Genomic DNA, 57,671 nt, shown 5'->3' with positions numbered 1-57,671 from the left:
ATTAACATTTAAGTGCGAATATTTTTTGATTTATTAAACCGCAGAGGGCGCAGAGAGCGCAGAGGAAAAGAGGAAGAGAGGAGAAAGCAGATCGCACTTTTCAGGAGCTGTCAATTAAATCAAATTTTTTCGGTAATATAGAATCAGATTATTTGCCAGCGATCAAACTCATGGAATACAAAAAACTAGGCGACAGCGACTTATCAGTATCTGCAATTTGTTTGGGTACGATGACTTACGGCCAGCAGAACACCGTGGCAGAAGCGACCCAACAGCTCGATTTTGCGATCGATAGAGGCATCAACTTTATCGATACGGCTGAAATGTATCCCGTCCCTGGAAAACCGGAAACTCAGGGAAAAACAGAGGAATATATCGGCGAGTGGTTGGCGAAACAGCAGCGGGATAAAGTCATTATAGCTACTAAAGTAGCGGGCAGAAGCACTCGCCGATTCAACTGGATTCGGGAAGGGAAAAATCAGATCGATCGCCCAAATGTCGAAAAAGCCCTGAATGACAGCCTGAAGCGCTTGCAAACCGACTACATCGACCTGTATCAGATCCACTGGCCCGATCGCTACGTGCCGCTATTTGGCGCGCCGGATTACGACATCGCCCAAGAACACGAAACTGTACCGATTTTGGAACAGTTAGAGGTATTTGCTGATTTGATTAAAGCTGGAAAAATCCGCTATTTGGGTTTGAGTAACGAGACGCCTTGGGGAGTTTGCGAGTTTTGTGAATTGGCGGAAAAACACGGGTTGCCGAAGGTTGTTTCGATTCAGAATGCTTTCAGTTTGACCAATCGGACATTTCACCTGAATTTAGCAGAAACTTGCCGTTTTAAGAATGTGGGATTGATGGCTTACAGTCCTTTGGGGTTTGGGCTGTTAACGGGTAAATACTTGAATGGAATTCCCGAAAATTCTAGGTTGGCTTTATTCGCGGGATTTGGTCAGCGTTACGATAAAACTAATCTGAATGATGCGGTGAAAGCCTATGTTGAGATTGCGGGGAAACATGGGATAAGTCCGGCGCAGATGGCTTTGGCGTATGTGCGATCGCGCTGGTTTGTCACGAGTACAATTATCGGTGCAACCAGTCTCGAACCCACATTCCGCACCCTCAACTGGCACACACGCAGTTGGGGTGCTCCGTCCGAGTCTCTCGTCCGAGATAATAATCAAAAATACCCGCGACCTGTTGGGTCACAATCGCATCGACCTGTTGGGGCAAGTTGAAAATTAACTGCTTTCGGGCAAATCCTAGATTCTCGATATCTAACAACACCTTCATCCGTCATAATTAACTATTAATCGACAGCAGATATTTCCAGCAGCCTGATAATTACACATCACTACTGAATCAAATATTTATGAAATTTCTGTCAGTTTTGCTCATCAAACAAACTGCTCGATCTCAGATTAATAAATAATAAGACTTACAGGAGAGCGGCAGCAAGTTCAATATAGCCATTCGCTCGGCTGTTAAATTAGAAATTTGTTGAATCCCTTGTAGGCTCACCAGATGAATTGATTGAAATATCTGGCAAATCCAACGGAGCGTCGGTCGATTAGTTTGTTTGCCCAACTGATTTTTCAATTGGGAATTAGTGCGTTGCAAACTGTGACGCAGTAACCTTTGACCTAAAGTATAGACTAACAAACACAAACCCATTACCAATGCCAAAGCTTCGATTCTTTCCGGCGACTTGAGAAATACACTGTCCGTAAAAAACAGCGGATCTTTCAAGAACCCAAACCCTCTTTCTGCTGACTGCTGTTCTTTGTATTTCACAATCATATCGTCAGGCTCTAATTGCTGAGTTTCCAGCACATTAGTGGCGAGAATAAACCTGCCACAGGCTTTGGTTTCTTTGGCGATCGCACCTGTATCTGGTTCCAGTTTTGCTTGAACTTTAAATCTCTGTTTCGAGCTGGATTTCTCGCGAGCATTTGGATCGTTAGTATTAGTCTTTACTGTAATTTCTTTGCTACTAACTTGGGTGATATTGTAAAATTTTAGTTGTTTGGATAAGCGATGAGCTGCGGCGGCAGCGTCGGCGGCACAAGCAAATTCAATTTTTGAGAGTTCTTGCAGTTTATTCTCAGCTTCAGCCTGGGCTTTTTTGAGTTTTTTTTCGAGTTTTTGTTCGGTCTGAATCGCGTCGCAAACTGCTCTCTACTACTAGCCATCTTTGTTCAATTCCACCATAATTACTTTTGTGTTCTGACCAGCTATCCACTCACAGAACTGGGGGTAAATTCTGCTTCATTTAACTGAGATACCAGTTGCTGCGCTTGCTTGATACTCAACGGTACGCGGGTTAACCATCTTAAATTGGTTAACATTTCTAAGTTAGGAGCTGAATATAATGCACTATCTGCAACCATTAAACTGTCAAGGTTTAACTGTTGTTTAAACTCCTGACAAATTGATGCGAATATGGCTCGATCTGATTCATTTCCCGAACCCACCCGTAAAAATAGCGGTACATCTCCATCGCTACTACAAATTAAATCTAAAATGAATTGTTTTAAGTCGGGTCTGCGATCGCGGGAGTAGCCGTAGGTAATCTTAATTGGCACGGCAGATGACACGGGTTTAGTTGACTCGCTATCTTCGCTATCTTCGCTATCTAGCGCCGTTTCTGGCTCGATAACAGATACAGATGGTAGCTCGGATTCGTATTTGCCATGCAGGTGAAAGGAAGTTGAATCTAAATGGGATGTCTCTGTATCGAGCTCAAATTTTTGAGCTGCTGAAGCGGCAATAGTTGTAAATATTTGGCTGCTGCCTGCTAAATATAGCTTGTCTAATACTCTACCTAAACGGTATTCATTCAGGTGTGATGCTTGAATACCTTCACCCATTAAATGTTCGAGCGCTTTGCCTTCAAAAAATTTAGGAAATAAGTATAATGGAGCGGAAACAAGCCCTAACCCATTGATAATCATTGCTTTGACTGCTAGACCTGGACTGACAATCTCACCCGGTTGTTCCCCTACTAACTCATTGATTTTTTGGACAATTTCTATTTCATCAACTAGACCTGCTATTAAACCAAGATGGTCGAGGTTAGAGACGGCGAGTTCAGTTGCTTGATGCACGGGTTTCATTCGATCGAGCGAATTGTTTGCTACTTGAGTTTAGACTATTTTTATCCTCCGCGTCGCACGGGGGATAATTGGTTTTTGTTGTTAATTTACACGCTCGTACATTTTCCAACTGAATCGATCGCTTGCTCGATCACCTGACACGGCAGGCGAGAGTATTTCTACTCATCTAGAGCCGACTGATCGACTCGGACGGGGCACCCCAACTGCGTGTGTGCCAGTTGAGGGTGCGGAATGTGGGCTCGAACAGTTGGAGGAAAATATCGGTAGTTTGGATGTGAAATTGGATCGGGATATCGTAGCGGAAATCGATGCGGTGCACGCTAAGTATCCTAATCCCACGCCTTAATCCTAATTAGTAGGTTGGGTTGAGGAAGCGAAACCCAACTTATCTCTTTTCTAAGATCGTGTCTATGGTTTATGGTTATCCTGTACATTATTCAATTTTGTCCTAATTAAATAGGAGTATTCGCCATGAATAGTAGTCAAAAATTTGATATTAGATTAACAGAGCGTTTCTTAGAAGACTGGGCAGATCCTCCCGAAGACCCATTAGGAGAGCTTTCTCATTTTGAAATGGGATGGCGATGTTTCTGTTTTGAATACAACCATAAAGTTTTCATAGAAATAGGTGATGCTCAAAAAGAGGTATTTTTAGATCCAGATATCTGTATGATGATTGACAATTACTTTCCCAAGGAAATTGCGAAGCTATCGCAAGGTAAACCAATAGAAATAGACTTTGGTGAGAGTTGGTTCACTATTATGTTGCTACCGATCGACAATAAGATTAACTGCACTTGGATTAAGTTTGGGACTTCGTGCTGGGAAAAGCAGTTTGAGTTCGATCGCACTCACGTATTAGATGTGCTGAGAGGTTTTCTTGAGGAAGTGATGCAGCTAGCTGTAGATAAGGGTTACATCACAGCCGAGGAGAAGGATGAGTTTATTAGTCCGGCTTTTTCTGGCAATACCGATGCTGTCGCGATCGCCCATCCGCTACCTGACGGGGTGACAAAGCGCCTGAAACCTTTATGAGTAAAGCGTTAAGGGTCCTGAACATCCAAAAAGATATCAGCGATTATGACTTGCTTTTTGACAATTATGATAGTAGCGATCGCCGCCGTTCCTTATTCTCCGTTATCTACCCCCGAAAAAGTCGTAATCACACGCACATATCTTTTTTGAGGCAGATCAACTCAAACCCTTGTCTAATATATCTTTCAACTTGCTTGTCACCCCGTCAGGTATTGTAAATCTCAATCCTATTTTAGCTTTTTAAATATTAATCATTTTAGCAAATTAGCTTTTTAAATATTAATCATTTTAGTAAACAAGTATTACTGTATTTTAGTAAACAAGTATTACTGTATTTTAGTAAACAAGTATTACTGTATTTTAGTAAACAAGTATTACTGTATTTTAGTAAACAAGTGTTACTGTATTTTAGTAAACAAGTGTTACTGTATTTTAGTAAACAAGTGTTACTGTATTTTAGCAAACAAGTGTTACTGTATTTTAGCAAACAAGTATTACTGTATTTTGGTAAACAAGTATTACTGTGTTTTAGTAAACAAGTATTACTGTGTTTTAGTGAACAAGTATTACTGTGTTTTAGTGAACAAGTATTACTTAGTAAACAAGTATCCTAGGCTGCTTGCAATAACCGACTACGATCCCGCGATGACACTCAGTTTCAATCCCTAATTTTTCCTGATTAAATATCAAAAAATGACTTGACAATTGACCGGAAAACCGTTAAAAATAAATAACGCCCCTACACCTGCAAGTGATAGGGACGCTCTGTTGTAATTCAGAATCTAGAAGCGACTGCACTGACCTGTATCAAGCCGCTCTAAAGATTCTTGTCGCAGACTTCTGCAATTGATCAGCGTAGATCTGCGTGCATCTGCGGTTCAAAGTAGTAAAAACGAAAAAGGCCGTCTGAACTCGTAATTCAGACAGAACCCTCGTTTTGGCTAGAAAACTCAAGGTGGTTTGAACTCTTAACTTCAGACCACCAACAGCACACCTAACCATAAAATATATGTCCCAACATTTTAGCGCAAAAGATGGACAATTTCCTAACCCTTTAGGCTGGCAAGTCCGTACCATGCTGATTGCTATAGCCCAACTGGTAGTCAAAGGCAGGGGCATAGTTAACCCGCCAGACTTTGGCCGCCTGAGTAATGACCAAATTTACGATTTCATAGCTAAGTTTGGACAAGCTCAATAGCTATGTAACCTTTCTGATGATTAGCGATCAGACAACAACTTATCCGATCGCGAATCAGCCCAAAGGTTAGGAATCTGGTAAAAAGTACGATCGCCCTTTCCATCCAAAAAATAGGACAATGGTAAAGGGCGATCGCACTTCACCTTAAAATCTTTCTCAACTAAACCCATGAGTACAATTCGCTTACAACTAGCCGAATACTTGAAATGTCGAGGTTTCACCCCCGAAAACTTAGTCGAAGCTGTGGGCGAAACACTCAATCCTGAAACCGTATACCAACTGATCGAAAAAGCCGAAAACCTCAGCCACCTAGACTTATCCGTCCTAGCCACAATTATAGATGGCTTGAGCAAACTCAATGGTTTTCCCGTTGGCATCGCAGAAGTGCTAATATTTTTTCCTGACATTTCCGAGGAAACATTGGCAAAATCGACTTGGCGTCAGCTTTACCTCGTCGATAATGAAATTCCCCCTTATGATTGGGGAGATGTAGACCCGATGAAACTTGGTCAACCCGTGCGCTATATACCGGGACTTGGAATAGTAATTCTGGACAATGAAAGTGCAACGACTAGCAAAGAAAATATCCAGCAATTTACTAGAATTACCTCCGATTCAGAATTCATGGCGGGAAAACCTTGCATTCGCAACTTACCCATAACTGTTGAGACTATCATCTCAATGATGGCGTCTCACTATTCGACAGCAGAAATACGCCAAACTTATCCAGAACTTGAAGAAGAAGACTTTAAAGAAGTTCTAGCCTATGCTGCGTGGCGGATTAAAGAAACAAACCTCCTTGACATTAGCAATAAAAAGATAGAGAAAATTTGTGAGTCAGCTACCTAATACGATCGCACTTTTTGCTGTTTTTCCTGCAAAAACTCCGCAAAATCGCAGACTTCAGCCACTAACTCGTCAGGTAAATTATTTAAAACCGACAGTAAATGCTCTCGAATCCCCATCATTTGGTCGGCAGATTTTACTAATTGCAACTGATGCGGATAAACTGTTTCAACACCAATGGTTTGCATAAATGCTCCAGGTTCATGCTGAGTTGCAGGCACAAAATCCCCGCCAACTTCTGCTTTCACCCATCCGCCAAATAATTCTACTAAATAAGCTTCACCATTCTTGAAAACCTCAACAATTGTCCCGGCTGTTTGTGGCGGTGCAATCTCGCCATCAGCCAGGGCGACTGCTTCGGTTAAAGTCACTGCATCCAATAACTGAAATTTGCTCATTGCTGTCTCCCAAAGCGTTGAGGAAATGCGGTAACAAATCTAGCAATATCTTCACCAAATAAAACAATCCAACCTGTACGGATTTGCCAAGATACTCCCGATCGCCCTGTAACTAAAATAATAGCTTGGTAGCGTTCTCCATAGTCATTCTGTCCGACTGGCTGTAACAATTCTAGCGAGATTTGGGCTATAATTGCGTCTCGAATCGCCTCCGGTGACTCAAACCCCATCACCTCCCGCCAGAATTTCTGCTTATCTCCGCCTACTCCTGCTTCCGCGGCACTGCTGAAGAGATATTGGGCCTTAGCAATGGGAAACTCTAAACGAGCGGGTGCATTCATAGCATTGAGGTTGAGAGTTGATACTGGAGACTAGCTTTAATATCCTCAGCTTCCAAATAAGGATAAGCTGCCAAAATTTCCTGTACACTCATCCCATTTGCTACTAAACTCACTACCAAAGAAACAGTGATTCGCATTCCTCGAATGCAAGCTCTTCCTCCCATAATTTTTGGATCGAAGGTAATGCGATCGAACATCATATCCTCCCACTCTTCCTTAATGTCCCAATAGCTTATCCCGCAAATGCTTGATCCGATCGCGCAATTTACCCGCCTCCTCAAACTCCAACTTCTTAGCCGCCGCCTTCATCTGCGCTTCCAACCGCCCGATTAACTGAGGAATCTCATCCAAAGATAAGTCGTTTACCTGTTCGTAAACCTCCTCCAACTGCTGAGAATTCAGCTTGCGCGACACATCCAAAAATGCCAAAATCGCATTACTCGATCGCTTTTTGGCGATCGGCTGTGGCGTAATCCCGTGCATCTTATTGTACGCTAGCTGAATCCCCCGGCGCCGATCCGTTTCGTCGATCGCCTTAACCATACTATCCGTCAAATTATCCGCGTACAAAATAGCCTGTCCCTGAACGTGCCGCGCCGCCCTTCCAATCGTTTGAATCAACGAACGTCCCGATCGCAAAAACCCCTCTTTATCCGCATCCAAAATTACCACCAGCGAAACTTCAGGCAAATCCAAACCTTCCCGCAGCAAGTTAACACCAATCAATACATCAAACTTACCATCCTGCAAATCTTGGATAATTTCGATGCGTTGAATCGACTGGATTTCCGAGTGCAAATACCGCACTCTAATTCCCCTTTCCTGCAAATATTCGGTTAAATCTTCCGCCATCCGCTTGGTTAAAGTCGTCACCAAAACTCGCTCGTCCCGACTTACTCTCTCCTTAATTTCCCCCAACAAATCATCAATTTGTCCTTCCGTCGGGCGCACGAAAATAGTCGGATCTATTACTCCGGTAGGGCGAATTACTTGCTCTGCAACTCTGCCTTCAGATATTTCCATTTCCCAATCCCCAGGCGTAGCCGAAACAAAGATGCACTGATTCTCTTTTGCCCAGAATTCCTCTGCTTTTAAAGGGCGGTTATCTGCCGCGCTGGGCAAGCGAAAACCGTGTTCTATCAATACTTTTTTGCGCGCTTGGTCGCCGTTGTACATCCCCCGAATTTGCGGCACTGTGACGTGAGATTCATCAATCACCAACATCCAATCTTTCGGGAAATAATCAATCAAACATTCTGGCGGTTCCCCCGCATTTCTCCCTGCTAAATGCCGCGAATAATTCTCGACTCCGTTGCAGTAACCTACCTCGCGCAGCATTTCTAAATCGTAGCGCGTGCGCTGTTCCAAACGCTGAGCTTCTAAGAGTTTACCCTGTTTTTCAAATTCTGCCAGTCGGTCTTCTAATTCGAGTTCTATCCCTTGACAAGCTGCCTCTAATTTATCTTCTGCCGTGACAAAGTGGCGCGCTGGATAGATATTTAAAGCCGTTGAACTTTGCAGGATTTTACCAGTTACCGGGTCAACGTAGCGAATGGCATCGATTTCGTCGCCGAAGAATTCAACGCGAATAATTCTATCTTCGTAAGCGGGGCCAATTTCCAAAACATCGCCTTTGACGCGAAATTTGCCTCTGCCTAAATCTATATCGTTGCGGCTGTATTGGACGTTGACTAAATCGCGCAAAACTTGCCGCTGGTTGACTTCCATTCCTACTTGCAAAGGAATAGCTGCTTTCAGGTATTCTGCGGGCATTCCCAAACCGTAGATGCAGCTAATTGAAGCAACTACAATTACGTCGCGGCGTTCAAAGAGCGATCGCGTGGCGGAGTGCCGCAACATATCGATCTCGTCATTAATTGCGGCTGTTTTCTCAATGAAAGTATCGGTGACGGCGATGTATGCTTCAGGTTGGTAGTAGTCGTAATAACTGACAAAGTATTCGACTGCATTGTTCGGGAAAAAATTTCGCAGTTCGTTGCACAGTTGAGCTGCCAGGGTTTTGTTGTGTGCTAGGACTAAGGTGGGTCTGCCGACTTTTTCAATCACCGAGGCAATGGAGAAGGTTTTGCCCGTACCTGTGGCACCGAGTAAGGTTTGAAATCGATCGCCCGCTTCGATGCCTTTGACAAGTTGCTCGATCGCTAGCGGTTGGTCGCCTGTGGGCTGGAAGGGCGCTTGCAATTGAAAAGATGCTGCCGCAGTTACCATAGGAAAATGTAGCTATTACCCATAAATCTTAACAAAAATGCAGAGATCGTGCAATTCGTTCAGAAAATAGTTAGACTTTGTAATATTATTTTAATCATCGGCCGAAATAGAAAGCAGAAAGCCAAGAAAAGCAGTTGTCCGAACCCAGCAATCAACAGCAATAAGCGAGGAAAAGAATTATGGATACGAGCAGTACAGGTACAGGCAAAGGCAAAGCGATCGCCCGCCGCGGCAAAGGCGGTTCCAAAAGCCAAGCGGCAGAACCCACGGATGCCAAAGCAACAGGAATTCAACTGTATCGGCCGCAACTCCTGCATGACAACCGCCCCGTCGGCCCAGACGATTTTACCATCAGCGAGACCGTCTCGATATCGGGGAACCGCCCGATCGGCGCCAGCACCCTGCACATCAGCGAAACCTACGGCATTGTAGCCAATCGCCCGGTCGAATCCAGCGACTTTGAAGTGGTTGCGACAATGGGCAACCGCCCGATCGGCTCCAGCGCCATGCAAGTCAGTGAAATGTTCAGTATGTCCGGTGCTCGCCCTATTGCCATCAGCACTCTGCACATTGATGAAGTTTACTCCACAATGGGAGGAAACCGCCCCATTGCCTCAAACGAAATTGACGATAGCTCAACATTAATGGGCTTCTTAGATTAATTAGTCATTGGTCATTAGTTATTAGTTTTTCGCTGTTAACTAATGACTAATTAAACTTTTTTAGACAAGTTCTTGACAAAGGCGATCGAGCAATTGAATCGTCTAAAATGATTTATTTAACTCTGCTAATTTTAACAATCTGCGTTGCTAATTGATGGTATGAACGACTCAATCTGCAAAAAATGAAACAAGCGCCTCAGAACATCTTCGGAATTTCCAAATTATATATTTTCCTACCGTGATTCAGCAACACCCTTGAAGTGATTTTCACCCATTAAATGAGAGGGAATATCAAACCGTGTCTATCTGGATTATTCGTCACGGTCAAAGTCAATCCAATGCAGGGTTGGCAACTATTGGACCGCATGAAAATGCCTTAAGTGAATTGGGCGATCGACAATCAAGATGTATTCCAACCGCCGTTAAACAAACTCCAGACTTGATTGTGACTTCACCTTATCTAAGAACACAACTCACTGCTCAACCATTGATTCAACAATTTCCACATACACCCGTTGAGGTTTGGCAAGTTCAGGAATTTACCTATCTAGACCTACAGTTCGACCAACCAACCACAACCCAGGCTCGCAAACCTTTGAGCAAAGCTTACTGGGACCGCTGCGACCCTGAATATGTCGATGGACCCAACGCCGAATCGTTGGTTCAACTGATGGAACGAGTCCGAACTACCCTCAACCAGTTACAACAACAATCGGGTTTTGTAGTTGTCTTTTCACATGGATTTTTTATCAAAGCAATGCTGTGGCAGATTTTGGCTAACCCAACGGTAATTGATGCCGTTGCGATGAATCGGCTTTTAGGATTTTCGCGAGGATTTCCAGTACCGAATGCGTCAATTTTGCAGGTGGAATTTGATTCAGATGGGATAGCTCATTGGAGTTCCTTCATCACCAATCATCTGCCACCGGAGCTAGAATCTGCAGCACCCGATGCAACTGCGGCCAGCGATGCAGGCGATCGACCCTCGTAACCTACCTTCACTAGAACAATGCCCCAACTAACGCCAGAGTGGCATTGCTGATTTATGGTATGAACTACTCAATCTGCACAAAATGAAACAAGCGCGTCAGAACATCTTCGGAATTTCCAACTTATCTATTTTCCTAGTGTGATTCAGCAACGCCTAACAATCCTTTCGCCATTGTTAAATACATCAACTGGGTCAGGAAAAGCACGAGCGAAAAAGCGCTGCAAATCTCTATTCCTCATGCGGTCACAGGTTAGCCAAAGAATTTGATTTCGCTGCCAAAGCGAACTACTCAAGCCACAAAATCTCACTTTTTAGTTACAACAAAAGTATCCGAGCCGTTGGCAGGAGTTCGATTAAATATTTTAATATTTTTGGTGATTGATAACAGTTATAGCAGAAGACCTTCCGCAGAAAACTCTCCCAGTAAGAATTTTAACAATCAATAACGTCCTCAGCGTCTTCGCGGTTGCTATAACTGTTATATCAATTCCAGTAGCATCGGAATAGTAAAATCCAGTCAACAGTCAACAATCACGGACCCTGCAACCGGAATAAATCTAATTCATCTGCGTTAATCTGTGTTTATCTGCCTGTATCTGCGGTAAAAAAAGAGAATGTATTAACCGCCCCGGAGAAAGGATTGACACTGATTCACGCAGAGGTCGAGAATAGAGATAGGAATAATTCCGATGCTAACAGATTCGATATTAATAGTTCACAACAGTTAATACCTCATCTTTCACATTTCAGAGTTCAATGGCTAATAACTGCTGATATAGTTTGCGGTTACATCGGTATTGTTTAAATGTCTAAACAGTCAGTTGTTCCGAAACCATAATTTTAGTCAACAGCCAACAGTTAACAGTCAACAATATCTTGCTCGTGCAACCAGAATAGATATGACTAATAACTACTTCCTCAGACTCTGATATTTACTCAATAAAGCAGCAAAGCGCTTGTAATCCACAGGCTTCCTCACATACTCCGCCGCTCCCAATTCCCAACCCTGATTTTGGTCGTCCAAAAAAGTTATCATAATCACTGGAATATCAACCAAATCTCGATCGGCTTTCAATGCCGACAGCACCGCCCAGCCGTCCATACTCGGCATCATCACGTCCAGAATAATCGCGTCGGGCAGCAACTCCTTAGCCAACAGAAGCCCCCCTTGACCGCTAGCCGACGATCGCACCCGAAATCCCTGTTTAGACAAGCAGCGGGTCATCAAATCCCGCGCGTCTGGATCGTCGTCAATCACCAGCACAGTAGCAGCATCGGGGAGATCCAGCGGTTGCGATCGCACTGCTTTTTGCTTCGCTTCAGCCGCCGCTGCACTCGTTTCTAACTCCTCGGAAGACTTCGGCTGCATTTCTGCGATTTCTCGATCGTCCTGGGCTTCTTTCGGGCTTGTAACCGCAATCGGCAACCGGATCGTAAAAGTAGAACCGCAATCAAATTCGCTCTCAACGGTAATGTCTCCGCCCATCATCTGGCAAAACTTCCGGCTAATTGTCAGCCCCAAACCGGTGCCGCCGTATTTGCGGGTAGTAGAATCGTCTGCTTGGGTAAAAGCTCCGAACAGCCTCGACACCTGATCCTCAGTCATGCCGATGCCGGTATCGGTTACTTGAAAAACGATCGAAGGCTGTTGACACCGAGAAGGATCTGCCGAGAGTTCTTCGGAATTGTCGATCGGCAAAACCTCCCCTTTTTCCTTCCAAACATTAATCGTAATTTTGCCTCGATCGGTAAACTTAGCAGCATTGCTCGCCAAATTTAACAGCGCTTGCCGCAGCTTCGACGAATCGGAGTAGATCGTGCCAATATTGCGATCGCAATTGACGATCAAAGTGTTGCCATTTTTCCCTAGCATGGGTTGAACAGTAGTGACAACCTGCTCGATCAAATCCCACACCTCAAAATTCTCCAAGAAAAGAGTCATCTTTCCTGCTTCAATTTTAGAAATATCCAAGATGTCACTAATAATGTAGAGCAACTGCTTGCCTGCGATATTAATGCTTGCCAAATCCATCACAAACTCTTCTTCGCCGAGTTCCAGAGCCTCTTCTTGCAGCAGCTCGCTGTAGCCGATAATCGCATTCAAAGGCGTCCGCAACTCGTGAGTCATATTTGCCAAAAAAGAGCTTTTCGCCCGGTTGGCAGCTTCGGCAGCATTCTTGGCGATTTCCAATTCGGCCGATCGTTCCTCTAGCTGCCGCTGTCGCACTTCCAAACCGTTGAGCAAACTGCTAATTTGCTGAGCCATTGTATTGAGAGTAGAAGATAGCACGCCGATCGCGTCATTAGAAACCACAGGCGATCGAGCCGTCAAATCACCGCTCGCCATCTGTTCGGCAGTTTCCCGCAGCCAGCCGAGATTCCGAATAATTGCCGACACCGACACAAAAGCCACTATCCCCGCGATCAAACTCAAACCCAAAGCCCCCATCAGCCAGTGCTGAGTGCGGCTCGCCACCAAGAGAGTTTGCTGCACCAGCACCGCCATAGCTGCCTCGGGAACCCCCGCCGCCGGATCGGAGGCAGCCTCTATTGTCAGCAAATAGTTCTTCATCTCCACAGAACCCATCCACCCGACTCCCACCGCCATCCAAGTTATCAGTACCAAGATGACAAACAGCCCGCTCAAAGACGCCCGAGTTCCCAGAGAAATCCCCCTCGTAGCAAGTGGCGCCGCCCAAGGATAGGCTTTGAGAAAAGGATCTGGTTGCACCGGTGCGCCGGAATTCCAAATCTCCTCAATTTGACCGTCCACCCTCACCTTGCCAATCCGCACTGTTTTCCAGATATGCTGCGTTTGGCCATCTATTTTTACCTTGCCCGAAGGCGCTGCAAACTCAATATTTTTAGCAGCCGCCCTGACTTTAACCGCATTTGTCGAACCAGCTTTTTCTACTGCTTGCTTCCACAGGTAAACGCCCAAATAAGCCGCTTCGATCGGGTCATCGGTGACTCGATTTTCCCCGTATCGGGCTTTATAAGCCTTGACAAATTTACGATTTTCCGGTGTATCAACCGTTTGAAAATAGTTCCATACCACCAAATGTCCAGCAATATTGGACGGCCCGATCGATCGCACTTCCTCTTCTGCTACGCTGACCGACATCACCGGCAAATCCTCGGGTTTCACGCCCGCTTCCCGCAACTTTTGGAAAAAAGCCACATTGCTGTCGCCGTTGAGAGTGTTGAGAATAGCATCTGGTTTCACTGCTAAGATATGTGCGATCGCCTCGCCCACTTCCCTCGATCCCAACGGCAGATACACTTCCCCCGCCAACTCTCCCCCCAGTGCCGCCAGTTGAGCTTTCACAATCCGATTTGCCGTGCGGGGAAAAATATAATCCGAGCCCAACAGGAAAATTTTCCGCTTTCCCTGTGCCAGCAAGTAATTCACCCCAGGCACAATCTGTTGGTTCGGGGCAGCACCAGTGTAGAAAATATTCGGACACTGTTCTAGCCCTTCATACTGCACCGGATAGAACAGCAACCCTTGGCCCTGCTCGAAAACCGGCAGTACAGCTTTGCGGCTCGCCGAAGTCCAACAGCCAAATACCACCGCCACCTGCGCTTCTAGGAGCAATTGCTTAGCTTTTTGAGCAAAAGTCTGCAAATCGCTGCCTCCATCTTCTATCACCGCTTCCAAGGGGCGTCCGAGCACCCCTCCCGCCGCATTAATTTCCTCAACAGCCAACAGCGTCGCATCTTTAACAGAAATTTCGCTGATGGACATCGTGCCCGTCAGCGAATGCAACACGCCTATTTCGATCGGCTCACGAGTCGGGCCGGCTGCTTCGAGGGGGTTACTGCTCCTTGCTCCCATAGGGTTTTAGATAATTTTTACTAATAACAGAAATTTTAGTTCGATCCTGCTGGAAGTTAGCCTTGACGCTAACTCTTGTTTAGCAGATTATTTAACCCGATCGCCACAAAACTTGGGAATTGGTGCATCCTGTTGATTTTAACGGTCAAACTTTCCCCATAGACTTAAGTCTGCACTAAACTGCCTCCCATTTCTCTCTTCATCTTTTACCGATGTCCAAAGGGGAGCATCTCATATTTGTAAAAACACTCCTTCTAGCTCCTTCCTTCTGACTCTTTCCTCGCAGCAAGAGGGCTTCGCAGCAAGAGAGCCTCAAAACTCCAATTTCTAGCTGGGCTGCTTTCATTGAGATGCTCCCTGTCCAAAGAGCCTCATACAAAAACATTTGACCCTTAATGCCATCCCGCGCGCTGCAGAACAATTCTCCCCCCTCCTCGCCTTTTCCCAACTCATTCACTGCCCGCGCCTTGCGACTCACCAAGCAATCTCACGCACTATTCCCCTTCCCCTATCTCCTTTCGGGCTAATGCAAGTTTTCGTAATTTATCTTAACTATAAAACTCCAAACTCTTCACCAGCCTCTATCTCCCTTCAGGTAGAGGGAAGTCTTCGTGATTTGCGTTATCATAAATATAAGGTTAACTTCTAAGTACCCTTGTTAAAAAAAATTTTTGCAAACAATTGAGGAAAAACTAATGAATAGTCAAGAAAACACGACCCATACTGGCAGCGAAAATCAAGTCACGCTACCCAAATCCAGGGAAATATTACTCGGCGAGGAAACAGAAAAAGCCCTCGGTCAGCAAAAAAAAGAAGATGCTCAAACTAGGCGCGCTGTCGAACAGTTGAAAGAAGAACTTCAGCACAAAATAGATGAAGAATGTCATCACAAGGTAGATTAAACCTAATAGGTTTTTTTTCGGGTGTGGGTCAGATGCGGTCTTGCCCACACTCGTCTTGGGAAGGCAGAAGCCAGAATTCAATTAAGAATTAAAATAAAAAAATAAAATCAAAAAAATTTATTAGGAAAAAAGCAGTCTTGGGTGTACGGCCGATCGTACACCATTTTTTTTAACATAAATACTGCATGGCAACCCCTATAAAAGGTAAAAAAAACAAAAATAAAGTAGGAAAGTTGCAGTTGGTTCAAGAGAGAAAATACCTGTTCCCTATTCCCTATTCCCTATTCCCTATTCCATTTGTTATTCATTGTTTCTTCCTAGAGGTAGAGTGCAACGCAGCTCCTAGTTACCTATGATGAGTTTAAGTAAAAAATGTCTGATTAGATACAGATAGGGAGAAACCCATGAGCACTAAAGATAGAGCAAAGGCAACTGGCAACAACATCGCAGGCGCTGCTCAAGAAGCCCTAGGCAATGTTACTGGCGATCCGAAGGATAAAGCAGAAGGCAAAGCCAAGCAGGCAAAAGCTGAAGCTGGTCACGCGATCGAAGATGTAAAAGATGAGATCAAAAAGAAACTAGACTAAGCCTAATACTAATTGAAAGGGTCGTCGAGCAATCTGACCCTTTCAATGATTCCAAATGTTTGAGGAACGGAGGAAAAAAGGTGAGTTTATTGCAGCAGAGTCGCAAAATAATTGCGGGCGTACTTTTGGTATTAATGCTGGCAGTTACTACTGCCTGCGCGCCCAGCGTTTCAGCTCAAAAACCGACTGATGTACCTGTAGCAATTGGTGGCGCTCAGGGTTATTACGCGCAGCTAGAACGCGGGAATACCGTCGCAGGTCAAGATTTTGGTAAATGGGTAACATTGACGGCTCAGGGGCTGGTTCAGGATGCTTACGTGCGCGACAATAACAAATTGGGAGTTGTAATTACCCCGCAAGTTCGCCCTACTGAAGTGAAAGATTTGGCGAAATCTTTAGCACAAGGTTTTCACCGCAATTTCCCGAATCAGGATGTAAGTGTTTTGGTTTACGCTCCTGACAAAAAACTGATCTTGACTGCTAAGTACGACCAGCAATCAAATCAGATTGACTACAAGTCTTGACCGGGTTAGCAAGCTTAAATGATAGCCGCGTGGCGGTTTAATATTCGGCAGTTTTTTGAAGGCGAAACCATCTCAATTTAAGACTGAAATGTTGTGTAGATTGGAAGAGAGTTACCATGAGTAGCAGCGATAGTTACAAGCGTCAAATCATGAGCGATTTGGCCCAGGGAAATCGAGAAATGATGCCGGAGACAACCGGTGAAGAGTACCAAAATTTTGACGACTTTGCTCAGAGAACTTCGCCCGATCAGCGCAAACAATTATTCGGGCGTTCTCTGAATCACGACTCCCTCCCGCCGGCGCAGTTGGAACCGGAATTGCAAAAGGCGATCGCCCAAATTAAGCCAAACGAACTCGACGACGTGGCGCGGGAATTCTTCAAGCATTTGGGCAAGAGAGGATTGAACGATCGCCAATTGGAAAAGCAGCTAGGACTTTCTACCCACCACGCCAGCCGCATGAATGCTGACGATGTTACCAAGTTGGCCTCGTTTACATATCACAATCACCCGGATATTTTCCGAGAAGTGCTGGCAGAACAGCCGAGTTTGATGAAGTTTTTGGGAAATCCAGTTGTTGCCGCTATTTTGGGAATAGTTGCTGCTAAATGGCTCAACAACCGCAAATAGTCTCGGATTCAAACAAGCTTCAAAGCTGATTGTACGTGCCGCAAATAAAAGGACGATCGCCCGGGCGATCGTCCTTTTATCTTTTACAGCATCTTCCAAGTTTATGAAGTACAGTAGCAGCAGCTTGTAAACCAGTTTTTGAAGTGCTTAGTATTAACCAAATAAGCGTGCAGTAGCAATTAAAATATCCACTATCTTAGTAGTGGTTGGCGAGAACAGACTTAAAAAAGCTTTCAGTTGTGACTACCATAATTCTATCGGATTAAAGTCCGGAGAATACGGTGATAAATTGAGGATAGTGGCGCCAGCAGATTCAATCAAGGGTTTAACCGCCGCCAGAAGAGTTGGCTGGAAGATTATCAATTAACCTCGACGGCACTATCCCCTAAATTTGGCACTAAAAAGTGTTCAATGAAAACGGAAAATGCCTTGCCATCCATAGACCCATCTATGGTCATTATTCCTACTACTTTTTTTAAACTTATTGCTCCGAAAACTGTGATTTTTGCACCCAGCTCAAATGGTTTTAAGTCGTAGACTATACCACCATATCCTGAGCGAGCGCGGGTTCGTGTCAACCCCAATAAAATGCCCATTTTATGCCAAAAAATGAGGTTTTCAGGGTCAACATTTTTCAATTTATCCCAATATTCACCCCTCAGAATTTGCACTCTTTCAGTAGCCCCCTGACTACTGCGTATAGTCTTTTTTTTTGCGTCAATTTTTGTTTTGTAGTTCACGGCACATCAGGCTGAGGCTGACAGCTTCGTTGTAGTTCCAACGCCAATATTCACTTGGGCTCTGACAACGATGCTCTCCGGATATTTTTCTACCATCTGGATCGCTTCAGTTGTGCGCTGCAAGTAACACACTTTTGGCGGTTCCACCCTGTTTTCTGGGTTGAACGTGACCAGTCGTTTGTTTTTGTTTTAAGATTTTTTGAACAAACCCTTTACTCACATCAAATCAGGCGGCTACTTTCCTAATTGATATATCACCTTGTTCCTAGATTTTAACTATTTTGTCACGCAATTCGATTGAATAAGGTTTCATTTTTTTCGCTTATGTACTAAAGACACTGTATCATATATACATGGAATCTGCTGTGTCTTTAGCTGGCACGCATTAGCTCTCAGGCGAGGAGGATTTACTCTAACCATTATATAATTACGTTGAAACTTGTGACGATCGCCCTTTATCCCCCTTATCATGCTTCAAATCCGCCGCCGTCCCCCCAGCACATCAGTCTCCGTCCTCTACCTCAGCTACCAAATCGCCGTACCCGACGCCGCACCCCAGCACATCCTCGAAGAAATTGTCTGGGAAAAAGAAGCTGAAGTAGCCCAAAAGCGCGATCGCACTCCCTTATCCGAACTTCAGAAAAAACTCCCCTTTGCACCGCCAACTCGCGACTTTCTTGCCGCCCTTAAAAACGGCAAAACCACACCCGCTATCATCGCCGAAGTTAAAAAAGCTTCCCCCAGCAAAGGCGTAATTCGCGAAGATTTCGACCCAGTGGCGATCGCCCTAGCTTACCAACAAAACGGCGCTAGCTGCATCTCCGTACTTACCGATGAAAAGTTCTTTCAAGGCAGTTTCGACAACCTCGCTAAAATCCGTGCCGCCGTCGATTTACCCTTACTTTGCAAAGAGTTTATAATCTATCCCTACCAAATTTATCTTGCCCGCATTCACGGCGCTGATGCTGTATTGTTAATCGCAGCTATTCTATCTGACAAAGACTTACAATACTTTGTAAAAATTGTCAAGGCTTTGGGGATGACAGCTTTAATCGAAGTTCACACTCTCGAAGAACTCGATCGAGTATTAACCCTAGAAGGCGTTAACCTGATCGGCATCAACAACCGCAACTTAGCAGACTTTTCCGTCAGTTTAGAAACCACCAGCCAACTATTAGCCTCCCGCCACACCGAAATCCAAGCGAAAGGCATCCTCACAGTCAGCGAGTCAGGAATCCACACTCCCGCCGACCTAGCTAAAGTTGCCAGCGCCGGAGCCCAGGCCGTCCTCATAGGCGAATCTCTGGTCAAGCAGCCCGATCCGGGTGCAGCTTTAGCCTCGCTTGCCGATCGCCCTCCCAGCCTGTGAAACGCGAGACTGCTTGACAAACCACCCTTAATTCTGATAAAAAATGATTAAGTAGGTAAATTAATGAGAATTTCTAGCCTGTATCGACTCAAGCGCTTGACTGTAAAAAAAATAGCACTCAAAGCTATATTGCAGAGAAATATTTTGCCAGAAAGCAATTAAATCTATTCTGTAAGCCTGTCGATCGCAAGATTTAGCGTGTCCAACGCACCCAGCCCCGAATATGCGATGATCGGCAAAGCAGGGGTTGCTGTACGGTTAGAAAACAAATAAAAAATCGGGCATCTAATGTTCACCTGTCAGGAACCTCAGCTATAAGGCATGAGGCTTGTAAGAGAAATCAAACAAGCCGTTCTGACCAGCCTAAGTCTTAACTGACTACGTTTTTTGAGTCACGATACCGGAGAATGCGAAGCTAGTTTTCCGCTCTATCGTTGAAAGTTAAACAGTTCTAAGGTCACTGGAACAGTGCTTTCAGCCTAAAAAGCTCTCAAAACATTGGCGAAGCTAACTTTACCCCGCAAGGGAGTTTTGGAGACAACCATATCTCCACGGAGGGGCAACTATACCCCTCCTTCCCGAAAGGGAATATACAGCCGTCCTATAAGGACGGGGTTTCTACTCATTTTTTAGATGGTACCCCATGCAATTGCAATGGGGTGTCGGTTCACTGAGGTATGTTAGCTTTCATGGAGCCAATCCCCCTTCCTTCGTACATTCATTATGAATTGCTACTTCAATTGTTAGAACGCAAAACGATGTTTGCTGTCAGTCCACAATCGCCGCAGCAGCAACAAGTGCACCAACTTATTATTACACTGCGTAAAGCCCTTGCCATTCAAAAGCAATTAGAACAAAGCTGCGAGCGATCGAACTTAGCGGTAGAACACCGCTGGTCTCTAAATGAAATTAACCACAAGGGAGTTAAAAGTTAAAAAACTTAGAGTAGCGACGTGAAGTATCGTATTTGATTTATTCTATATAACTCCCACAGAAAAAGTTAGGACAATATCATGGACAACAAATTAATGCTGATGATTCCCGGCCCGACGCCGGTGCCTGAAGCGGCATTGTTAGCGATGGCAAAACACCCGATGGGCCACCGCAGCAAGGAATTTGACGCGATTTTTGCAGAATGTACGGAAAACTTGAAATGGCTGCACCAAACAAAAAGTGACGTGCTGAGTTTAACGGTTTCCGGTACCGGCGCGATGGAAGCTGGGATAATTAATTTCTTGAGTGCGGGCGATCGAGTTTTAGTCGGATGCAACGGCAAATTTGGCGAACGCTGGGCTGAAGTCGCCGAAGCTTACGGTTTAAACGCCGAAATTATTAAAGCCGAGTGGGGCCAACCTTTAGACCCGGAAAACTTCCGCGAAAAACTCGAAGCAGATACAGAGAAGCAAATCAAAGCTGTCATCATCACCCACTCGGAAACCTCCACCGGCGTCCTCAACGACCTCGAAACCATCAACCGCCACGTTAAAGCCCACGGCGAAGCTTTAATTATGGTCGATGCTGTCACTAGCTTAGGCGCTGTCAATATTCCGATGGACGCTTGGGGCATCGATGTCATTGCTTCGGGTTCTCAGAAAGCTTACATGATTCCTCCAGGTTTGGGTTTTGTGGCCGTCAGTCCCAAAGCTTGGGAAGCCTACAAAACTGCTAAACTGCCCCGCTATTATTTGGATTTGGGCAAATATAGCAAAGACGCTGCCAAAAATACCACTCCTTTTACTCCTCCTGTCAATATGTTTTTTGCCCTGCAAGCATCGCTGCAGATGATGAAAACAGAAGGGTTGGAAAATGTTTTCGCGCGGCACAAACGGTTGATGACAACGACTCGCGCTGCTGTAAAAGCTTTAGGTTTGCCGTTGTTTGCCGCTGATGATGCCGCGAGTCCTGCGATTACTTCGGTGATGCCGCCAGCATCCGTAGATGCTCAAAAAGTGCGGACTTTGATGAGAAAGAGATTTGACATTGCTCTCGCCGACGGACAAGACCATTTGAAAGGTAAAATCTTCCGAATCGGTCATTTGGGCTTTGTGTGCGATCGCGATATTCTAGCAGCAATTTCCTCTTTAGAAGTCGTGTTGCGAGAATTGGGTCATGAAGGCTGCACTCCTGGTGCCGGCGTTGCCGCTGCTGCCAAATTCTTGGCTGAATCCTAATCCAAGTTATTAAAGGATTTTGGATTTTGGATTCTCTCTAAAATCTAAAATCCTTTTAATATGCTTCGGATAACCAATCAAAGATTTTATCCAACTGTTCGAGAGTGACTAAACCGTATTGCCACAGAACCATCGGCAAGGAATTCGGGTCTCGATCGCGCTGCCGCTGTTTGTTATCGCCGACACGTTCGGCGACAGCAATGGACGCGGGGGAAATTGCCAAATCTTCTTGTAAAAATCGAATTAATCGAGTGTATTTAGCGGGTGCCATGTTATTTAACCTCTAAGTATAGGACCCCATTTTCTGATGTGAACCTGATGTTTTTGATGAGTAATAAGCCAGTTTTAAATTTGTCTTGTTACCGTCGATAGCTTTTTAAAAGCTATTAGCGGTTGAACTGCCAAACGTAATGCTGAGTGCGACTGTAAAGTTAACCTTTCCCAAAAAGTGAAAGGTTTGGCAATTTGGCTGATGTCTGCCCGATCGACTGGTAATCGCGATCGAAATTAAACTGAATACCTCGGCATCTTTGCAGCGCGAATCAGAATTTATTCTGCTACCTAAAACTACTAAACCAAGTTCAGAGTTTAACTTCATCTGCCAAAATGCAGAATCCGCAAATCTACTTCGGGAAAATTAGTTAGATATTTCGATCAAACCCGAAACTGCTACCAGAAGTTAAGTTTGCCAATTACCGCCAATTAACTTGGCTCGTAGCATATTACTTTAGATAGATTTAGTAGATTTAGCTCGATCGCCAGAACTTCCAGAGAATTTCTTTTCGTGTTGCTACACCTTGAGGCTGAGTATCGTCTCTCAGGATTGGTAAGGAGTCGCTGACTCGTCTCATACCTGCGACCAACAATCTACAGCTTCCGGAAACAAGCTCAAGTCCTGACTGACTGAGATCGACATCGTAGCAAATCTTTCGGTGTTTGTACTGAATCTTACATTAATATTCTAATAGATTTTATCAATTTTTGTAAAGTTTCTAAATTTTATCGGGTATTCCGAAGGCAGGGGGCGGTTCGGCAACGGATTCCGTAACGGATGTAAGGGATGCGAAAAAGAAGGAAGAAGGAAACCGGGGGATTGTTTATTGATGGAGGTTTTCGTTAAAAAACTCGATTTCAATACGATCGCCCACTTTGACACCGAGTTCAGCAGCCCGCCCGCCCCGGAGTTCAATAACTCGATCGACAACAGTATCGGGCCCGTAGGTAGGACAAGGATCGGCAGTACAAGGAGGTGCAGAAACTTCGATCGCCTCAACCACCCCATCTCGCAGAAAAATCATATCCAGAGAAATCTGGCAATTTTTCATCCAAAAATTGACCCGCCGCGCCGGTTTAAACTCAAACAGCATTCCTCTGTCATCCGGCAAAGAAGTTCTGTACATTAAACCCATAGCCTGCTGTTCCACTGTTTTCGCCACTTCGAGTTCGATTGGGCGATCGGCTATCCGAGCTCTAGCAGAAACAGGCAGCAGTTGACCCGATGTTGTCGCCGTCGGAGACCGATCCGCCAAAATACCAGTAGCACCAGCATTCGCGATCGATAAAGTCGGCGAACATCCCAGCAAAAATATACTTACTCCAATACCGAGCAAATTAGTTAAATAACTCATAATGATTTTAGATTTTAGATTTTAGATTTTAGATTGGGAATTGGAAATTGTTGACTGGGTTGAGTGATGACTGCCTTGAGTGATGACAACTGTCAACTGTCAACAGTCAACTGACTTCTTCAAGCTTCCCGCATCACATAGCCCACACCGCGCACCGTCTGAATCAAGCGCTTTTCGCCCTCATCTTCAATCTTGAGCCGCAGATAGCGGATGTAAACCTCAATCACATTCGACTCGCCCAGAAAGTCGTAACCCCAAACATTTTCCAGAATTTGTTCCCGAGTCAAAACCTCGCGGGGATGTTCCATCAAATACTTTAGCAGCTCAAATTCCTTCATCGTCAGGTCGATCGCCCGTCCGTTGCGTAGGGCCCGCCTAGAGGCCAAATCCAAAACTAAATCGCCAAACCTCAATTGTTCGTTGCTGGTGTTATCCGGCTGCAAATACAAGCGCACCAACTGCAAAAACTCCTCACTGCGGTAAGGTTTGAGAAAATAATCATCCGCCCCAGCTTCCAGACAAGCTACACGATCGTCAACTGTATCGCGACCGACCAATAGCAGCACCGGCACCCGATTGCCAATACTTCGCAGGTAAGAACACAGTGACAGCCCCGACTCAGGGCCAAGTATGCGATCGATTACAATCAAAGCTGGCTGCAATTCACGGGCTAAATGTTGGCCGCTGGCGGTATTAGAAGCCACTACCGGTTCGTAGCCGGAGGATTTTAAGTCGAGACTCAAGTGTCCGGCGAGAACTTCGTCGGTTTCAACTAGCAAGACACAGGGATTGCGATCGATAGTAATTGCAGCCATTGAATTGACCGATGTAGATCATAACTGTTGTAGCACGTTTGAGGGTTGTTGGTTATTGGTTATTGGGTATTGGTTATTGGTTCGTTCCAATGCTTTTGGCGCCATACCGCATACCTCATACCTCATACCCAAGTAACAAATAACAAATAACAAATAACAAATTTTAATTATGACCATCATCGTATTCGGCAGTATCAACATCGACCTAGCAGCAAAAACTCCCCGGTTGCCGCAGCCAGGGGAAACTATCATCGGTAGCAATTTTTTCACAGCCGGCGGCGGCAAAGGAGCAAATCAAGCCGTCGCGGCCGCCCGTCTCGGCACTTCCACCCACATCATCGGTCGCGTCGGCAACGATAAATTTGCTGAAGAATTATTGACAAATTTACAATCTTATGGTGTCAATACAGACAATGTATTAATAGACCAAAACACTCATTCAGGAGTGGCAATTATCGCCGTAGACGAGACAGGCCAAAATAATATTATTGTGATTCCGGGCGCGAATAACAATGTCGGTGAAGCAGATATAGAACGTCTCAAAAAACTGTTAACAGCAGCTACATCTTTGCTGTTACAGTTAGAAATTCCCCTGGAAGTTGTCCAAAAAGCTGCGAAAGCTGCTCGTCAAGCGGGGGTGCGAGTTATTCTCGATCCAGCACCGGCTAGGGCAGATTTACCACTGGAACTTTATCCGCTAATTGACATTATCACGCCGAATGAAGTGGAAGCGGGTCAGTTAGTCGGTTTTCGGGTGAATGACACGGAAACAGCGATTTTAGCGGCCAAACAGTTGCAGGAGCGCGGGGTCAAGAATGTTATTGTCAAATTGGGCGATCGCGGCGCTGTTGCTGTTACTGCGGATGAAACCTTTTTTGTACCGGCTTTTGCTGTGGAGGCGATCGACACTGTGGCCGCTGGCGATGCTTTTAACGGCGGGTTGGCCTCCGCATTAGATGCCGGTCTGTCCTTGTCAGAGGCGGTGCGGTGGGGCGCAGCAGCGGGCGCTCTGTGCACGACTAAAGTGGGTGCTCAAGGTGCTATGTGCGATCGGGCAACTTTTGATAATTTTTTGCACAATAGAGTGATTGGATAAATCTTTGATAGAGCCGGTTAACCGCAGATTTCAAGCAGATAAACACAGATGCACGCAGATAATTTCAAGAGATGAAAGTGAACGGTCGTAATAGGTCTATTTTATGTAAAAAACAATCAAATTTTTGTGGGGTGGGCTTCTAGCCCGCCCCCACTGTGTAAGAATTTAAATCTGTAATAGCTTACCCTACTTTGGTCTCTGAATAATTGTTTCAACTACCCGCCGCTTGACTTTTGGATCGATACCGATCAGCCGCACGTATTCGCCGCCGTGTTCTGCCAAACAAGTTTCTAAAGATGAAACCACATCTTTTTCCTGTGCAGTTTGAATCGTCGCGCAACTTTGCCAAGAACCAGTCTTAAATCGGCGATTATCTGCATATTCTATGCCTATTTTGCAGCCTCTTGCTAACAACTGCTGCACTTGTTCCAATACCTCGGAACTCAGCCGCGCCGCATGACCGTTACCACCTTCAGAACTTGGCTCATCGTAAGCCTTATAATATTTGGATGACGGGTCGTTTAATTGACTTTGCGTTGGCACACCAGCAGGGGCATTGGGGGTTCCTTGAACGTTAAACAGGCGCGATTGGTTGTATTCATCTACTAAGCGCATTTCCTGAATCCGCTTTTGTTGACCCACCATCAAACTGCCCATTTCTAATAAATGAGCGAGGCTGAAATCCGGGTTTTTGAAATCTGGCGCTGCTTCCAAAGTGTTTACCAAACGTTTGGAAACTCGCTCGATTCCTACTTTGTGAATGAATTCGCGAACTTGTTCGTCGTAAATGCGCGATCGCAAAGCGCTAAAAAAGTCGATCGCCTGATCGGGAAAATGATCGACTAACCCCACAATCTCGGTTTTTGACAATTTGTCAGACTCAAAAATTCCCCCGACAATCCCAATTTTATCATCTCGGCTGGGTTCCCAATAAAACTTTTCCATCCGCCCGTCGCGAATTAGCGGCGCGTACAGCGTAGAAAAATCATTTCCGGTGACAATAATCGGCACTCGGTGCAGCGGCGTACTGTCATAACTTCCCGGTAACTGCACGTTAGTTGGATTGTCAGCAATATTCATCAGAGTCGCATTGACCATCTGAGTATTGACAGTATATTGAGTAGTAGTATCGAACCTGCCCGCACCGGCATCCAAATCGTTAATAAAGATGGCGCACATCTCGCCCCGCACGCGAATTTGTTCCGCTGCTTCCCGGTAGCGCAAGCGAATTAAACGCGCCGGATCTCCTGCATCCGGGCTTTCTAATTCCCCACCAGATATCATCACCGGTTCAAAGCCCATCCGCCGAAAAACCAGTTCGGTTTGAAAAGTTTTGCCTTCTCCTTTACGGCCGTGAATTCCCAAAATTAGGGGAACTCTTACCCCGGGCAAATTTAAAAAGTTTTTAGTGACGTGCACCGCAACTTTATCGAGAAAGTTAGGAGAAATGTAATAACTCATCAGTAGATTTGTGAGGGATTAATTGTTGTTACTGTTATGATTTTATGACAAAACTAACACCCTGCACCGCTAACCTGGATTTTTACCGTACAATCGAGGTCTGCATATTATGTGTTAAGGAGCGATTCGTGAGTCCAGAAACCTTACTAAAAGAACCAAGCGTGCAAGCCGAAGCCAGTCCCTTCAGTTCTGAAAGCTTCGACAGCTATGTAATGACGACTTACGGGCGTTTTGCGATCGCCCTAGAACGGGGCCTCGGCTGCCGCGTTTGGGATACCGAGGGCCGCGAATATCTCGATTTTGTGGCTGGTATTGCTACCTGCACTCTGGGACACGCCCACCCGGCAATGATTGCAGCGGTAACTCAGCAAATTCAAACCCTACACCACGTTTCTAATCTTTATTACATCCCCGTACAGGGCGAGCTGGCAAAGTGGCTTGTAGACCATTCTTGCGCGGACAGAGCCTTCTTTTGCAACTCCGGCGCGGAAGCTAATGAAGCGGCAATTAAACTCGCCCGCAAGTACGCCCACGAAAAATTAAATATCTCGAATCCGACAATCGTTACCGCTGTTGCGAGTTTCCACGGGCGGACTTTGGCGACAATTACGGCAACGGGACAGCCTAAATACCAGAAGGGTTTTAGTCCTTTGGTTCCCGGATTTCACTACGTGCCCTACAACGATATTAGTGCGATCGAAAGTGCGATCGAGCAACTCGACAAAGACGAACGCCAAGTAGCTGCAATTATGCTGGAAGCGCTGCAAGGCGAAGGCGGAGTTCGCCCCGGAGATATCGCCTACTTCCAGCGCATTCGGGAAATTTGCGACGAAAAAGGCATTTTGCTCATTCTCGACGAAGTGCAAGTCGGGATGGGACGCAGCGGCAAATACTGGGGCTACGAAAACCTCGGCATTGAACCGGATATCTTTACATCTGCCAAAGGATTGGGCGGCGGTATCCCGATCGGCGCTATGCTGTGCAAATCTTCCTGCGATGTATTTGAACCGGGAAGTCACGCCAGCACTTTCGGCGGCAATCCTTTTGCTTGCGCTGTAGCTTTGTGCGTGTGCCAAACTTTAGAACGGGAAAACCTTCTGGAAAACGTGCAGCAGCGCGGGGAACAGTTGAAAGCAGGGCTCAACAAGTTGGCGGCCGCATATCCGCATTTAATTGCTGAGGTGCGCGGCTGGGGTTTGATTGTCGGGATGGAATTGCAAGCCGATATCGAACTTACATCGGCGGATATCGTCAAATCTGCGATCGCCGCTGGAGTGTTGTTGGTTCCAGCAGGGCCGAAAGTGCTGAGGTTTGTCCCGCCGCTGATTGTCACTGCCGCTGAAGTCGATCGAGCTCTGCTGGCAGTGGAATCAGCCCTGCGCTCTCAAGCGGTACAGTAAAATCTACGAAGTTGCTTTTTATTAGCTGTAGCGCTGAAGTTCGCGCAATATCATAGATAACTCAATTACTCCAGGACACACTCTTCCTCAGAAACCCGGTTTCTGAGGAGATTTCTCGTTACTAAACCCAATAGTTTCCCAGAAACCGGGTTTCTTAGCGTAAGTCCGATCGGCGTAAAAGTAAACCCGCCCCGCTGCAAGTCTGTCAGGGCGGGTTTGTCAAATTTAGAACTGTCTGTGAAACCCGCCCCGCAAGACTGACGGCGCTTGGAACTGCGATTTTACTAAAGATCAACGCGCAAAATCATACTATTAGCGATCGTAGGTGCTAGTTTCGCTATGTGAGTGTCTGTTGCGACTTGTGAATCCTGGTTTAACTGTTTCGCGCCCTTCCCGCTAAACCGAGTAACGTTATAGTGGGAAGGGCAGGTGAGGACGATTGCATCCTCAAGTAATTTTGCGTATCGCTTTCAAGAGAGAAAAAATGTAATCCTCGTCACAAACAAAATTTTTTCGTAATGCTTTGTTCATCAACTGTATATTGTGAGAGAATAGAATAACCAAGGAGGTGATTTTGATTGCTACACCAGGCTATCCAAGTTCGTTTGTATTCTACCCAAAATCAACAAATAGAAGTAGCTTCAACTTTTTGGTGTGCGCGTTGGTGGTCTCATTACGGTCAAAATAAATCAATTGAAGTTTATAAAAAAACTGGTAAAGGACTTGGCTGCTTCGGGTGCAACACACTTTTACCTACTCTCAAAAAATCTGATGAAAGTGGATGGTCAGACGATATTTACAGCAAATTTTTGCAATTTACTACGATCGAGTTAACCACGGCATACAAATTTTTTTTTGAGGGATTTGCTGGCTTTTATAACTTGCGATTTCCAGATAAAAAACAGTCATTTCAGTATCCTCAAAACGTTAAAATTGTAGCGGGGACTAGGATTTCCCCGTATAGGGGAATCAATAAGCCCAAAATAAATAGACATAGATTAAGTGAGGATAAAATTAATAATTCAGTTATTAATAAAATAAATTATTCAGGGAAATATCGGGCATCTATACTGACTGAAATCAAAGCGGAGAACCAGACAACAAAAGAAGGTAGGATTGCGGGTAGTGATTTAGTATTGAAATACTTGGCTGTTATCCAAAATGATGAAAAAGTATCTAAATATGACTTGAATGCTAAGCATTTTGCCAAGCCTGAAAAGAAATTGAAGCGCCAGCAGCAACAGTTAACAGAACAGCAGAAAAAAAGTGATTCTGAATACAAATATAGAAAAGCTGCGGCCAAAGTATGCGATCGGTTTAGGAATTCCTGGCAAGATTTTCTACATAAACTTAGTTATAAGTTGGTCGGCGATCGCCTCGCGGTCATAGTAGAAAACTTTCAGTTATGGGGCATGATTCGCAATCCCAATTTTGCGAAAGCAATATTAGATGAGGTTTTGGGAAGTTTTACAAACTTTTTAGCCTACAAGTGGGAACGCAAAGGCGGGAACTTAGTCGAGATTGAGAGAGGGTATTTCAGTTCCAAACTCTGTTCTAATTGTTTCCATCAAATGACGGAGATGCCATTAAATAGGAGGGAAGGGACTTGTCCTCACTGTGCTACAGATCGAGATCGGGAGGGGAACGCAGCGATAAAGATGAAAGCAGAAGGTATCAAAATACTAAAGGCGGAAGGTTCAGCAGTTTTTGCTTTGGGAGGCGAGGTAAGACCAAAGCTAGGACGAAAGTCTCAGCTAAGGCACTCGCCTATGAGTACAGAAGCCCCTACTATATTCGGTACTACGATTTAGCGGTGGGTAGTTCACTTGGTTGCACGGAAGCAGCGCTCCTATGGTTAATAGTTTAGCGGAATGCACGATGGACGAACAGCGTCGCAAAACTGATGTTAATATGCTCCAAGCGCTGCTGGAAAATCCTGGGGACTCAGGAATAGATTTGATTTTGAGGACGAACCCAAAGTCGATCGACTTTCGGTTCGTGCAAACGCTTTATTTGGAAGAAGTGGCGCTGACGCGAGAAAGCTTGCTCAAAGCTGCAAAATTTTTCCAAAGGGCGATCGCACCCTTAGAATCTGCAAAGGGCAATTTAGAATTGCCCGCAACCGGGGCAGCATATCTGGCTTTTTTAGCAGAAGTATTGCAGGCAGTCGCGCGCGGCACTGATTCGCAGCACCTGTACTCGCTGCTGAGAAACAATTTAGACAAACTCGACCAGAATTTCGCACAACTGCTGCGCCACTGGGCAACTTTGGTGCTCCCTGCTGCCAAAGAATCGGAGACTAGGCGCATTGCAGCGTTAATCGGCAATCTGAGCAACAAAATTGGCCGGTTTCCCCTCGGCAGCAAGGCTCATAACTTGGAAATCGAAATTGCCGGTTACGAAACAGTTGCTAAGGTGTTTACCCGCAAAGATTTTCCCCAAGAATGGGCGGTGATGCAAAACAATCTGGGCAACGCTTACAGCGATCGTCCCAAAGGTGATAAGGCTCAAAATATCGAACAGGCGATCGCTTGCTTTGAAAATGCCCTACAAGTACGCACGCCCGAACAGTACCCGGAACAGTGGGCGACGCTGCAAAACAATCTGGGCAACGCTTACAGCGAGCGTCTCCGGGGAGATCCGGCAGACAATCTAGAACACGCGATCGCCTGCTTTGAAAACGCGCTGCGAGTTCGCACCCGCGAAACTTTCGGGGAAGAGTGGGCGAGCACTCAAAACAATCTCGGCCGTGCTTACAGCCGGCGGCTGCGGGGCAACCGATCCCAAAATCTGGAACTGGCAGTCGCTTGCTACCACAATGCTTTGCAAGTCTACAACCGCAAGGTGTTTCCCCGGCGTTGGGCTACAACTCAAAATAATTTGGCAAATGCTTACTGCGAGTTGCCGCAGGGCAACCGCGCTGAAAATCTCGAATACGCTGTTACGTGCTATCAGAGAGCTTTGCAGGTGCGGACTCGGGAAGCTTTTCCGCAGCAGTGGGCGACGACTCAAAGGAATTTGGGCCGGGTGTTTGTCGATCGCATCAAAGGCGATCCGGTGGAAAATTTGGAAATGGCGATCGTCTGCTATCAAAATGCTTTACAAGTCTACACCCGCATCAAATTTCCCGAAGCCTGGGCTTCCATCCAAACTTACCTCGGCAGGATCTACAGTCGGCGGGTGAGAGGGGAAAAAGCCGAAAATATGGAAATGGCGATCGCCTGCTATCAAAATGCTTTGCTCTTTTGCAACCGCCAAAAATCTCCCGAACGCTGGGCAATGCTGTGTGCCTACCTCGGCCGCGCTTTCTGCGAACACGTGAAAGGAGAAAAAAACCGCAATCTCAAAAGCGCGATCGCCTGCTATCAAAATGCGGGCGAAGTCTACACCAGGCAGGCCTATCCCAACCGCTGGGCAATGCTGCAAATTTATCTCGGCAGGGCTTATTCGCAACTGACGGAGGCGGAAAACTTGTCTCACGTGGAAAGCGCGATCGGCTGCTATCAAAACGCCACCCAAGTCTACACTCGCGAAACCTATCCCCACCGCTGGGCTGAAATTTTATTTTATTTGGGTCAAGCTTACCGAGTTCGAGGCGACTTGCTTCGCGCCTACGGGGTTTTTACTGCTGCTGTCGATACTGTGGAATTTTTGCGTTGCGAAGTTGGGGTTGATACAGTCGATTTTGGCGATCGGACGAATACCGCAAAAGTCAAATTAACCCGCACCTGGGCTGGACTCTATAAATGCCTGGTGCAAGTTTGCCTGGAACTCGGCGCCAGCCAACCTGAATATTACGCTAAGGCTCTGGAATACGCCGAACGCCACAAAAATCGGAATTTGGTAGAACTGCTGGTTAAATGCCACTTGACTCCGAAAGCCGAAGTTCCCGCAGCGGTGCGAAGCGAGTTGGAGTCCCTGCAACTGGAAATAGCGGGGGAACAGCGGCACCAAGAACAGGGAGAACCCGAGCCGAACACGACCTTGATTTCTGAGGGCGATAGTCAAGGTTTGAACAGCGGTTCTCTGGTGCCGAACTTGGACTTCATGCACTTAAATCAATTGTGGAAGCAGTTTGATAGGTTGATTGCGCGGGAGGTGCAGGCAAACGACCCTTTCTTCAGCCTAGCTCACAAAGTTGAACCGATCGCTTTCGAGCAAATTCGCCAATTGTTGCCTGATGACAATTGCGCTGCTGTGGTGTGGGCGAGTTTGGGGGAGTTGCTGGTTGCTTTTGTGGTGGTAAAGACTGCACAATATCCCGCCGTTCATTTGTGTTCGCCGGAAAATGCTTTGGCTGCCGAAAGTTGGGCCCAGGAGTACCTCACCGCTTATTCTGAACAAAAAGGTCGCTGGATCAATCATCTCCCGACTCGCCTCAAACGCTTGGCTGCGATGCTGGAAATCGATCGAGTGGTGGCGCTGATTCCCGATAATTGCGATCGGCTGATTTTTGTGCCGCACCGATTTTTGCACGCTTTGCCACTCCACGCTTTGCCTTTGGCGGGGAGAGACGGGTTTGAGGATGGCGGGGGAATTTTTAGATCTGGGTGGAGCGATCGCAGCGGTTTTGATTTGGAAACCTACAACCTTTCGGATTTTTCTCAAAGTTCGTCTTTTGGCGATGTTGCAGCGCCTGCTGCTTATTTGCTCGATCGATTTGCCGGAGGAATTCGCTATGCTCCTAGCTGTCAGCTATTGCTGTTGAGACAAAGTGCACGCGGAGCGGCTATTGGTCGGTACAGACCCGGTTTGCAGCAGCTTTTGGCAATTCCAACTTTCACCAGAGATGCGTTCTACAGCAACATTGAAATCGGCAATATTTCCCGGTATTTTGCCAGTACAGAAGTTGTGCGCCACAAGTCGGCAATTAAAGAGGCTTTTTCCCAAGAAATGTCTGCTAATCATGGGAATTTGCCCCAGCAAATAGGGCAGTTCCAGCAGCAAAAATGCGCTCACTTTGCTTGTTTGAGTTTGCTCAATTTGGCTTGGCCTCTGAAATCCGCCGTGTTTTTGAGGAATGATTCTCTGAGTTTGGAGGAAATTTTTAATCTGGATTTTAGACAATATTTTTTAGTTACTTTATCGGGTTGCGAAATTGCCGCTGGCGGAGTTAGCGGTGCTGGAGGAGATTTTGTGGGTTTGTCGGCGGGTTTGTTGTATGCTGGCACGTCTAGTGTGGTTAGCAGTCTTTGGAAGGTGAACGATGTTTCTACGCTGCTGCTGACGAGCAAGTTTTATGAAAATCTGGGACGGTTTTCTCGGTTGCAGGTGGGAGATGTGGCGATCGCGCTGGGGGACGCTCAAAGGTGGCTGCGGGATTTGACTGGCGAGGAATTGGAGGTGTTGCTGGCGGATTTTCAACCTCAAATTTCGCAAATGTTCGATCGGCTTTCTCAAAGTTCTCGCCTGATTGCGGAGGCTTCTTTGCAGCAAATCCGCAACCGCAAACCCTATCCTTTTGCCAATCCTTATTATTGGGCGGCTTTTACTGCGGCTGGGGTTTAGTTATTAGTTATTAGTCATTAGTCAGATCAAATCTGTTAGCATCGGAATTATTCCTATCTCTCTTCTCGACCTCTGCGTGAATGGGCGTCAATCCCTTATCATCTGCGGTTAATACATTCTCTTTTTGTAACCCACATTCCGCACCCTCAACTGGCACACACGCAGTTGGGGTGCTCCGTCCGAGTCTCTCGTCCGAGATAATAATCAAAAATACCCGCGACCTGTTGGGTCACAATCGCATCGACCTGTTGGGGCAAGTTGAAAATTAACTGCTTTCGGGCAAATCCTAGATTCTCGATATCTAACAACACCTTCATCCGTCATAATTAACTATTAATCGACAGCAGATATTTCCAGCAGCCTGATAATTACACATCACTACTGAATCAAATATTTATGAAATTTCTGTCAGTTTTGCTCATCAAACAAACTGCTCGATCTCAGATTAATAAATAATAAGACTTACAGGAGAGCGGCAGCAAGTTCAATATAGCCATTCGCTCGGCTGTTAAATTAGAAATTTGTTGAATCCCTTGTAGGCTCACCAGATGAATTGATTGAAATATCTGGCAAATCCAACGGAGCGTCGGTCGATTAGTTTGTTTGCCCAACTGATTTTTCAATTGGGAATTAGTGCGTTGCAAACTGTGACGCAGTAACCTTTGACCTAAAGTATAGACTAACAAACACAAACCCATTACCAATGCCAAAGCTTCGATTCTTTCCGGCGACTTGAGAAATACACTGTCCGTAAAAAACAGCGGATCTTTCAAGAACCCAAACCCTCTTTCTGCTGACTGCTGTCTTTGTATTTCACAATCATATCGTCAGGCTCTAATTGCTGAGTTTCCAGCACATTAGTGGCGAGAATAAACCTGCCACAGGCTTTGGTTTCTTTGGCGATCGCACCTGTATCTGGTTCCAGTTTTGCTTGAACTTTAAATCTCTGTTTCGAGCTGGATTTCTCGCGAGCATTTGGATCGTTAGTATTAGTCTTTACTGTAATTTCTTTGCTACTAACTTGGGTGATATTGTAAAATTTTAGTTGTTTGGATAAGCGATGAGCTGCGGCGGCAGCGTCGGCGGCACAAGCAAATTCAATTTTTGAGAGTTCTTGCAGTTTATTCTCAGCTTCAGCCTGGGCTTTTTTGAGTTTTTTTTCGAGTTTTTGTCGGTCTGAATCGCGTCGCAAACTGCTCTCTACTACTAGCCATCTTTGTTCAATTCCACCATAATTACTTTTGTGTTCTGACCAGCTATATCCACTCACAGAACTGGGGGTAAATTCTGCTTCATTTAACTGAGATACCAGTTGCTGCGCTTGCTTGATACTCAACGGTACGCGGGTTAACCATCTTAAATTGGTTAACATTTCTAAGTTAGGAGCTGAATATAATGCACTATCTGCAACCATTAAACTGTCAAGGTTTAACTGTTGTTTAAACTCCTGACAAATTGATGCGAATATGGCTCGATCTGATTCATTTCCCGAACCCACCCGTAAAAATAGCGGTACATCTCCATCGCTACTACAAATTAAATCTAAAATGAATTGTTTTAAGTCGGGTCTGCGATCGCGGGAGTAGCCGTAGGTAATCTTAATTGGCACGGCAGATGACACGGGTTTAGTTGACTCGCTATCTTCGCTATCTTCGCTATCTAGCGCCGTTTCTGGCTCGATAACAGATACAGATGGTAGCTCGGATTCGTATTTGCCATGCAGGTGAAAGGAAGTTGAATCTAAATGGGATGTCTCTGTATCGAGCTCAAATTTTTGAGCTGCTGAAGCGGCAATAGTTGTAAATATTTGGCTGCTGCCTGCTAAATATAGCTTGTCTAATACTCTACCTAAACGGTATTCATTCAGGTGTGATGCTTGAATACCTTCACCCATTAAATGTTCGAGCGCTTTGCCTTCAAAAAATTTAGGAAATAAGTATAATGGAGCGGAAACAAGCCCTAACCCATTGATAATCATTGCTTTGACTGCTAGACCTGGACTGACAATCTCACCCGGTTGTTCCCCTACTAACTCATTGATTTTTTGGACAATTTCTATTTCATCAACTAGACCTGCTATTAAACCAAGATGGTCGAGGTTAGAGACGGCGAGTTCAGTTGCTTGATGCACGGGTTTCATTCGATCGAGCGAATTGTTTGCTACTTGAGTTTAGACTATTTTTATCCTCCGCGTCGCACGGGGGATAATTGGTTTTTGTTGTTAATTTACACGCTCGTACATTTTCCAACTGAATCGATCGCTTGCTCGATCACCTGACACGGCAGGCGAGAGTATTTCTACTCATCTAGAGCCGACTGATCGACTCGGACGGGGCACCCCAACTGCGTGTGTGCCAGTTGAGGGTGCGGAATGTGGGTTGTAAGGATTCAGGTCTGAGATTGGGGAATTAAAGAAGGCATAAATAAGTCACAAGAATGGGCAGATATAGCATCACGGAAAAAAGCCATTGCGCTTTTACCTTGAAATCTACAAGTCTGAATCACAGATAACAAATCAGCAGCACAATTTTGACCAGTTCCTCACGGCTCTACTGGTCAACTATTTCCATTTTTAGTGCTAACAACTCTGATTTTTCGCTCATCTGACTACATTACCATATTTCTCGGCTCTTACTCTCACTATTTTTCACCTGAATCCTTACAAATCGCGATCGTTAAAATATCCGATAATTGATGTAGGCGAGTGCGTGGAACGCGCGGGTCTTTAATCCAATTCAAACAAGATTGGACAGGGTAAACGCATCTAGTTACCAGAGAATATTTGAAACCCCTAGTTCTCCTTAAAGTGGGGTTTAGATATGACAATATGCTCAATAAACATTGATTGATGAGAATGCGTTGGGCTGAATCTCATTAAATTCAAACGGTAGAGCAAGGCTTTCAGCCGCTGATTATTCTTCCCAAACTAGATGCGTTTACCCTGCAAGATTGGAGAAGCTGACTGAGGGCTGCGGCTTCCAGTAGTTTTGGGCGGACGGCATTAGGCGAACGACCAGGAGCCAATCCAGTTGACACGATGAAATGTTGGGATGAGAAGGACTGGTTTAAATATCGTCTAAAAGCATCGCCCTCATCACGAAATATTAACTAATTGTTATCTCCTCTGCCACGCACTAATCGTTGAAAGTGCCTGTATATATAGCTACTTTTTTAGATGCGCTTACCTGCAATTTTTTCTGACTAATGCGATGGAAGAGTGCTATATTACTATCAGAATTTTGCCTAAAATTTAGAGTGATTATAGTCACCCATACATACAGGAGGCATATGCAGCAAGAAATTGATCGATACGAAAAGCTATTTCAAGTTTTAGATCGAGCAGTCATACTCAGTAAACAACAGCAGGAAAATGTTCGTAAATTTTTCAAGTACCAGGAGTTCCCAAAAGACTATCAACTCCTGAAGGAAGGTGAAATATCAAACTATTTGTATTTTCTGGTTAAAGGGGTAGTTCGGCAATTTTACTGTGTTGAAGACAAGGAGATCACATCAAGGTTTTCATTTGAAGATGATTTTATTTACTCACCTCATAGCTTTATTTTGAGAAAACCAAGTAAAGAAAATATTAAATCAGTTTCAAATTGCCAGTTTTTTGTGACAACTTATGAGGGGTTGCAATATCTTTACGACAACGACCCTTCATGGAATAAGATTGGACGATTATTGATAGAACATTATTATATTGAGTTAGCAGAATGGGCTTTTCTAATGAAAACTCAAACCGCTTTTGAACGATATGAGGATCTCGTTCAGAGACACCCTGATATCCTCGATCGCGTCAAGCTAGGACATCTTGCCTCCTATTTGGGAATAACCCAAGAAACCCTCAGTCGCATCCGCGCCAGATATCGAAATCAGCAACGCCGCCGTCATCTAGCCCAGGAAATTTGATCTCGATCAAATTTGACCTATATCAAAAAAAGCCCCTGTTGCTTACCTGTGGAGTCACCGTAAGATGCAGTTATCGACAAAAAACAACGCACCGCGAGGTAACAATCATGGGATTCAAATATATCAACGAACTAGCAACTCCTGAAAATGTTGATAAACTGCTGTCTTTAGTTGACATGGTTGCTGGGGGGAAAGTTGACACGCAAAACATCTTCGATATTGAGGATGCTTTGACTGACAGTGAGCAAATGAAAAAATGTTTGCAGGTTGTCCGTCAAAATCCCGACTCAGCACAATTAGTTGATGAGCGTTATATGGGCCCAGAGTTTGATCTGGAAATCTTGCTGAAGCTGCCGGAAGGCTCATTGGGTTGGACTTATGCTCGGGTGCTCAGTGCCATGAACTACGATCCACGGTTCTATCGCCTCCGAAAAATTGAATCAGATGTCGATTACATTACCCATCGCGTTCGCAAAACTCACGATCTGCATCATATTTTGACGGGCTTTAGCTTTGATGACTACGGCGAACTGGGAGTGATTTCAGTGACGGTTGGGCAAATTAGCTATCCCGCATTCACGTTCATTGATTTGGTTGGTTCGTTGCTAGCGTTCATGGCTAATCAAGCACCCGAAGGCATCGATTCTCCTCTGAGATATAATTTTGACCTGGTTTCTCAAGGCATCCACATTGCACGGCAAGCGAAACCCTTGTTTCCGGTGAAGTTTGAAGAAGGACTGGAACGTCCTATAGACGAGTGGCGTGCCGAATTAAACATTGTGCCAGTGACCGAAGGACTCTGGAGTTGGTATAGCCGTCCTTATCTGCGGGATGCGATCGCCCTACCCTCACAGTGAACCGCCTACTGGTCAACTGTTGAGGACATCATCTTCCCTCGATCGGACTAGAGAAGGGCATCCAACAGGCTCAGATGCCCTTCAAGTTTGACGCAATTCTGATAAATCGATTGGAGACATAAATTGTATGATTGGCAATCAATTGGTACATGGCGCTGTGCTATCACCAGATGAACTGGAACACGCGATCGCAAGACTAAATAATTGGAAGATTGTAGACGGTAAACTCTACCGCCACTTTGAATTCACCTCATTTATCGCAGCATTTGGCTTTATGACTCGCGTTGCACTGATTGCAGAAACCCAAGGCCATCATCCAGAGTGGTTCAATGTTTATAACCAGGTTACAGTTCAACTGACAACCCACGATGCAGGTGGAATTACCATGAATGATGTTACTCTTGCCCAAAGCATTGATACGTTAGAGTTGTAAAGTCCTGCTTCAGGTAAGGACTTCATGGGTATCCGCCGAGATATGTGCAAAATGGGACACGTTGTAAAGTGTTGTAAACTCAATTGTCAAAACCCTTGATTTCCCTTCGTTTCAGCCTCGACCATTACTTGACTATTCAAATAAAAACATTCCCTAAAAGGGTCATTTTTGAGCAAGTATCAGGGACAAAAAGAGGTGAAAGCTTGGTTTTACCGTGCAAAAATTTGATTCGCCCTCGATCGTTTTGGGGCAAGGCGCGTAAATCAACAAGGGATTGTTTGCAATATTTATTTACAAGGTGTTTCTTTTTGCAGGTATTTCGGCGGTCACCCTCTTACGCTTCTGCTCTGGCGTGACATCCAGATAAAGCTACAACGTCCCCAGGTCGCTGTGACCTTTTTTGAATAGTCCTCAAAGGTATCCCTGCGCTGGACATCTGCGTGAGGGCAGTTCGCCTAAAACGAGTGGGTGCTGGCTCCCTAACAGAGATGTTTTTATAGCACCATTACCCGTGTTTAACTGATTCATCCCGCATTTATGCAACGCCCTAAATCTGATTGAAGGTGAATATGAAATTACTGACCCAAGCTAAATGTATTCATAAGCAGCGAAAAATCATAGCCAATCCTGATAGAAAGCTACTGGCAAAGTTGGGAGTAGTTCTGGGGGGAATGGTTTCTGCGATCGCATCTGCGATTCCTGCTTGTGGAGCCGAACGAATTTCGTTTTACTATGCACCGTTTGGGCAGTTCGATCTGCCTGTTAATTCATTAGAAACCTTTGCTAAGAAGGGAAAAATCGACAGTGATTTTGCCTATTATGCCAAATTTGCAAATTCAGAGGAATTAGCAAGTTTGCGAGATTTATTGCAACGGCGTTTTGATGTCACCCCAACTTTAGTCTCCCAGTTTACCTACTCTCCGGTAGGAGAAACGGTAATGAAGCGGTTGGGAAATGATTTTCAAACAGGTTCTCAACAAAATGGGTTTTATGCACTGCGATCGGCATTCATCTTGGCAGCAGCAGACCCCGATGGCTTAACGCTGGTGAATGTGTTGCGGAAATATCCCAGCCATACGATTTGGTTTAACTTGCCCCGTGTCCGTGGAATCGTTAGCAATCTGTCAGAAATTTTGAAACAGCGAGATTCCCTAATTGCCGCGATTCAGCAAGATGCGATCGCTGAGGCATCTCAGACACCCATTGATTTTTCCCAACGCTCTGATTTGCGAAAAGGTGGATCGTTTACCTGGCAAAAAGAAACGCTGAACCTAAACGATCGATCCCGGAATCGTCAACTGCTAGTGGATCTGTACCTACCTCAACCAAAAAACGGGGATGTTAATCCAACCCCGGTTCCAGTCATTGTGATTTCCCACGGCATGGCATCCGATCGCCAGAGCTTTGCTTATCTGGCAGAGCATCTTGCATCCTATGGATTTGCGGTTGCTGCCATCGAACACCCTGACACCAATGCGAAAAAGTATCAGGATTATTTTTCGGGATTAGCAAGTCCGCCCAGCGCAATGGCAGCAATCGATCGCCCGTTGGATGTGAAATTTTTATTGGATGAACTACAACGGCTTTCCCAATCAGACTCCAGGTTTCGAGGACGGTTGAATCTCGATCGAGTGGGCGCAATCGGTCAATCTCTTGGCGGATATACGGTACTGGCATTGGCGGGTGCTGCCATTAATTTTCAGCAACTACACAAGGATTGTAATCCAAATAACTCGCTGAACTTATCGCTGTTGATTCAGTGCAGAGTTGACGAGTTACCCCCCAAAGACTATTCCCTGAGAGACGATCGCATCAAAGCTGTGATTGCCATGAATCCCCTCGATAGTACCGTATTTGGGCAGTCGGGATTAGAGCAAATTAAAATCCCGGTGATGTTGGTTTCAGGAAGTGATGATATCTTTGCTCCGGCAGTCCCCGAACAAATTCGCCCCTTTAGCTGGCTAACGGCATCCGATAAATATTTGGTATTAATGGACAAAGCAACTCACTTTTCGCTGCTTAAAACGGATTCAGGACGCGGAGTGCTGCCCGTTCCACCAGAGTTTATTGGCCCCAATCCGGCGATCGCTCACTCTTATGCAAAAGTTCTGAGTGTTGCGTTCTTTGAAACCCACATTGCCAATCAACCAGATTACCGTTTTTACCTGAGTGCTTCTTACGCCAAGTCTATCAGTCAGTCCCCGATAAACCTTGAACTGGTGCGATCGTTTGCATCTACCAATGCCCTGTTAAACAAGAAATAGTGAACAAGGCAAAAGTAAAAAGTTCAAAGGCAAAAGAAAGAGAAACATGACTTACGCAACTGGCACAAAGGGCGGGGGAGGCTTCGCCCCGCCACACGGTACTTTAAATCAGACCAAACACATACAAACGTCTGGACGTTTTAATTGCTGAATCAGATAATTAGAAAGCAAGTTGTGCTTAATTCTATAAATAGTCTGACCTGTTTGAGTTCAAAACCTGAGTGCTGTTGTCACCCATGACTATTCTGATTGGTCAATGACTCCCCTGCCCGATCGTCCTGAATATTTACCTCTTTTCTTCACCGCAGATGAGGGCAGATCAACACAGATTAACCCAGATGAATTAGATCGAGTCCGGTTGCACCGTCTGCGGTTGACTGTTGACTGGATTTTACGCCTGACGGTGCTACCGGAATTAATATCATTAGTCATTAGTCATTTAAAAACCCGACACTAACAACTTATTTAAAGTTGTCAGTGTCGGGTAAAAATTCAACTAATTACAGCAAAAATTTAGGATTTTTTGCCTAAAATTTGTTCTTTCAACGCTTGAATTTCTTGAGCTAACTGTTGCCGGTTGGACGATCGCAGCAAATAGCGGTAGACAAACCACACGGTGTATCCGATACCAATTAGCTCGAATGTTGGTGCTAGCAGGGGGATGTCGTTGAGTTCGTCTATTACGCCCAAAAGCACTTTCAAAGAGATAATCGAGGCTAAAATTACACCGACAACAGTCAGGGGACTTTTGTACTGTTCGTAAAAGCTGCCGATGTAAGCGGGAAACTCGGACAAAATTGCGATAATTTGTTCTTTGATCTGCTGGGCCTGACTTGGCGGTTCGTCGGTAATTATGACTTTTGTGGTATCGCTGGAACTGTCTGCTTCATTTCCGGCAGGAATTTCGGTGATGATAACGGTTGTTTCTGGTTCGTTTGATGAAGTCATTTCTCCACTCGCAATAGTTTTTTGCTGGTTGGCTGCAGGTATTTCAACTGCTGCTGCGGCTGTTTCCACAGGCGATATTTCGACTGCTGAAACCTCGGTGCCGGCTGTTTCCACTGCCGAAATATCGACTGCTGAAACCTCGGTGTCTGCTGTTTCCACAGGCAATATTTCGACTGCTGAAACCTCCGTTCCGGGTATTTCGGTAGCCGATATTTCGACTGTTTCCACAGGCGATATTTCGACTGCTGTCACCTCGGCCGCTGCTGTTTCCACAGTCGGTGTTTCGACTGCTGGCTGTTCTGTAGCAGGAGTTTCGGCGACTGTTTCTGCGTTTGGTTGTTCTGGGGTTGGAGTTTCGGCCGCCACACCAACACCAGGCAAATTCAAGTTGCTAATGGCATCAAGCAAACGGGTTTTAGCCGTTCCTCGCTGGTGAAGGATTACCCAAGATTCTATCAGGTCGGGGCCGTGCATTGCACCTGTCAGAGCGGCTCTGAGCGATCGCATAATTAGCCCTTTGTTAAGATTTTTCTCTTTACTGAGCTTTTTAGTGATTTTCTGAGCTTCCGCTGATGTCAGGGATGAATGACTTTCCATCGCTTCTACAACTGCTTGTAAAGCCTGTGCAGCCCCTGTTTGCTGCAACTGTGCCAGTGCTTCTTCTTCGTATTCCACCGTGGTGGAGAAGAATAACTTGCACATATCCACAGCATCGGTTAAGCGAACCAGACTCGGGCCGATTAAAGCAGCTATTTGTTCGAGCCAGGGGCGGTCTGCCTCCAAGTCAAACTCGTAACCGCCTTTCTGCCACCAATAAGGTATCAGCAAATCTGTCAATTGCGGCACTGGCATTTTGTGCAGGTATTGACCGTTGAGCCAATTGAGTTTATCCCAATCAAATTTTGCACCGGCTTTGTTGACTCGATCGAATGTAAATACTGTCGCAGCTTCGGAGAGTGTAAATATTTCTTGCGTTGAGTCCGGGGGAGTCCAGCCCAGCAAAGTCATGTAATTGACCAAGGCTTCGGGGACGTAACCCATATCTTTGAAGTCAGAAATCGAGGTTACGCCGTCGCGTTTAGAAAGTTTTTGCCCTTGCGAGTTTAAAATCAGCGGCGTGTGAGCAAATTCTGGGATTGTCGCGCCCAAAGCTTCGTATAGCAATATTTGTTTCGGAGTATTGCCGATGTGATCTTCGCCGCGGATGACGTGGGTGATGCCCATGTCGATGTCATCGACAACTACTGCGAGGTTGTAGAGGGGTTGGCCGATGACGCCGCCGCTGGATGCACGGGCAATTACCATATCGCCGCCGAGGTCGCTACCTTTCCAGGTTACGGTGCCGCGTACCGTGTCGTTCCAAGCGATCGTGCGATCGTCCTCAATGATAAAGCGAATCACGGCTTGCCGCCCTTCGGCTTCAAAAGCTTCGCGCTGTTCGGGAGTCAGGTTGCGGTGGCGGTTATCGTAGCGGGGGGCCTGTTTGTTGGCTTTTTGTTCTTCCCGCATCTGGTCGAGTTCTTCCGACGTGGTGTAGCAGCGGTAGGCGAGTCCTTTGTCTAGGAGGGTTTGGACTGCTTGGCGGTATATTTCCAGACGCTGCGACTGAAAACTCGGGCCTTCGTCCCAGTTCATACCCAGCCAGGTGAGTCCTTCGAGGATGTTATCGGTGTATTCGCTTTTAGAACGTTCTACGTCTGTGTCTTCTACCCGCAGGATAAATTGGCCGCCTTGGTTGCGGGCAAACAGCCAGTTGAATACGGCGGTTCTGGCGGTACCGATGTGTAGGTTTCCGGTGGGACTGGGGGCTAGACGGACTCTGACATTCATGTAGATTTTTGCTTTTAGATTGGGGGCGATTTACGGGTTGGGGGAATAGCTGATGTTTGAGACTTCAAATTTTATTATATTTTATTGCCGACTTAATAGTTGTGCTTGGCAGGTGCTTTGCCTCGAATTGCTTGATAATAGACGATCGGGCGATCGGGCGAAAGTCTCCGGCAAGGCACGAGAAGGCATCTTGATGATATTAGCATTGCGCGCGGCCAAGACAGGATTCACCTTTGGGACTATTTTTCACAGCACAAATAACTGGTTTAGGAGTACCCAAGGCGCACCTGATAACTATTTATCCTTGTAAAATGTTTGTGTGCGATCGACGACCTTAAAATATATTTCCCTATGTCTGCTGCTAAAACTGAGTTTTCCGAATCTGTTGCGCCCTCACCCGAGTCTGTTGCGCCTGCTTGGCAGATTGAGTTGCTGTACGACGGTGAATGTCCTCTGTGCTTGCGGGAGGTTAATTTCTTAAAAAAACAGGACGCGGGGCGAGGTTTAGTGTCGTTTGTGGATATCGCGGATGATGGCTACAACCCGGAGGCCCACGGCGGAATCGACTACGAAACGGCGATGGGTCGGATTCACGCGATATTACCCGACGGTACGGCAATTAAAAATGTGGAGGTTTTTCGCCGCACCTACGAGATTTTAGGTATGGGATGGGTTTATGCTGTGACTGAGTTACCAGCGATCGGGGCGATCGCCAATTGGTTGTACGGAATTTGGGCAGACTGGCGGCTGAAGCTGACGGGAAGACCGGATTTAGCAACAATTATGAGCGATCGAACTGTGCGGATCGAGTGCGAAAGTCAAGACCGCTGCCAACCCAACTCGAAATGAGTAATATTTGGGAAATTTTCAGTAAGTTCGATCGGTCTATCAGAAGATATCAGCAGAAACAGACTGCAACTAAGATTCAAGATGGACTACTATTAAAGCTCAAAAAAAATTAAAGGTCAAAAAAAATGCAAGATGCAGGCTATACAGTCTTCATGGGTTTCGGTGGTCTCTGGATACTTATGGGAATTGCCGCTGTGATTTTCCTGTTCAAATCGGACGGTCAAAAACTTAGGTTTGGCAAATGGGGATTGCTAGTTGCTATTCCTATTCTCGTCCCCATCGTCCTGGTTTTGACATATCAGATCGCCCGACCCTTTATTTCTTCGCACCTTTGAGTGCTGCAGGGAGTCGGTCGTCCGTGGAAGAAAGGAATTAGTTAAATCAATTTTAGTATTATTGCTCGTTTTCGGGCGATCGCAACTGGTGCCTCACCCATACTCGCAAAGCCTCAATGATAGTCGTATCATCCTCCGTCTCGGCCATCTGCAAAAATTGATTGATTATTCCTGAAGAAACAATCGGAAAAGCGCCACTGTATTCACAGATCGCATATTCTCCGTTCTGAAGTTGAAAAAATTGTACAGTCTCTCCGACATATCTCCAAATTTCAGGAACTCCTAAGTTTTTGTAGATAGTAAAGCGATTAGTAGATGGACTGGTGAGATCGACTTCGATGATTAAATCAGGTGGCGGGTCGATTGACAAGTTAATTTTTCGGCCGCGAATGCGATCGACATTTTGGATATAAAAACAGGAATCCGGTTCTGCACCTTGTTTTAAATCTTCACGGTTTAGAGTCGTTGAACCAAATCCCTTGCGTTTCAATTTTAATTCGTCACTTAAAGTAGTCACAAACTGTTTCAACAAACAATTAACTGTTTCATGCAAATCTGATGGCATGATAATTTCTAATACTTCGTGACAATACGAAAAACGCGAGGATCTCTTGTCTCCCGCTTCTGCTAATAAAGTTTGGTAAGTCTGCCAACTGATATTAGATAATACCACCCGTTGTGTAGTTTTTTCTGGGGAGGGGTTAATGAGCGTAACAGTCATATTTCGCTCCTCCTTACTCAATTAATAAAATACCAAAAGCTTAAAATTTGTATTTTAAACTTTCTATTTACGAGAGAACGGGACAGACGGGGCTCGAACCCGCAACTTCCGCCGTGACAGGGCGGTGCTCTAACCAATTGAACTACTGTCCCTCGTTTTGCCGTTTTTTCAGGCACAATTTCTATTATGCCTATAACTTCACCTTTTGTCAAGAGGTTTTTTGAACTTTTATTTGGAAGCCCAAAATTTGAGTCTCTTGCAGGGGACTGAAGTTGTTGTCGCTCACCAAAATCAGACCTTTGCTAGCATCCGCCAGGTCGGGACCCAATGTCAACCCCTCAATGTTGTCTAGGGGGATTTTCAGGGTTTCCAAATCCAGCAGCAGGCGTTTTTGAGCGGGAGAAACCTCGCCCAGACGGCTTTTGAGGCTTTCGAGGGCATCAATACGATCGCCCTTGTCCAGAGAAATCTCAAAAATTCTGATAGTTGTGCCGGTTTCCAGGGAAAAACCGCGCTCTAAACTCAGCAAGCGGCGATCGTCGATCGCCAACAAATCCACTAAACCGTTGCTAGTTAATTTTCCCACAGGATTCGCACCAGCGGGTAGCGGTTCGGTGATGTAGAGAAACGATGCTTCAGGATTGCCGCTCACCGCATCGTAGCGCAAAATCCGGCACGGACTCCCGGTTTCCAGGGAAGCTGCGGCGCCATCTTGAACTATAGCGTTTTCGGTAGCGGTGAATAGATATTTGCGATCGGGCGTTAAAGTTAAACTTTCAAATGATAGATTGTTGCGGATGCCTTTAGTGCCTTTGTCATCCGGCAAAAATAGTTCTGGGATTGGCAGCGTTTTCAGGAGTTTACCATCGAGGGAGAACTCTTTGATAAAAGGATTTATTTGGCGATCGACATCTCCCTCTGAAGAAACAAACACGCTATTGCCCGTAAAAGCTATCCCTTCCGGATCTAAACTTAATTCAGGAAAACCTTTGCCGTTTTCATCTAATAAAGTAGTGACACCAGTAAAAGTAATTTTCTCTTTTTCCAGTTTACCAGATTGCAAGTTAATTTTTAGAGTATAGAAGCGCGCCGGAGCCTTGCTGCTGCGGTCATCAGAAATGGCATAATAAACTTGTTTTTCGGCATCATAAGTAATGCCCGAAAGTCCGCCAATTTCCGTCCCCTGAAACGGAGAACCTGTAGGAAATATTGCTCTGCCGATAAAATCAATTTTCGTAACAGCGAAAGATTGAGCTGATTGATTTACCCAAATAGCAAGACTTGCTGCCATCAAAAAACAGACAATAAATATAATTGCTTTTGCTAGCCTTCGCATTTTACCAATAAATACATTATTATCTACCTTCCTCTTCCCTTTCCTCCTTCGCGGCCTTTGCGCCTTCGCGGTTCGTTAAATCATAAATTCACTGTTTCTGACTTAACAAAAAATTGGTCAACCAATCTTTAACCACATAAGTAGCACGACAGTCGTCCTCATTGTAGCGGACGATCGCCTCCAAGAGCGATCGATCGCCGGTTTTGAGCCAATCCTCGTACCAGCAGACGCACTGAGCACCATTAGCCTTAGCATCTCGCCAGTCAAAACCCAGCCAGCGGGCAATTGGCTTGAGTGCGTAACTTTCCACCGGCATAATCGCTTTTTGCGTCACTTGTTTGTGAATATCTACAAACCGTTTCAGCACGGGTTTCCACAAATAAGCAGGAGTATTGTAAAGTTTAGCCAGTCGCTTAAAAGTCTTGACTTCGTAGTCGCAAAAGTGAAAAATCGGAGCAATGGGATAAGCCCACATTAATTCTAAAAACTGCTGCCAGATGACACCTTCCTCTGCTGCTGATTCTGCTAAAAAACCGTGAAAATTTTCCGTATTGTTGCATCGGTCAACAACTAAGACTCCGTGGAGGTAATCTAAGTTTAACTCGGGTTCCGCTTCAATGTCAAAGTAGAGTTCGATTGGGGCGATCGGCAAAAAGACTGATTGAGAATAGGGAATTGGTTTCTTGCGAAGAATTGGCGCAGGTATAGAAGATGTAGCAGGTTTATTTTCTGTAGTCTTTCCCTGAACAAGATTAACTGTTGCTAAACTCTTCTGGGGAACTTCTAGTATGGTTATAAATTCATTAACTTCTGCCTCTTCCCTTATTCCTTCTTTCCTCACACCTACATCTGTTAATTTTGTTAAATCCCGTACAGTGTTAGCTGCCGAACTGCTATCCGTTAAATCCCGTACATTGCTCGTTGCCGAACTTCCTTCTTCCCGCAACAGCGGTTGATTTAGCAAGTGCGATTTAGCTTGCTGCACCACATCAAAAGCAACTCGATCCGGAAATTCGGGATACTCTGAAAGCAGTTCGGAACTAGCATTAGCGAGAGCTTCTACATCAGTAATTTCGAGACTTTTTAGTCTAGCATAGCGGCTGGCAGTAACTCCCGGCAATAACGAAAGATGTTTAATAGATTCGGCTTCGGCGTGACAGATAGTATACCAACCGCAAAGATTGCACTTTTGCCGGGAAATGAACACCTCTGGTTTATCCCGATGTTCTATCATCTGAATGCAATCATCTAAAATCTCGAACATCTGAGGATTTCGCTGGCCGAGATTCACCGAGCACAGCCCTTTTTTTCGCAGCATCAGCCACGCAGTATCGGGCATTGTTTCCTGTACGGAAGCTAAAACTTGGGCGTGAAAAGCTGCGATAATTTGATACTCTAGTTTTGGTCGCTTGCTAAGCCAAATATCCGCAGTAGTATAACTCCAATTGCCAAATTTTGATTGTCCCGGCTGTTTGATTAATAAATGGGGGCGGCTAATCAGGGTAATGTTTGAAGAGGGAAGATTGGAGGATGAAAAATCAACGGGAGTTTCGGGGATTTCGCCAAATTCTGGGAAATATTGACTGTCAATTCCTACCAGAGAAGTTGTGGCGGCGTTGGTTTTGCCGAATTCGCTCCGGATCAGAACTCCTCGGTAAATGCGATCGACCCCTTGCTGCATTAAACTCAATGTAGCGGCCGCGCCAGCTTCCCAATCCCCTCTAGGATAATATGGTTGTTGGTAAGTCTCGTGTTCCAAAGCTTGCTGCTGGTATGTCGCGCTGTCGCGCATCAGTTTCAGCAAAAAGTCGCTGGGGGGATCTAGTTGTTTCCAGTCTCCGCAGGTGTCTAAAAATGCTCGGAGATGGCATCGCTGATAGGAAAGTAGCAGTTTGTCAGTTATTAACATTTAGTATTCGCAAGGCATAGAGTATCAGGCAAAAGGTATAAAATTCACAGCATTAGTTATTCAATATTAACGCTATCAATAATTCCCCAAAAAAAATGACAAAGGACAATCACCGGCAACAATTCCCAGCTTTGGCCAATAAAGCTTATTTTAACTACGGCGGACAAGGGCCGCTGCCTGAGCCTGCTTTAGACGCGATTTATCAGGCTTACAAACGGGTGCAGCTTGGGGGGCCGTTTTCGGGGGAGGTGGGGGCTTGGGTGGTTCAGGAGGCGATGCTGACGCGACGTGCGATCGCATCTGAGTTGACGGTACCTCCTGAAACCATCGCCCTAACTGAAGATGTCACCGTCGGCTGCAATATTGCGCTGTGGGGCATTGACTGGAAAGCAGGCGACCATTTGCTGCTTTCTGACTGCGAACACCACGGCATTGTAGCTAGTGTAATGGAACTTCAGCGCCGTTTCAACATTGAGGTTTCGATTTGTCCGTTGGCGGCAACTTTGAATGAGGGCGATCCGGTGGCGGTGATTGCTGATAGTTTGCGGCCAAATACTCGCTTGTTGGTTATCAGTCACATTTTGTGGAATACTGGCCAAGTTTTGCCTCTGGCTGAGATTGTGAAAGTGTGTCATGAACCCCCCCTAACCCCCCCTTGCCAAGGGGGGGGACAAGAGGAGTTTTCCCTGATTAAAGGGGGGGGACAAGAAGAATTGCCTGCAAAGAATCACAAAGTTAGGGTATTAGTTGATGCGGCTCAATCTGTGGGGGTTTTGCCTTTAAATTTGATTGAATCGGGGGTTGACTTTTATGCTTTTACGGGTCATAAATGGTGGTGCGGCCCGGAAGGTTTGGGGGGGCTTTATGTGAGTGCTGAAGCTTTGGCAGATTTGCATCCGGTGTTTATCGGTTGGCGGGGAATTGTGACGGATGCTAATGCTAAAGTCCTTGGCTGGAAGCCTGGATCGCAGCGCTATGAAATTGCGACTTCGGCTTATCCTTTGTATGGGGGTTTGCGGAGCGCGATCGCCCTGCAGCACGAATGGGGTACGATCGAGGAAAGGTATGCAGAAATTTGCCGTTTAAGTAAGTATCTCTGGGAGCGTTTGTCGGTACTTCCCGATGTGGAATGTTTGCGGAAATCTGCGCCGGAAGCGGGTTTAGTTTCGTTTCGATTAACTAATGGGATGCCGCACAACAAGCTTGTCAATTTGTTGGAGAAACAGGGAATTATGGTAAGGACTATTCTTAATCCTGACTGTGTGCGGGCTTGTGTTCACTATTTTACAACTGAGGCGGAGATTGATAAGTTGGTTGGGGCGATCGCCATAGCGAAGTTTTCATTTGAGTAAAACTTTAGCATCGGCAGTTATTCATTTTCAGCAAGCCACAGCTCGATTTCTTCTCGGTTTTGTTCGTAATAGTTCGCAACCGCTTGCAAATCTTGAAGGGTGAGTCCTGGATAATTATAGAGAAGTTCGGCTTCAGTTGCGCCCTGTTGTTGGTAGGCTATAATCGTCCAGACGGGAATGCGGGTATCGCGAATTCGCGCTGCACCGCCACAAATTCCTGGAGTTTTGTGAATGGGATGTTGAAGGGTTTGGACGAATTGCAGCGTTTGTGCTAGCAAGTCATCCGGCAGTGTTTCAATGGTTTGGAGAAGTTGTTCTTTGATGGTCATAATCGATATCCAGATGCAATAGCGATTTACAAATTGGCAGCTTCGATAATTCGCTCAGCAGCAATAGAGGCATCTATTTCCTGAGAGTGGGCTGCATAAAAAGCGAAAACATCGTTCACTTGAGCTTCACTTAAATCATACTCAGTGGCAATTTGGTTTGGCGAAAAACCCCATTTATGGGCTGCAATGACTACTGTTTGCACGCGCAAGCGAGTGCCGCGCAAAACGGGTACGAGTTCGCCGCTAGCGCCGCGCACATAGGTAATTTCAGGAAAAGCGCGATCGTCTGATTTCCGCAGCCCCGTGAACTCCATGCTTTTAGAATAACAACGGCTCTATTTTAGCTTGCACCTCTTCAATTACATCTTGAGATACCGACTCAACCAATCGAATACCGCGAGCTTTCCAGTCTAAACACTTAATTTGATCTGCAAGAATTACGCCCTGAACTGTTAATCCAGTGGGTAGGATAACTTCAAAAGGATACCCTTTTTGTTGTTTTGTAATCGGCATAAATAGAGCTAAGGAGCTTTTCTCGTTGTAGGAGCGAGGCGACAGCACAAAAGCAGGTCTAAGTCCTTTTTGCTCGTGTCCCTTAGTTGGGTCAAAGTCTAAATAAACGATATCGCCTCGACTCGGAATGTAGGGATTTGATTGTGTCACCAAACTTCGTTCCCCACAGCAACTCCAGTATCAATCTCAGTATGAAGATTCTCTGGCGTCATTGCTTCGATCAGCTCCTCAAGCGAATACCGCCGACGAACGATAGGCTCGATTGTCAGCTTGCCATCTATCAAGATAAGCTTCACTTCGGAACCCTCAACCAAGTTAATCTTTTTAGCTAAATTCTGTGGAATCCGAATAGCAAGACTGTTTCCCCATTTTGCGATCGTCCCAACCATAGCCTGAACCTCTAGTTAGTGATATCACTCTGAGGAATTTACTCTTTCTCAGAGAATGTATATACAGAGTATATACAGTGTAGCGACTGAGCGGATGTTTGACAAGCACAGAAAATTTGATAAAAAAGCCGTAGCTTGCGGGGCGGGACGCCATCGCCCTTTCCCTAAAAACACCAAAGGACGATCGACTTTTGACCTCAATTAATCTGAACTGACGCACTCAATTAGTATAGCCGGGGCGGGTTTATCTAGATTGTTTGTGAGGCTCAAATATTATCTGTAAAACCCGCCCCTACAGGGCATCGTAGGGGCGGGTTTTACCAGCCATCTATGTTGGAAACCAACAATATAATAAACCCGCCCCCACCCAACGACTCAATTAGTGACTGTGCCCGTGCCCCCCGTGAGAATGCCCGTGCCCTTCGTGAGAATGCCCGTGCCCGCCATGAGAATGACCGTGCCCGTGAGAATGACCGTGCCCGCCATGAGAATGCCCGTGTTCCCCGTGAGAATGACCGTGTTCCCCGTGAGAATGGCTGTGCTCGCGGTGCGCGGAAGCCAAACTCGGATTAACAGCAACCGCAGTCTCACTCAACAACGCTTCAATCTGCGGATTTGCCCACTCGGCCGCCATTTTCAGAAACTCTGGATGGTCGTTAACGCAAGGCAATTTGCGGTAAGTAACTCCTTTACGCTGTTTCTGCAAAGACTCAATCACGTGGTCAACATCTAACAATGTTTCGTGATTTTCTGTCGCAAATCCGATCGGCATAAAGACGATCGCAGTTGCACCCAAATCGATCAAATTCTTCGCAGCCAACGTCGCATCCGGCTGCGTCCATTCAATCAGCGGCGTGTCGTGATTCAGCCAACCCACCGAAATCAAAGGATAGCGATACATCAAACGTTCCCGCACGCGATCGTACAAAGCTTGACTTTCCACAATCCCCGAAGTAAAGCCCTTCGCTTTGTGCGGACAACCGTGATTCATCAGCACAATTCCAATCTGAGAAGGCAAATGCGCTACAGCTAAATCGTTCTTAATTTCCTCTTCCACCAAATCCGCCATTAGCTGGATGTAAGCAGGTTCATCGTAAAAAGAAGGAATGTAGCGCTGTCCTTTTACCCAATGTTCCTTACCATCAAAGGTTTGTGCTAAAGCCTTATTCACCTGTTCGACTGCAATGCCGCTGGTGAAAACAGAATCAACTACCAGCAAGGGATAAATCAGAATTTTGTCAAATCCTTCTGCTTTAATTTGCGGAATTACTTGTTCCGGCAAAAACGGCGCGCAAAAGTTAAAAGCTTTGAACACTTTTACTTTATCGCCCCATTTCTCCTGTAAATTCTTTTCAATCCCGGCGCGCTGCTGTTCAAAAATTGCATTGTGCGGCGAAACGAATTGACCGTGTTGGTGACTCCACTCGTGCAAGTCAAAGATTGCTAAAATCTTCGCCAGCGGCGGATAAATCCAAAGCGGTACTGGCGCAAACTTTGCCGTAAGCAAGTTTAAAGCTTGTTCGTTGTAGTTGGCAAAATCGTCGTAGCTTTCAACTTCGCCGTAACCCATCAGCAATACAGCAACCCGATCGTTACTTGCGGGTGCCGCAGATGTTTTGAAATCGATTTTTTCTGGAGAAGCAACCACTTTGTATTCCTCAATTTTATTTATTCTAAGAGATCCAGACAGGATGAAGGGTGAAAGGGAGATTTTTCATTGTTTGCGATCGCACGACTGACGTGCGCGGGGCTGATTCCCGGTTTGTGCGCCCATACTTCCCGGTCAAACCTCTTATTTATCCTAGAAACCGGATTGATGAGCATCAGTCCTAAGTGGGTTTTTTGACCAAGAATTTCTTGATGGTACCCGCCACGCGATCGATCCGTGGAATCAATCCCAAATCGAAAATCCTCAAGAAAGAGCATTTATCCGTGGGGTCAATCTAAAATCTAAAATCTCAAATCTAAAATCGATTGACCCTGACCGGAAATTCGTCGGGCAGCTAAGCTGGCAGGTCTCTAATTTTCACAGTCCTGTTTCTTTAAGCTTTTGTGGGGTCGGCTTCGACGCCGCCAGAAAAGTTAAATCTAAATACAGAACTGCTTAAAACTAGAATCAGGCTTTGCTAAGCTTGACAGGGAATGGGGCCGGGGGGGATAAGTTTTATGTTTTCTTAAGACTCCCTCACCTTGCCTCAGATTAATAGGGTTTGGAGCGTTCCCAGCTTTTAACTTGGGGGGATACTCTTCAAACTTCACTCTATTATAAGTTTAACACCCTATCCCCAGGGGTAGTATATGATATAGTAGGCATATGATAAAGTTATGTTGCGAACTATATTAACTTTCTTGACGAACTATGAGACTGGTAATATGCCCCGGAGTCCACGAACCAAAGCTAACCGACTGTTTCCTGGCGGGACTTTCGGCGGTTTGGGGACTGGCAGCCGATCGCCCAAACCAGCAAATAGTCGATCGTGTCAAGATTTTTCCCGCTCATAAATATCCGCCTTTTTCAGCTCTTGACATCTGGCATTTTTTGTGCAGCGAAGAGTTGGCAGGAGAAAGTCTAGTATTTGTCAGCTTTTCGGCAGGAGTAGCCGGGGCGATCGGGGCGGCTTGGATGTGGCAGCAACTCGGCGGCAAAGTCGGGGCATTTTTTGCCTTAGACGGTTGGGGAGTACCCCTGGGAGGCAATTTTCCCATCCACCGCATCAGCCACGATCGCTTTACGCACTGGAGTTCGGCAATTCTCGGTGGCGGTGGAGAAAGCTTTTATGCAGATCCCGCGATCGAACATTTGGATTTGTGGCGAGATCCCCAAACGGCAAAAGGCTGGCACGTCAGCCAAACCGTAGCCGGGGTTGAGACTGTCGCACCCGCAACTGCAGCAAAATTTTTAGTCCACCTATTGAAACAATACGGAGTCCAATCAGTTGTTTAATCTAAATTTAGTATCCTCAGCGATCGCACCTATTGCCACCATCGCCCGCCTCGACAATCCTGTCACTTCAGGCACAACAAACAGCATCAAACAGTGGTTGATATTTAGCGCCTCAGCATTTTTAGTCTCTATTCCAGTCTTCGTGCAAGCACCGTTAGTGCGTTTATATCCAACCATCAGTTTGCTGTCAACTATCCCCTGGTTTGTTCTGAGTTTAATTCTAATTTTCCGCCCCAAAACCCAACTTTGGGGAGATTTATTATTAGGATTTGCCGGATGCTGGCTGGCAGGTTCTATCTATTGGGGCTGGTTTAGATGGGAACCTATTTTACATCTACCTATAGAAGCAATTGGCTTGCCTTTTGCTATTTGGTGCTTGGGCAAATCTTGGGGAAAAGTTGGCAGCTATTTTTATTTAGGTTCTCTATTGGGTACTGCTATTACCGATTTATATTTTTATTTAACAGGGTTGATGCCCTACTGGCGGCAAGTTATGCACGCGGAACCGGAATTAGCTATGCCGATTTTTCAAAGTGCGATCGGTCAAATCGAAACTCCTTGGGGCATAGGTTGCGCTCTAGTTTTAATCGCTGTGTTGCTAACAGTCGGTTTGCTGAGTTTGCGCGATCGAGAACTGCACTGGCGCGCTTTCAGCGGCGCGGTGTTAAGCACGCTTTTGGTAGATGGTTTATTTTGGCTGGCTGCTTCTGCGGCTTAAGATTTATGATTGGTTCCTATGTTGGTAATTTTTGACCGCAGATGCGGGCGGATTGGCGCAGATTAACGCAGATTTTTTGGATGGATGTAGTCTTGAGATTCCCGACTTTTTTAAGAAGTCGGGAATTTGGGTATTTAGTGAACAATTATGAGTTAAAATCTAAAATCTAAAATCTAAGAATCCCAAATCAATATCATGTCTTTCATTTCTATTCGCGGTGTAGAACATTATTACGAGTGGATAACGGCAGATAACAGCGCTGGGCACAGCGGGAAACCAGTGATGGTATTCCTGCACGGCTGGGCGGGCTCGGCGCGCTACTGGGAAAGCACGGCACGGGCTATTGCTGATGATTTTGATTGTTTGCTTTACGATATGAGAGGTTTTGGTCGATCGCCTTTGCCAAAAGAGCCTCCTGAGTCCAGCTACGAACTCGAAACCTACGCCCGCGACTTAGCTGAATTATTAGAATCTCTGAATTTAAGCCGCGTCTTTCTCAATGCTCACTCCACAGGTGCCTCAATTGCTACTTTATTTCTCAACCTTTACCCCGAAAAAGTAGAAAAAGCAATTCTCACTTGCAGCGGGATTTTTGAATACGATGAAAAAGCCTTTACAACTTTTCACAAATTCGGCGGCTATGTGGTAAAATTTAGACCTTCTTGGCTGGCATCCATCCCGTTTGCCGATCGGCTGTTTATGGCCCGATTTTTGCGCCGTTCCCTGCCCAGAGAGGTCAGTCTGGGGTTTCTCAAGGATTTTTTAATGGCAGACGAGCAAGCAGCTATAGGTACAATGGTGACGGCAGTCAGCAAAAGAGCAGCCGAGGAAATGCCCCAAGAATTTGCGCGGCTGAGTGTTCCCACACTGCTGGTGGCCGGAGAATTTGACCAAATTATCCCCGCCATCATGGGAGAGCAAGCGGCCTCCCTGAGCAAAAAAGTAGAATTTGTTATAATTCCCAATACGGCTCACTTTCCGATGCTGGAGGATGCAGCAACATACTTGCAGCGAATTCGAGAATTTTTGCCAGCAGCGGCTTAGCTGAGTTATTGTTCATCTAATGTACGATCGGAGAAGCAAGCTTTGAGAACGGCTTTGGCTCCGATCTTAATTTTTAATTCCTAATTTCTTAAAGCGAAAGGTGGTACAATGAACGACCTCGACCAATACTATAAAGTGCTGGGACTGTTGCCGGGAGCTTCCAGAGAAGAAATTACCCAAGCCTACAAGGATTTAGCGTTCATTTGGCACCCCGATCGCATCCCCAAAGACAATCCCAGACTACTACAGAAAGCTGAAGAAAAGATTAAGGAAATTAATCAAGCTCGCGAACAATTGCGATCGATTCAACCAAGAGGTCAGAATCAGAACGTTCAGCACAAACATACTCAGCACAAACACACCCAGCACCAAAACACCCAGCAACAAAACGCTCAGTACAGAAACACCCAGCAACAAAACACCCAGTACAGAAATACCCAGCAACAAAACACCCAGTACAGAAATACCCAGCAACAAAACACCCAGCAACAAAACACCCAGTACAGAAATACCCAGCAACAAAATACCCAGCAACAAAACGCTCAGTACAGAAACACTCAGCAACAAAATACCCAGCAACAAAATAGCCAGCAACAAAATAGCCAGCAACCCCATACTCAGTACAGAAACACCCAGCAACCCCATACCCAGCAACCCCATACTCAGCAACCCCATACTCAGTACCAAAACACTCAGTACCAAAACACTCAGCAACCCTATACTCAGTACCAAAACAATCAGTACAGAAATAGTCAGTATCCAAACACCCAGCACCAAAACAGCCAGCCACCACCGGCCAACCCAAAAGAACCCCGCTACTCTTCTGAACCCTCTTCAGGAAAATATGCTGGAAATTATGCGGGAAACTATGGGGGAAACCCTGCCGGGCCCTATTCAGACGCATCCCGCTACCAATCGCAGCCACCGCCATCTCAGTCTTACCGCCAAGCTGGGCCGCAAGCTCCCGATTTGAGCGGTTCCAACTTCAAAGGAGCTTCCTTAAAAGAAAAGGATTTTTCAGGAAGAAACTTGAGCAATGCAAACCTGAGTGAAGCCGATTTAAGCGATGCTTTTCTACACAACGTCAATCTCACAGGCGCGAATTTGTACCAAGCAAACTTGTTCAGGGCTAATTTGTTAGGAGCTTGTTTGATCAATGCCAACTTGAGAGAAAGTAACTTAATCGGAGCCGATTTGAGCGGTGCTGACTTGAGCGGTGCTGACTTAACAGGAGCGAAAATTGGTTACGGCGATCGAGTTATGGTCAAACTTACCCGGACTACATTAACAGGTACAATCTTACCCGACGGTACTGTTCATAGCTAAATTATTTAGTTTTTAGTCAGTGGTTGTAGACGCGGGTTTTACCCGCAATATTTGCTGCAATTCCAAATACAAAAAAATCCGCCCTTTGCGAATTAGGGATAAAAACTTATATTCTGTCCGCTAGAACAACCGCCATAAAATTGGTTCGTAGTGAGGCGGTTCGTCGTCATAATTT

Annotated in this window: 51 protein-coding genes, 1 tRNA gene and 3 pseudogenes; 30 read left to right on the top strand and 25 right to left on the bottom strand. The window is 45.7% G+C overall.

Annotation, left to right across the window (positions count from 1 at the left end; translation table 11 throughout):
* The first annotated feature begins 170 nt into the window (after positions 1-170).
* The gene (locus OSC7112_RS30595) at positions 171-1,241 is read left to right on the top strand and encodes an aldo/keto reductase (RefSeq protein WP_015179550.1); all 1,071 of its coding nucleotides are present in this window, start codon (positions 171-173) and stop codon (positions 1,239-1,241) included.
* A gap of 178 nt (positions 1,242-1,419) precedes the next feature.
* Here OSC7112_RS30595 and OSC7112_RS36485 read toward each other — a convergent pair.
* A pseudogene (locus OSC7112_RS36485) lies at positions 1,420-3,110 on the bottom strand (IS1634 family transposase).
* A 220-nt stretch (positions 3,111-3,330) separates the two neighbouring features.
* On the opposite strand from OSC7112_RS36485, the gene OSC7112_RS41995 reads away from it, so the two are divergent.
* The 3 genes from OSC7112_RS41995 (at position 3,331) to OSC7112_RS30575 (ending at position 5,352) form a co-directional block, all read left to right on the top strand.
* Entirely contained in the window at positions 3,331-3,465 is a 135-nt protein-coding gene (locus OSC7112_RS41995; RefSeq protein ID WP_263053566.1) for a hypothetical protein, read from the top strand.
* A 125-nt stretch (positions 3,466-3,590) separates the two neighbouring features.
* The gene (locus OSC7112_RS30580) at positions 3,591-4,154 is read left to right on the top strand and encodes a hypothetical protein (protein WP_015179549.1); all 564 of its coding nucleotides are present in this window, start codon (positions 3,591-3,593) and stop codon (positions 4,152-4,154) included.
* A gap of 1,009 nt (positions 4,155-5,163) precedes the next feature.
* Positions 5,164-5,352, top strand: a complete 189-nt coding sequence (locus tag OSC7112_RS30575) for a hypothetical protein (RefSeq protein WP_015179547.1) — start codon at positions 5,164-5,166, stop codon at positions 5,350-5,352.
* A 20-nt stretch (positions 5,353-5,372) separates the two neighbouring features.
* Here the strand turns inward: OSC7112_RS30575 and OSC7112_RS40375 are convergent, their stop codons facing one another.
* The gene (locus OSC7112_RS40375; RefSeq protein WP_190274298.1) at positions 5,373-5,522 is read right to left on the bottom strand and encodes a hypothetical protein; all 150 of its coding nucleotides are present in this window, start codon (positions 5,520-5,522) and stop codon (positions 5,373-5,375) included.
* Between OSC7112_RS40375 and OSC7112_RS41380 the strand changes: the two genes are divergently transcribed.
* Complete coding sequence (locus tag OSC7112_RS41380; protein WP_015179546.1) at positions 5,521-6,201, top strand: DUF433 domain-containing protein; 681 nt, start codon at positions 5,521-5,523, stop codon at positions 6,199-6,201. The two genes, OSC7112_RS40375 and OSC7112_RS41380, sit on opposite strands and share 2 nt — an antisense overlap.
* Here the strand turns inward: OSC7112_RS41380 and OSC7112_RS30560 are convergent.
* The 4 genes from OSC7112_RS30560 to uvrB are packed head-to-tail and all read right to left on the bottom strand — an operon-like array spanning position 6,198 to position 9,166.
* A complete protein-coding gene (locus OSC7112_RS30560; protein ID WP_015179545.1) occupies positions 6,198-6,596 on the bottom strand; it encodes a DUF2281 domain-containing protein in 399 nt (132 codons plus the stop codon). The genes OSC7112_RS41380 and OSC7112_RS30560 overlap by 4 nt on opposite strands.
* Entirely contained in the window at positions 6,593-6,937 is a 345-nt protein-coding gene (locus OSC7112_RS30555; protein ID WP_015179544.1) for a DUF6883 domain-containing protein, read from the bottom strand. Before OSC7112_RS30555 ends, OSC7112_RS30560 begins: the two co-directional genes overlap by 4 nt.
* Positions 6,934-7,137, bottom strand: a complete 204-nt coding sequence (locus OSC7112_RS30550; RefSeq protein ID WP_223300721.1) for a DUF433 domain-containing protein — start codon at positions 7,135-7,137, stop codon at positions 6,934-6,936. Before OSC7112_RS30550 ends, OSC7112_RS30555 begins: the two co-directional genes overlap by 4 nt.
* Before the next feature lie 16 nt (positions 7,138-7,153).
* Positions 7,154-9,166, bottom strand: coding sequence for an excinuclease ABC subunit UvrB (gene uvrB, locus OSC7112_RS30545; RefSeq protein WP_015179542.1), 2,013 nt, complete (start codon positions 9,164-9,166; stop codon positions 7,154-7,156).
* A 179-nt stretch (positions 9,167-9,345) separates the two neighbouring features.
* Here uvrB and OSC7112_RS30540 point away from each other — a divergent pair, with 179 nt between their 5' ends.
* Positions 9,346-9,828, top strand: coding sequence for a hypothetical protein (locus OSC7112_RS30540; RefSeq protein ID WP_015179541.1), 483 nt, complete (start codon positions 9,346-9,348; stop codon positions 9,826-9,828).
* Between the two features lie 298 nt (positions 9,829-10,126).
* Positions 10,127-10,819, top strand: a complete 693-nt coding sequence (locus OSC7112_RS30535) for a histidine phosphatase family protein (protein ID WP_015179540.1) — start codon at positions 10,127-10,129, stop codon at positions 10,817-10,819.
* A 910-nt stretch (positions 10,820-11,729) separates the two neighbouring features.
* On the opposite strand, the gene urtA is transcribed toward OSC7112_RS30535, so the two are convergent.
* A complete protein-coding gene (gene urtA / locus OSC7112_RS30530; RefSeq protein ID WP_015179539.1) occupies positions 11,730-14,657 on the bottom strand; it encodes an urea ABC transporter substrate-binding protein in 2,928 nt (975 codons plus the stop codon).
* Between the two features lie 695 nt (positions 14,658-15,352).
* Between urtA and OSC7112_RS30520 the strand changes: the two genes are divergently transcribed.
* The 4 genes from OSC7112_RS30520 (at position 15,353) to OSC7112_RS30505 (ending at position 17,299) form a co-directional block, all read left to right on the top strand.
* Positions 15,353-15,559 carry a hypothetical protein gene (locus OSC7112_RS30520; protein ID WP_015179538.1) on the top strand — a complete coding sequence of 69 codons (207 nt, stop codon included), beginning with the start codon at positions 15,353-15,355 and terminating at the stop codon, positions 15,557-15,559.
* A gap of 404 nt (positions 15,560-15,963) precedes the next feature.
* Positions 15,964-16,146 carry a CsbD family protein gene (locus OSC7112_RS30515; RefSeq protein ID WP_015179537.1) on the top strand — a complete coding sequence of 61 codons (183 nt, stop codon included), beginning with the start codon at positions 15,964-15,966 and terminating at the stop codon, positions 16,144-16,146.
* A gap of 80 nt (positions 16,147-16,226) precedes the next feature.
* Complete coding sequence (locus OSC7112_RS30510; protein ID WP_015179536.1) at positions 16,227-16,670, top strand: hypothetical protein; 444 nt, start codon at positions 16,227-16,229, stop codon at positions 16,668-16,670.
* 116 nt (positions 16,671-16,786) lie between these two features.
* The gene (locus tag OSC7112_RS30505) at positions 16,787-17,299 is read left to right on the top strand and encodes a hypothetical protein (RefSeq protein ID WP_015179535.1); all 513 of its coding nucleotides are present in this window, start codon (positions 16,787-16,789) and stop codon (positions 17,297-17,299) included.
* 359 nt (positions 17,300-17,658) lie between these two features.
* On the opposite strand, the gene OSC7112_RS38805 is transcribed toward OSC7112_RS30505, so the two are convergent.
* The gene (locus OSC7112_RS38805) at positions 17,659-18,039 is read right to left on the bottom strand and encodes a hypothetical protein (RefSeq protein ID WP_150111635.1); all 381 of its coding nucleotides are present in this window, start codon (positions 18,037-18,039) and stop codon (positions 17,659-17,661) included.
* Positions 18,040-18,508: 469 nt separating this feature from the next.
* On the opposite strand from OSC7112_RS38805, the gene trpC reads away from it, so the two are divergent.
* The 3 genes from trpC (at position 18,509) to OSC7112_RS30485 (ending at position 21,579) form a co-directional block, all read left to right on the top strand.
* Positions 18,509-19,408 carry an indole-3-glycerol phosphate synthase TrpC gene (gene trpC, locus OSC7112_RS30495; RefSeq protein WP_015179534.1) on the top strand — a complete coding sequence of 300 codons (900 nt, stop codon included), beginning with the start codon at positions 18,509-18,511 and terminating at the stop codon, positions 19,406-19,408.
* Positions 19,409-20,097: 689 nt separating this feature from the next.
* Positions 20,098-20,343: a DUF5340 domain-containing protein gene (locus tag OSC7112_RS30490; protein ID WP_041623669.1), complete on the top strand. Its 246-nt coding sequence runs from the start codon at positions 20,098-20,100 to the stop codon at positions 20,341-20,343.
* 78 nt (positions 20,344-20,421) lie between these two features.
* Positions 20,422-21,579 carry a pyridoxal-phosphate-dependent aminotransferase family protein gene (locus tag OSC7112_RS30485; RefSeq protein ID WP_015179532.1) on the top strand — a complete coding sequence of 386 codons (1,158 nt, stop codon included), beginning with the start codon at positions 20,422-20,424 and terminating at the stop codon, positions 21,577-21,579.
* Positions 21,580-21,634: 55 nt separating this feature from the next.
* Here OSC7112_RS30485 and OSC7112_RS30480 read toward each other — a convergent pair whose 3' ends face one another.
* The 4 genes from OSC7112_RS30480 to nblR form a co-directional block, all read right to left on the bottom strand.
* Positions 21,635-21,850: a DUF2949 domain-containing protein gene (locus tag OSC7112_RS30480; protein ID WP_015179531.1), complete on the bottom strand. Its 216-nt coding sequence runs from the start codon at positions 21,848-21,850 to the stop codon at positions 21,635-21,637.
* A 105-nt stretch (positions 21,851-21,955) separates the two neighbouring features.
* Positions 21,956-22,177, bottom strand: coding sequence for a hypothetical protein (locus OSC7112_RS30475; RefSeq protein ID WP_041622813.1), 222 nt, complete (start codon positions 22,175-22,177; stop codon positions 21,956-21,958).
* A gap of 499 nt (positions 22,178-22,676) precedes the next feature.
* Positions 22,677-23,207: a DUF192 domain-containing protein gene (locus OSC7112_RS30470; RefSeq protein WP_015179530.1), complete on the bottom strand. Its 531-nt coding sequence runs from the start codon at positions 23,205-23,207 to the stop codon at positions 22,677-22,679.
* Between the two features lie 119 nt (positions 23,208-23,326).
* Positions 23,327-24,022, bottom strand: coding sequence for a response regulator transcription factor NblR (gene nblR, locus OSC7112_RS30465; protein WP_015179529.1), 696 nt, complete (start codon positions 24,020-24,022; stop codon positions 23,327-23,329).
* Between the two features lie 169 nt (positions 24,023-24,191).
* On the opposite strand from nblR, the gene rbsK reads away from it, so the two are divergent.
* Positions 24,192-25,118, top strand: a complete 927-nt coding sequence (rbsK, locus tag OSC7112_RS30460) for a ribokinase (RefSeq protein WP_015179528.1) — start codon at positions 24,192-24,194, stop codon at positions 25,116-25,118.
* A 186-nt stretch (positions 25,119-25,304) separates the two neighbouring features.
* Here the strand turns inward: rbsK and OSC7112_RS30455 are convergent, their stop codons facing one another.
* Positions 25,305-26,579, bottom strand: coding sequence for a RuBisCO small subunit-like domain-containing protein (locus tag OSC7112_RS30455; protein WP_015179527.1), 1,275 nt, complete (start codon positions 26,577-26,579; stop codon positions 25,305-25,307).
* 128 nt (positions 26,580-26,707) lie between these two features.
* On the opposite strand from OSC7112_RS30455, the gene OSC7112_RS30450 reads away from it, so the two are divergent.
* The 3 genes from OSC7112_RS30450 to OSC7112_RS30440 all read left to right on the top strand — a co-directional run bounded on the left by OSC7112_RS30450 (position 26,708) and on the right by OSC7112_RS30440 (position 33,487).
* Positions 26,708-27,979, top strand: coding sequence for an aspartate aminotransferase family protein (locus OSC7112_RS30450; RefSeq protein ID WP_015179526.1), 1,272 nt, complete (start codon positions 26,708-26,710; stop codon positions 27,977-27,979).
* Between the two features lie 578 nt (positions 27,980-28,557).
* Positions 28,558-29,790 carry an RNA-guided endonuclease InsQ/TnpB family protein gene (locus tag OSC7112_RS30445; protein WP_015179525.1) on the top strand — a complete coding sequence of 411 codons (1,233 nt, stop codon included), beginning with the start codon at positions 28,558-28,560 and terminating at the stop codon, positions 29,788-29,790.
* 40 nt (positions 29,791-29,830) lie between these two features.
* Positions 29,831-33,487, top strand: coding sequence for a CHAT domain-containing protein (locus OSC7112_RS30440; protein WP_015179524.1), 3,657 nt, complete (start codon positions 29,831-29,833; stop codon positions 33,485-33,487).
* A gap of 440 nt (positions 33,488-33,927) precedes the next feature.
* On the opposite strand, the pseudogene OSC7112_RS30430 reads toward OSC7112_RS30440, so the two are convergent.
* Positions 33,928-35,618: pseudogene (locus tag OSC7112_RS30430) on the bottom strand (IS1634 family transposase).
* A gap of 1,157 nt (positions 35,619-36,775) precedes the next feature.
* On the opposite strand from OSC7112_RS30430, the gene OSC7112_RS30425 reads away from it, so the two are divergent.
* From OSC7112_RS30425 to OSC7112_RS30410, 4 genes are all read left to right on the top strand, one after another.
* On the top strand, positions 36,776-37,399 hold the full coding sequence (locus OSC7112_RS30425) for a Crp/Fnr family transcriptional regulator (protein WP_015179523.1): 624 nt from the start codon (positions 36,776-36,778) through the stop codon (positions 37,397-37,399).
* 107 nt (positions 37,400-37,506) lie between these two features.
* On the top strand, positions 37,507-38,256 hold the full coding sequence (locus OSC7112_RS30420) for a Coq4 family protein (RefSeq protein WP_015179522.1): 750 nt from the start codon (positions 37,507-37,509) through the stop codon (positions 38,254-38,256).
* Between the two features lie 157 nt (positions 38,257-38,413).
* Positions 38,414-38,689 carry a 4a-hydroxytetrahydrobiopterin dehydratase gene (locus tag OSC7112_RS30415; RefSeq protein WP_263053565.1) on the top strand — a complete coding sequence of 92 codons (276 nt, stop codon included), beginning with the start codon at positions 38,414-38,416 and terminating at the stop codon, positions 38,687-38,689.
* A gap of 569 nt (positions 38,690-39,258) precedes the next feature.
* On the top strand, positions 39,259-40,953 hold the full coding sequence (locus OSC7112_RS30410) for an alpha/beta hydrolase (RefSeq protein ID WP_015179520.1): 1,695 nt from the start codon (positions 39,259-39,261) through the stop codon (positions 40,951-40,953).
* 513 nt (positions 40,954-41,466) lie between these two features.
* Here the strand turns inward: OSC7112_RS30410 and OSC7112_RS42250 are convergent.
* Both OSC7112_RS42250 and gltX read right to left on the bottom strand, forming a co-directional pair.
* A complete protein-coding gene (locus OSC7112_RS42250; protein ID WP_317623964.1) occupies positions 41,467-41,901 on the bottom strand; it encodes a CAAD domain-containing protein in 435 nt (144 codons plus the stop codon).
* 387 nt (positions 41,902-42,288) lie between these two features.
* A pseudogene (gene gltX / locus OSC7112_RS42245) lies at positions 42,289-43,731 on the bottom strand (glutamate--tRNA ligase); the annotation flags it as partial.
* Positions 43,732-43,783: 52 nt separating this feature from the next.
* On the opposite strand from gltX, the gene OSC7112_RS38780 reads away from it, so the two are divergent.
* The 3 genes from OSC7112_RS38780 to OSC7112_RS30395 all read left to right on the top strand — a co-directional run bounded on the left by OSC7112_RS38780 (position 43,784) and on the right by OSC7112_RS30395 (position 44,915).
* Positions 43,784-44,041 (top strand): hypothetical protein, encoded by a 258-nt coding sequence (locus OSC7112_RS38780; RefSeq protein ID WP_150111634.1) that lies wholly within the window; start codon positions 43,784-43,786, stop codon positions 44,039-44,041.
* Between the two features lie 41 nt (positions 44,042-44,082).
* On the top strand, positions 44,083-44,580 hold the full coding sequence (locus OSC7112_RS30400; protein ID WP_015179517.1) for a thiol-disulfide oxidoreductase DCC family protein: 498 nt from the start codon (positions 44,083-44,085) through the stop codon (positions 44,578-44,580).
* Between the two features lie 125 nt (positions 44,581-44,705).
* Positions 44,706-44,915, top strand: a complete 210-nt coding sequence (locus OSC7112_RS30395; RefSeq protein WP_006632034.1) for a hypothetical protein — start codon at positions 44,706-44,708, stop codon at positions 44,913-44,915.
* Positions 44,916-44,973: 58 nt separating this feature from the next.
* Here OSC7112_RS30395 and OSC7112_RS30390 read toward each other — a convergent pair whose 3' ends face one another.
* From OSC7112_RS30390 to OSC7112_RS30375, 4 genes are all read right to left on the bottom strand, one after another.
* Positions 44,974-45,636: a Uma2 family endonuclease gene (locus tag OSC7112_RS30390; protein ID WP_015179516.1), complete on the bottom strand. Its 663-nt coding sequence runs from the start codon at positions 45,634-45,636 to the stop codon at positions 44,974-44,976.
* Between the two features lie 78 nt (positions 45,637-45,714).
* Positions 45,715-45,788, bottom strand: a tRNA-Asp gene (locus tag OSC7112_RS30385).
* A 56-nt stretch (positions 45,789-45,844) separates the two neighbouring features.
* Complete coding sequence (locus tag OSC7112_RS30380) at positions 45,845-46,927, bottom strand: esterase-like activity of phytase family protein (protein ID WP_223300719.1); 1,083 nt, start codon at positions 46,925-46,927, stop codon at positions 45,845-45,847.
* A 133-nt stretch (positions 46,928-47,060) separates the two neighbouring features.
* Positions 47,061-48,881, bottom strand: coding sequence for a TM0106 family RecB-like putative nuclease (locus OSC7112_RS30375; protein ID WP_015179514.1), 1,821 nt, complete (start codon positions 48,879-48,881; stop codon positions 47,061-47,063).
* A 95-nt stretch (positions 48,882-48,976) separates the two neighbouring features.
* On the opposite strand from OSC7112_RS30375, the gene OSC7112_RS30370 reads away from it, so the two are divergent.
* Positions 48,977-50,233, top strand: a complete 1,257-nt coding sequence (locus OSC7112_RS30370) for an aminotransferase class V-fold PLP-dependent enzyme (protein ID WP_015179513.1) — start codon at positions 48,977-48,979, stop codon at positions 50,231-50,233.
* 17 nt (positions 50,234-50,250) lie between these two features.
* Here OSC7112_RS30370 and OSC7112_RS30365 read toward each other — a convergent pair whose 3' ends face one another.
* From OSC7112_RS30365 to OSC7112_RS30345, 5 genes are all read right to left on the bottom strand, one after another.
* Complete coding sequence (locus OSC7112_RS30365; RefSeq protein WP_015179512.1) at positions 50,251-50,562, bottom strand: DUF433 domain-containing protein; 312 nt, start codon at positions 50,560-50,562, stop codon at positions 50,251-50,253.
* Positions 50,563-50,588: 26 nt separating this feature from the next.
* The gene (locus OSC7112_RS30360; RefSeq protein ID WP_015179511.1) at positions 50,589-50,876 is read right to left on the bottom strand and encodes a DUF433 domain-containing protein; all 288 of its coding nucleotides are present in this window, start codon (positions 50,874-50,876) and stop codon (positions 50,589-50,591) included.
* 4 nt (positions 50,877-50,880) lie between these two features.
* Positions 50,881-51,225 (bottom strand): endoribonuclease MazF, encoded by a 345-nt coding sequence (mazF, locus tag OSC7112_RS30355; protein WP_015179510.1) that lies wholly within the window; start codon positions 51,223-51,225, stop codon positions 50,881-50,883.
* Positions 51,222-51,464 carry an AbrB/MazE/SpoVT family DNA-binding domain-containing protein gene (locus OSC7112_RS30350; protein ID WP_015179509.1) on the bottom strand — a complete coding sequence of 81 codons (243 nt, stop codon included), beginning with the start codon at positions 51,462-51,464 and terminating at the stop codon, positions 51,222-51,224. Before OSC7112_RS30350 ends, mazF begins: the two co-directional genes overlap by 4 nt.
* 379 nt (positions 51,465-51,843) lie before the next feature.
* Positions 51,844-53,112 carry a ferrochelatase gene (locus OSC7112_RS30345; protein WP_015179508.1) on the bottom strand — a complete coding sequence of 423 codons (1,269 nt, stop codon included), beginning with the start codon at positions 53,110-53,112 and terminating at the stop codon, positions 51,844-51,846.
* Between the two features lie 711 nt (positions 53,113-53,823).
* Between OSC7112_RS30345 and OSC7112_RS30340 the strand changes: the two genes are divergently transcribed.
* From OSC7112_RS30340 to OSC7112_RS30325, 4 genes are all read left to right on the top strand, one after another.
* Entirely contained in the window at positions 53,824-54,408 is a 585-nt protein-coding gene (locus OSC7112_RS30340) for a hypothetical protein (protein WP_015179506.1), read from the top strand.
* The gene (locus tag OSC7112_RS30335; RefSeq protein WP_015179505.1) at positions 54,401-55,126 is read left to right on the top strand and encodes a DUF3120 domain-containing protein; all 726 of its coding nucleotides are present in this window, start codon (positions 54,401-54,403) and stop codon (positions 55,124-55,126) included. The genes OSC7112_RS30340 and OSC7112_RS30335 overlap by 8 nt, the downstream gene beginning before the upstream one ends.
* 195 nt (positions 55,127-55,321) lie before the next feature.
* Entirely contained in the window at positions 55,322-56,170 is an 849-nt protein-coding gene (locus OSC7112_RS30330; protein ID WP_015179504.1) for an alpha/beta fold hydrolase, read from the top strand.
* Positions 56,171-56,278: 108 nt separating this feature from the next.
* Entirely contained in the window at positions 56,279-57,496 is a 1,218-nt protein-coding gene (locus tag OSC7112_RS30325) for a pentapeptide repeat-containing protein (protein ID WP_015179503.1), read from the top strand.
* Positions 57,497-57,671: the final 175 nt, after the last annotated feature.

Origin of the sequence: Oscillatoria nigro-viridis PCC 7112 (assembly GCF_000317475.1) — a bacterium.
Classification (GTDB): Bacteria; Cyanobacteriota; Cyanobacteriia; order Cyanobacteriales; family Microcoleaceae; genus Microcoleus; species Microcoleus nigroviridis.
The sequence above is the reverse complement of the archived record's forward strand: the minus strand, read 5'-3'. Positions and strand labels throughout refer to the sequence as shown.

Bases quoted from the DNA above. Each gene is read 5' to 3' on its own strand.
- OSC7112_RS30595 (WP_015179550.1), top strand. From the start codon at position 171: ATGGAATACAAAAAACTAGGCGACAGCGACTTATCAGTATCTGCAATT.
- OSC7112_RS30580 (WP_015179549.1), top strand. From the start codon at position 3,591: ATGAATAGTAGTCAAAAATTTGATATTAGATTAACAGAGCGTTTCTTA.
- OSC7112_RS30575 (WP_015179547.1), top strand. From the start codon at position 5,164: ATGTCCCAACATTTTAGCGCAAAAGATGGACAATTTCCTAACCCTTTA.
- OSC7112_RS41380 (WP_015179546.1), top strand. From the start codon at position 5,521: ATGAGTACAATTCGCTTACAACTAGCCGAATACTTGAAATGTCGAGGT.
- OSC7112_RS40375 (WP_190274298.1), bottom strand. From the start codon at position 5,522: ATGGGTTTAGTTGAGAAAGATTTTAAGGTGAAGTGCGATCGCCCTTTA.
- OSC7112_RS30560 (WP_015179545.1), bottom strand. From the start codon at position 6,596: ATGAGCAAATTTCAGTTATTGGATGCAGTGACTTTAACCGAAGCAGTC.
- OSC7112_RS30555 (WP_015179544.1), bottom strand. From the start codon at position 6,937: ATGAATGCACCCGCTCGTTTAGAGTTTCCCATTGCTAAGGCCCAATAT.
- OSC7112_RS30550 (WP_223300721.1), bottom strand. From the start codon at position 7,137: ATGATGTTCGATCGCATTACCTTCGATCCAAAAATTATGGGAGGAAGA.
- uvrB (WP_015179542.1), bottom strand. From the start codon at position 9,166: ATGGTAACTGCGGCAGCATCTTTTCAATTGCAAGCGCCCTTCCAGCCC.
- OSC7112_RS30540 (WP_015179541.1), top strand. From the start codon at position 9,346: ATGGATACGAGCAGTACAGGTACAGGCAAAGGCAAAGCGATCGCCCGC.
- urtA (WP_015179539.1), bottom strand. From the start codon at position 14,657: ATGGGAGCAAGGAGCAGTAACCCCCTCGAAGCAGCCGGCCCGACTCGT.
- OSC7112_RS30520 (WP_015179538.1), top strand. From the start codon at position 15,353: ATGAATAGTCAAGAAAACACGACCCATACTGGCAGCGAAAATCAAGTC.
- OSC7112_RS30515 (WP_015179537.1), top strand. From the start codon at position 15,964: ATGAGCACTAAAGATAGAGCAAAGGCAACTGGCAACAACATCGCAGGC.
- OSC7112_RS30505 (WP_015179535.1), top strand. From the start codon at position 16,787: ATGAGTAGCAGCGATAGTTACAAGCGTCAAATCATGAGCGATTTGGCC.
- trpC (WP_015179534.1), top strand. From the start codon at position 18,509: ATGCTTCAAATCCGCCGCCGTCCCCCCAGCACATCAGTCTCCGTCCTC.
- OSC7112_RS30490 (WP_041623669.1), top strand. From the start codon at position 20,098: ATGGAGCCAATCCCCCTTCCTTCGTACATTCATTATGAATTGCTACTT.
- OSC7112_RS30485 (WP_015179532.1), top strand. From the start codon at position 20,422: ATGGACAACAAATTAATGCTGATGATTCCCGGCCCGACGCCGGTGCCT.
- OSC7112_RS30480 (WP_015179531.1), bottom strand. From the start codon at position 21,850: ATGGCACCCGCTAAATACACTCGATTAATTCGATTTTTACAAGAAGAT.
- OSC7112_RS30475 (WP_041622813.1), bottom strand. From the start codon at position 22,177: ATGAAGTTAAACTCTGAACTTGGTTTAGTAGTTTTAGGTAGCAGAATA.
- OSC7112_RS30470 (WP_015179530.1), bottom strand. From the start codon at position 23,207: ATGAGTTATTTAACTAATTTGCTCGGTATTGGAGTAAGTATATTTTTG.
- nblR (WP_015179529.1), bottom strand. From the start codon at position 24,022: ATGGCTGCAATTACTATCGATCGCAATCCCTGTGTCTTGCTAGTTGAA.
- rbsK (WP_015179528.1), top strand. From the start codon at position 24,192: ATGACCATCATCGTATTCGGCAGTATCAACATCGACCTAGCAGCAAAA.
- OSC7112_RS30455 (WP_015179527.1), bottom strand. From the start codon at position 26,579: ATGAGTTATTACATTTCTCCTAACTTTCTCGATAAAGTTGCGGTGCAC.
- OSC7112_RS30440 (WP_015179524.1), top strand. From the start codon at position 29,831: ATGGTTAATAGTTTAGCGGAATGCACGATGGACGAACAGCGTCGCAAA.
- OSC7112_RS30425 (WP_015179523.1), top strand. From the start codon at position 36,776: ATGCAGCAAGAAATTGATCGATACGAAAAGCTATTTCAAGTTTTAGAT.
- OSC7112_RS30420 (WP_015179522.1), top strand. From the start codon at position 37,507: ATGGGATTCAAATATATCAACGAACTAGCAACTCCTGAAAATGTTGAT.
- OSC7112_RS30410 (WP_015179520.1), top strand. From the start codon at position 39,259: ATGAAATTACTGACCCAAGCTAAATGTATTCATAAGCAGCGAAAAATC.
- OSC7112_RS42250 (WP_317623964.1), bottom strand. From the start codon at position 41,901: ATGACTTCATCAAACGAACCAGAAACAACCGTTATCATCACCGAAATT.
- OSC7112_RS38780 (WP_150111634.1), top strand. From the start codon at position 43,784: ATGTTTGAGACTTCAAATTTTATTATATTTTATTGCCGACTTAATAGT.
- OSC7112_RS30400 (WP_015179517.1), top strand. From the start codon at position 44,083: ATGTCTGCTGCTAAAACTGAGTTTTCCGAATCTGTTGCGCCCTCACCC.
- OSC7112_RS30395 (WP_006632034.1), top strand. From the start codon at position 44,706: ATGCAAGATGCAGGCTATACAGTCTTCATGGGTTTCGGTGGTCTCTGG.
- OSC7112_RS30390 (WP_015179516.1), bottom strand. From the start codon at position 45,636: ATGACTGTTACGCTCATTAACCCCTCCCCAGAAAAAACTACACAACGG.
- OSC7112_RS30380 (WP_223300719.1), bottom strand. From the start codon at position 46,927: ATGGCAGCAAGTCTTGCTATTTGGGTAAATCAATCAGCTCAATCTTTC.
- OSC7112_RS30375 (WP_015179514.1), bottom strand. From the start codon at position 48,881: ATGTTAATAACTGACAAACTGCTACTTTCCTATCAGCGATGCCATCTC.
- OSC7112_RS30370 (WP_015179513.1), top strand. From the start codon at position 48,977: ATGACAAAGGACAATCACCGGCAACAATTCCCAGCTTTGGCCAATAAA.
- OSC7112_RS30365 (WP_015179512.1), bottom strand. From the start codon at position 50,562: ATGACCATCAAAGAACAACTTCTCCAAACCATTGAAACACTGCCGGAT.
- OSC7112_RS30360 (WP_015179511.1), bottom strand. From the start codon at position 50,876: ATGGAGTTCACGGGGCTGCGGAAATCAGACGATCGCGCTTTTCCTGAA.
- OSC7112_RS30350 (WP_015179509.1), bottom strand. From the start codon at position 51,464: ATGGTTGGGACGATCGCAAAATGGGGAAACAGTCTTGCTATTCGGATT.
- OSC7112_RS30340 (WP_015179506.1), top strand. From the start codon at position 53,824: ATGAGACTGGTAATATGCCCCGGAGTCCACGAACCAAAGCTAACCGAC.
- OSC7112_RS30330 (WP_015179504.1), top strand. From the start codon at position 55,322: ATGTCTTTCATTTCTATTCGCGGTGTAGAACATTATTACGAGTGGATA.
- OSC7112_RS30325 (WP_015179503.1), top strand. From the start codon at position 56,279: ATGAACGACCTCGACCAATACTATAAAGTGCTGGGACTGTTGCCGGGA.